Raw genomic sequence first — 55226 nt, forward strand, 5'->3', positions numbered from 1 at the left:
GGCCTGGGGTGCGGCGGGGGCATGTGCCTGCGGTGCGACCGGGGCGTGGGCCAGCGCCTCGGGCCCGGGAACGTACCCCATCGAGGGGCCCGGCCCGGTGGTGGCGAAGGACGCGCCCCGCTCCAGCCGGTCGAGCCTGGCCTGGAGGGAACGCTCGTCGTCGAAGGCCGCGGGCAGCAGCACCCGGGCGCAGATCAGCTCGACCTGAAGCCGCGGCGAGGTCGCGCCCCGCATCTCCGTGAGCCCCTCGTTGACCAGGTCGGCGGCGCGGCTGAGCTCGGCGGCGCCGAAGACGGACGCCTGGGCCTGCATCCGCTCGACGACGTCTGCCGGTGCGTCGATGAGGCCCTTCTCCCCGGCGTCCGGCACGGCGGCCAGGATCACCAGGTCACGCAACCGCTCCAGAAGGTCGGCGACGAACCGGCGCGGGTCGTTGCCGCCCTCGATCACCCGGTCCACGACCTCGAAGGCGGCCGCGCCGTCGCCGGCCGCGAAGGCGTCCACGATCGAGTCGAGCAGGGAGCCGTCCGTATAACCGAGCAGGGACGTCGCCATGGCGTACGTCACACCGTCGTCGGCGGCACCCGCCAGCAGCTGGTCCATGACCGACATCGAGTCACGCACGGATCCGGCACCGGCCCGCACGACGAGCGGGAGGACCCCGTCCTCGACGTAGCTGTTCTCCTTGCCGCACACCTCGGCGAGGTATTCGCGCAGCGTCCCGGGCGGCACGAGCCGGAACGGGTAGTGGTGGGTACGCGACCGGATGGTGCCGATGACCTTCTCGGGCTCCGTGGTCGCGAAGATGAACTTGAGGTGCTCCGGCGGCTCCTCGACCACCTTCAGCAGGGCGTTGAACCCCGCCGAGGTGACCATGTGCGCCTCGTCGATGATGTAGATCTTGTAACGACTCGAAGCCGGCCCGAAGAACGCCTTCTCCCGCAGATCACGGGCATCGTCCACACCACCGTGCGAGGCGGCGTCGATCTCGATCACATCGATCGATCCCGGCCCGTTGCGCGCGAGGTCCTGGCAGGACTGGCACTCCCCGCAGGGCGTGGGCGTGGGCCCCTGCTCACAGTTCAGACAGCGCGCGAGGATGCGCGCGCTGGTCGTCTTGCCACAGCCTCGCGGACCACTGAACAGGTACGCGTGATTGACCCGGTTGTTCCGCAGGGCCTGCTGCAGCGGGTCAGTGACATGCTCCTGACCGATGACCTCGGCGAACGACTCGGGGCGGTAGCGGCGGTACAGCGCAAGGGACGACACACATACGAGGTTATCGGGGCGGACTGACAACCGGCCCCGTACCGGGCACTCCGCCGGCTGCGGTAAACGTCACCCCAGAGATTCCGGACACCCGAAGCCCATACCCCGACCGGAAGCCCTCGGCCCGACCGGAAGTCCTGGCCGCAACCCGGCCCGGACAACGCAAGGGCCCCCCACGCACCCGCCAGAGCCAACTTACCCTTGCTGCCTTCCGGCCCTGGGGGAGTTCAGTCAGATAGCGCCACGTGAGGGGCTGACGCCCACCTTAGCCGATCCCCACCCCCGCAAGTCCACCTCCCCGCAAGTCCACCTCCCCCACCTCCGGAGACCCCTCCGGGGCCGACCGGAGAGGTCCGGGGCGGAACGGGTTCGCGAGCACTCCTCAACGTCTTGTATTGTTTGCCGCGGAGGATTCGCCTAGTGGCCTAGGGCGCACGCTTGGAAAGCGTGTTGGGGGCAACCCCTCACGAGTTCGAATCTCGTATCCTCCGCCATTGCTCTCACCGGGCAATACGTTGAAGGGCCCCGCAGCTTGCTGCGGGGCCCTTCGGCGTTGGCGGTCTCGGCTCCGGTCTCGTTCAGGCGTACGCCACTCGCCCCGACGAGCACGGGCGGGCGAGGGCGTGCGAAAGCGACCCGGCGGTTCGAGGTTCTGCGCGTCGGGGTTCTGCGCGTCGAGGTTCTGCGCGTCGAGGTTCTACGCGTCGGAGAGCAGCGGGTCGTAAAGGGTCGAACGGTGACGGCCTGACATGAAGGACAGGAAGTCCCGGACGAAAGCGCTCCGGGAGTAGCGGCCCTCGGCGTCCAGGACGGTTCGTCCGAAGCCTCTCCTGAACAGGGCCCGGTACTCCTCCGCGTCGATGGACCCGTCACCGTCCGCGTCGGCGGCGTCGAAGAGGGTCTCGGCGACCCTGATCAGCGCCGGTCCTGCCAGGGACGGGGCCGCGGCCACGTACTCGTCCTCGCTCACCCGTCCGTCGCCGTCGCTGTCCAGGGCTGACTGGAGTTCCCGCCACCACGCGGCGAAGGCGTCGTACAGGCGGGTCTCCTCCGGCTCGTCCAGGTCGAGGCGGGAGCAGAGTTCCCGGGCCATGGCGGCCAGGTCGGGCCAGTCCAGAGAGCCGTCCCCGGTCTGGTCCAGCACCTCGGTGAAGAAGGCGCGGGCGTCGCGCCGGCTCCCGGCCCCGTCCGGGCCGCTCGTGGCGTCCCGCGGTGCCGGTACCGGTGTGATCAGCCGGAACAGTGCGGCGGCCCGTTTCGTCCGGGCGCGCAGAGTGGTGAGCGTCTCGGCCATCGGGCTGTCGCCGTCCGGCGACAGGTTGAGCAGGGTGACGACGTTCTCCGCCTGGACCCAGTTGTCGGGTAGCGCGCGGGCCAGACGGGCGGCCATATAGGCGCCCTGCATCAGCGTCTGGGCGCCGGGGACCTCCGGCAGGCCCGCTCTGCGGCGGAAGACCTCGGGGAGGGAAGCCACGGTGACGGTGCCGATGACCGGCCCCGCAAGCGCGCGGCCGGTCGCCCAGACCGTGGGCATTCCCGCGAACAGCGGCGGTGCCGGCAGATGCTCGAAGAGCTTGTAGAGGATGATGCGCAGCGCCTCCGTGTTCTGCAGTTCCTCCGCGACCATGCGGTCGTAGTACTGCCAGAACTCGGGCAGAGTGGGCGGCAGATGGCCCGCCCGGTCCCCCAACGCTGCGAGGAAGGCCTGGAATTCGGCGTAGAGGCCTTCCATGGTCTCCTGGTCCAGCGGCTGTCCGCTCAGCCGGCACATGGTGACCGAGCTCTCGAAGAGCGTCGCGACCACCCACGCCCGTACCTCGGGGTCCATCGCGTCGTAGGGCTGGTTCCTGGCGTCCGTGCCGCTCAGCCGTGAGTGGAGACGGTTGAGCCGTGCCGCCTCCCGCTGCCTGACGTGTTCGTCGGCTCCGAACATGCGCTGCAGGCTCACGAGGGTGTTGCTCAGCCGTCGCCACGGGTGCACCACGAAGGAGGAGTTGTCGGCCAGCGCCGCGCCGATCTGCGGATGGGCGGCTTCCAGCACGGTGGCCCTGACGACGGCCAGTGCCCAACGGGGATCGTTGAAGAAGCGGTGGAACTGCGAGCCGGGCCCGAACAGGGATCCGGCCGGCGACGCGGTGGTCTCCCGGCCGGGGTCTTCGTACGGGATGCCGTTCCCATTCCTGGGCCCGTTCTCGGTCCTGGGCCCGTTCTCGGTCCTGGGCCCGTTCTCGGTCCTGGGCCCGTTCCCGGGCCCGGTCGGCGCGGAGTGGCCGCTGTCCGTGTCCTTCACCTTCGAGGTCATCCCTTCGGTTGCGGTGCCACTCCGCCGAAGCGGCGGTCGCGGCGCCGGTATTCGTGCAGGCACTCCAGAAGGTGCGGGGCACGGAAGTCGGGCCAGAGCACCGGCGGAAAGATCCACTCGGCGTAGGCCACCTGCCAGAGCATGAAGTTGGAGATGCGCTGTTCGCCGGACGTACGGATCACGAGATCCACGTCAGGCGTGTCCGGAACCGGCAGATGCGCGGCGAAGCACGCCTGGTCGACGGCATCGGCGGGGACGCCGGCGCGGATGAGGGAGCGTGCCGCGGCGACGATGTCCTGACGCCCGCCGTGGTCGAACGCCACCGTCAGCGTCATGCCCCGATTGGCCTCGGTGAGCGTCATCAGGTCGGCGAAGTCCCGGGCCAGAGGGGCCGGAATTCTCGGGTCCCCGGCTCCCAGGAGCCGGCACCGGATGCCGCGGGCGTGCAGCAGCAGCGCGTGTTTGCGCACCACACGGCGGACCAGGCGCATAAGGAAGTCGACCTCGTCGCCCGGGCGCCGCCAGTTCTCGGTGGAGAAGGCGTACAGGCTGAGCCATTCGACCCCCGCCGACCGCGCCGCCTCGATGACATCGATCACCGTCGCCTCCGCCGCGCTGTGCCCGGACGTACGCGGCAGGGAGCGCTGCTGCGCCCACCGGCCGTTCCCGTCCATCACGCACGCCACGTGGCGAGGCACCGGCCGCCGCCCCTGCTCGCCGGGCGGGCGGCTCGGCTGCACCGGAACCGCCCGCACGGCGGGGGCCTCCGGCTGCGCGCCGACGGGAAGGCGCTCCGGCCGCGCGGCAACGGGGAGGCGCTCCGGCCGCGCGCCGCTTCTGTTCGCCGGCTCACCCGTCGCCTGCGTGTGACCGGATGGTCCCGCTGCACCGAACGTCACTGAAGCGCCCCCCTCGACTCGCGTCCGCCGTACTTCGCCGGGACGTGACTCCGGTTGCGGAGGAGGAGGGGGCAGGCCCCTGGCCTGCGGATCCCCCGGCTGCTCCGCACTCAGCAGAGTGCCGGTGCACGGCCCACGGCGCATCGCGTTGCGCGCATATTCACCCGTAGCACGCCAGTCGGAGTGCGCCGGTGGCGTGTGCGGGCGGCTCCGCATGAGTCGGCCGGGTCTCCGGATGGTGCACGAGATGTTGGCTGCCCCGATCGCCCGCGGTGACGCTGAGCGGGACGTCGCCGGGGTCCTGCGCGCGCGGACGGATCCGCGCCGGCCCCGGGGGACGGAAGGAGCCACACCATGAGGGTCATGCTGCGAGCACAGCTGGACACCCAGCTCGCGAACGAGGCGGTCAAGAACGGCAGTCTGCCGAAGATCATGCAGTCGCTCGCGGAGCGGCTCAAGCCGGAGGCGGCCTACTTCGGGCCCAGCGGGGGAAAGCGGTCCTGCACGTTCGTCTTCGACATGCAGGACAGTTCGCTCCTGCCGTCCATCGCCGAGCCGCTCTTCGAGGGCCTGGGCGCGGAGATCGAGATCCAGCCGGTCATGAACACCGAGGACATGCAGAAGGGCCTCGCCGCGCTGGAGCGGCATTGAACGAGGTGCTCCGTCTCCGGAACACTTCTTGATTGCTTCTTCACAGGTCCTTCATGGGTGCGCTTCTACGTTCGTCCCGCCGGACGCAGTGGGTGGCCGGCGACAGCGGTGAGGAGCACCTGGGGATGCGTGCACGGCGGAGGTTCGAGGGCCGGCTGTGGCTGATGGGCGCGGTGTCGTTGACTGCGCTGGCCCTGACGACGGGCTGCGGTGGTGACGGCGGCAGCGGTGGCGAGGTGGCTTCGGCAGCAACCCCGAAGGGCTCAGCCACCGCGTCCCCGGGCGCCTCGAGTGAGTTGTCCGAGTACGTCGACGCCCAGCGCAGGTGGGTCTCGTGTCTGCGCGACGCGGGACTCGACGCCCCCGATCCGGACGCCCGGGGCAGGGTCGATCTCGGCGACCAAACGAAGTGGAAGCGTGACCCGAAGGCTCTGCAGGCTCAGGAGAAGTGCGCCGGCCTCAGCGTGGCCGTACCGGACAGTGTCGAGAAGGCGCAGCAGCCCGAGCTTTCCAAGGACGAGATACGCACGAAGCAGCGGTACGCCACCTGCATGCAGGAGCACGGGGCGCCCGACTTCCCCGACACCGACGCATCGGGGCACTTCCAGGACGTCACCTGGGATCCGGCGTCGGCCGGAGCGAAGCGCGCCGCACGGACCTGCGCTTCCATCATCGGCGTGCCGGACGACGCGCCCGCACCCCAGGGCTGACGGGGCCGGGCGCATGGACGACATGAAGGAACCGGGGCGGCACCGGCGCGGGCCGCTCCTGATCACGGCGGCGATTCTCCTCGTCGCCGCGGTCAGCACGGTGGGCGCCCTCGGGCTCGGCGGAGACGGTTCGGACGAGGCGAAGGCCCCGGGCAGAAGCGGCCGGCTGGTGGAGGTGTCACGCGAGACCCTGACCGACCGGACGGAGATCGATGGGCAGCTCGGCCACGGTCCCGAGGTGCCCTTCCCGGTGAAGGCACAGGGAACGATCACGTGGCTCCCCGCCTCCGGCACCACCGCGCGGCGCGGAGAGCAGGTGCTGCGGATCGACGACCGGCCGGTGGTGCTGCTGTACGGAAGCCTGCCCATGTACCGCGATCTCGGTCTGCGGCAGACGACGGACGGCGCGGGGGGCGGGAGCGGTGCCGGGTCCGAGGCCGGGTCCGAGGCCGGGTCCGAGGCCGGGTCCGAGGCCGGGTCCGGAACCGAAGCGGATTCCGGCACCGGCACCTCCTCCGGTACGAACTCAGGCTCCGCTGCGAAGGGTGGCGGCAGTTCGTCCGGCAGCCCGGACTCCGGACAGCCCGCGTCCGATGCGCGACAGCGGACGGTTCCCCTGCACGGGATGGACGTCAAACAGTTCGAGAGCAACCTCAGCGCTCTCGGCTACTCGGGTTTCACCGTCGACGACTCCTACACCGAGCTGACGGCCGCGGCGGTCGAGCGCTGGCAGAAGGACCTCGGGCTTCCGCGGACCGGCACGGTCGACGCCGGCTCCGTCGTCTACGCGCCCGGAGCGGTCCGTATCGCCGGCACCTCTGCCCGGGTGGGGGCCGAGGCGACGGGAACTCCGGTCACCTACACCGGGACCTCCCGCATGGTGACCGTCAACGCGCAGGCCACCGAGACACGTTGGGCGCAGCGCGGCACCACGGTGAGCGTGGAGCTGCCCGGCGGGCGAGCCGTACCGGGAACCGTGGCGAGCGTGGGCGAGGACGCCGCCGCACCGGAGTCAGGGGCCGGAAAGGACGGTGCCCCGGCGGGCGGGGGCGACGGAGGAGGAGACCCGGCCGCCACCGTGACGGTGGTGATCGTTTTCGGGGACCACGCGTCGTTGGGCAGGCTGCAGAGCGGACCGGTCACCGTGCGCTACGCCGTCAAGCAGCGCAGGAACGTACTGGCCGTACCGGTCGCCGCCCTGGTGGCACTCGCGGAAGGCGGATACGGGCTGGAGATCTCCAAAGAGGGCGACAGCGAGGCCGACGGCGGTACCGGCGACGACGCGTCCCTTGGCTTCGTACCGGTCAGGACCGGGCTGTTCGCGGACGGCAAGGTCGAAGTGAGCGGCCCCCGGGTGCGTGAGGGCATGAAGGTGCGGGTGCCCGGATGAGCCCGGACCGAGAAGCCCTCCGCGCCGTCATCGAGTTCACCGCGGTGTCCAAGCACTATCCGGGGCGGGTGACGGCCCTCGACGACGTCGATCTCACCGTCCGGTACGGCGAACTCGTCTGCATCGTCGGCCCGTCCGGATCGGGAAAGTCGACCATGCTGCACCTCATGGGCACGCTCGACCGGCCGTCCGCCGGGCGCGTGGTCATCGACGGCCACGACGTCGCCGACCTGTCCGATCGCGAGGTGTCCGCCCTGCGTGCGCAGCGCATCGGATTCGTCTTCCAGCAGTTCCATCTGGCCCTCGGGATGCCGGTGCTCGACATCGTCGCCGACGGGCTGCTGTACGCCGGGAAGCCGCTGCGCGAGCGGCGGCGCCGGGCCGCGCGGGCGCTGACCCGCGTCGGACTCGGCCATCGTCTCGGTCATCTGCCCCACCAGCTCTCGGGCGGCGAGCGGCAGCGGGCCGCGGTGGCCCGTGCCGTGATCGGTGGGCCGGCCCTGCTCCTCGCCGACGAGCCCACCGGCAATCTCGACTCCGTCTCCGGCGCCGCGGTCCTGGCGCTTCTGCGCGAACTGCACACCGCGGGCACCACGGTGGTGGTGATCACTCATGACCGCGAGATGGCCGAGGTGTTCGACCGGAAGGTGGAGATGCGGGACGGCCGGATCGTCGGCGACCGTGCCGGCACCCCGGCCGGTCAGGGGGTTCACGGATGAGCGGCGCGTCCGGGCTGCGGCCCGCCCGGTTGAGCCCGGCGGACTTCGTGCGGCTGGGCGGCACCGGTCTGCGCACACGCCCGGTGCGGGTGTTCCTGTCCGCCCTCGGCATCGCCATCGGGGTGGCCGCGATGGTCGCCGTCGTCGGCATCTCCAGTTCCGGCCGTGCGGAGGTCGACCGGAAGCTGGACCGGCTCGGCACCAACATGCTGCGCGTCTCCCCCGGACAGTCGCCCGACGGGGAGACAACGAGGCTGCCCGGGGAGGCGGCGGCGATGATCCGGCGGATCGGTCCGGTGCGGGAGGTGGCCGCGACCGGTGAGATCGAGGCGGCGGCGGTCTACCGCAATGACCGGATACCCGTCGGGCGCACGGGCAGCATCCGGGTGGCGGCCGCCGATCCGGAGCTGCCGGCCGCGATCGGGACGACGGTGGAGACCGGCCGCTGGCTGGACGAGGCGACCCAGGAGTATCCGGCCGTCGTGCTCGGCGCGCAGGCCGCCCGCCGGCTCGACGCGTACACACCCGGCACCCGGCTGTGGCTGGGCGGCACCTGGTTCTCGCTCGTCGGAGTGCTGCGGCCGGCCCCTCTCGCACCGGAGATCGACGGCTCCGCGCTGGTCGGCCGACAGGCGGCACGCACCTATCTGCACTTCGACGGACACCCGTCGACCGTGTACGTGCGCGCCCGCGACGACCGGGTCGGTGCCGTACGCGGTGTGCTCGCCGCCACGGCGAATCCGCAGAAGCCGGGCAGTGTGCTCGTCTCCCGGCCCTCGGACGCGCTGGCCGCCCGTGAGGCCACCGAATCCGCGTTGACGGGTCTGCTACTCGGGCTCGGGGGCGTCGCCCTGCTCGTCGGCGGGGTCGGCGTCGGCAACACCATGGTCATCTCGGTCCTGGAACGCCGGCCGGAGATCGGTCTGCGTCGCGCCCTGGGCGCCACCAGCGGGCAGATCCGCGGTCAGTTCGTCTCCGAGTCCCTGCTCCTGTCGGCGCTCGGCGGGCTCGGCGGGACGGTCCTGGGTACGGCGATCACCGCCGGGTACGCGTACGTGCGGCACTGGCCGACCGAGGTGCCGATGTGGGCGGCGGCGGCCGGGATGGCCGTCACCCTGGTGATCGGCGCGGTCGCCGGGCTCTATCCGGCGGTACGCGCCGGGCGCCTCGCCCCGACACAGGCGCTGGCCGGCACCTGAGCGCCCGGGGTGGACCACACCCTGGTCAGCCGGCGACGGCCGCGAGGGAGACGACGAACGTGGTGCCGGAGCCCACCGCGCTCTCCACCGTGATCGTGCCCCCGTGGTCGGTGACGATCTGCCGTGCGATCGCGAGCCCGAGGCCGCTGCCCCCGGTGGCGCGGCCCCGGGCCGGATCGGCGCGCCAGAAGCGGTCGAAGAGGTGGGGCAGGTGCTCCGCCGGTATGCCCTTGCCGGTGTCCCGCACGCGGATCACCGCCGTGCGCTCCTCCTGCCGCAGTTCCAGGGCCACGGTGCCGCCCGGCGCCGTGGCGCGCAACGCGTTGCCGACGAGATTGCCGACGACCTGGCGCAGCCGGTCCGCGTCGACCTCCGCCCGCACGGGCAGGGGCGCGGTCAGTTCCAGGGTGACACCCGCCCGTTCGGAAGCCGCCCGGTGCGCGGTACGCGAGGCGTCGAGGACGTCCCGCAGGTCGGCGACCGCCCGGTGGTAGGTCAGCACCCCGGCCTCGGCCAGGGCCAGATCCTGGAGGTCGTCGACGATCCGCTGCTGCAGCATCGCCTCCTCGTGCAGGGAGTCGAGCAGCTCGGGCGTGGGCTCGACGAACCCGTCCTGGAGTGCCTCCAGATAGCCCCGGAGATTGGCCAGCGGGGTGCGCAGTTCATGGGCGATGTCGCCGGTCATCCGTCGCTGGCGCTCCTCCGCGCCCTGGAGGAAGTCCGCCATCCGGTTGAAGGCCCGCCCGAGTTCGGCGATCTCGTCGCGGCCGGACACGGGGACGCGGTGTTCGAGATCGCCGCCGCCCAGGCCCCGCGCCGCCGCGGTCAGCGCACGGACCGGGCGCAGTACGGCCCGGCTCAGGATCAGGGCCGCGATGATCGCCGCAAGGGCGACCCCGCCCGCCACGGCCACGGTGGGCGCCGCAGCCAGGCCCGCCGGTGACTCGTCACGCGCCCCGAGGCTGATCTGGAGTCGCGGGGGTGACACGGAGGCGGTGCGCTCGTTGAAGACCCGTTGCAGACAGGCGGAGAGACGCGGATCGCTCTCGCACTTCACGGCGGCGAGACTGTCCTGTGTGGCGTACGGATCGGGGCCGGCCTCCGTGGGTTCCCTGCACTGCGCCGGACGCCGGTCCGTCCCGAAACGGGGAAGGCCGATGCTGTCCGGCCGGGCCGTCACCGCGGCCCCGGCCCTCGTCAGACAGGCCGCATGGGCCACCGCCGTCCGGTACTCCGCGATCGCGCTCACCGTGCGTTTCACGGAGGCGCGCGCCAACTTGGCCGCGGGCAGCCGGAGCTGGGGGCGGGCATCGGCCAGCACCGGCGGCTGCCCGCTCACCTCCCGAGGGCGGTGGCCGGCGAGTACATCGGAGTCGGCGACCAGGACGTCCGTCTCCGTGACGACCCGGATGCGCTGCCCCGTGGCCGCCGACAGGGAACGCACGGTGGGAGCCACGCCCTCCCAGGTGCCGTGCGCGTAGCCGTACGCGGTGAGCCCCTCGAGAATGCGGGACACCTCCTGGCGGCCGGCCCGGGCGGATTCCTCCACCTGGCTGTTGGCCTGGCGGAGCGTGAGCCAGGCGGTCGCCGCGGTGGCGGCCATCGCCACCAGCATGATCAGCCCGAGCACCCGCAGCCGGAAACTCATCCCACGGTCCCGTCGCCGCGCGTGCCGTGCGTGGCCTGCGTGCCTTGCGTGGTCTGCGTGCCCTGCTCCAGACGGTAACCGCGTCCGTAGACGGTCTCCACGTAGTGCGTACCCTCGTGGCCCTTCTCCAGCTTGCGCCGCAGATTCATGACATGGGCGTCGACCGTGCGCGGAAGGACGTTCCGGTCGAACCCGAAGACCCGGTCGATGATCTGCGCCCTCGTGAACACCCGCTGCGGCTCCCCCATCAGCACCGTCAGGATCGCGAACTCCTTGCCGGTCAGCGCCACCGGCCGCCCGGCGGCCCGTACCTCGAAGCGCGTCGTGTCCACCTCCAGCTCCCCCACGGTCAGCACGGTGGGCACGGCCTGGGCCGCCGCCTTCGACCTCCGCAGCAGTGCCCGCACGCGGGCCGTCAGCTCTCGCGGGCTGTAGGGCTTGGTCAGGTAGTCGTCGGCGCCGAGGTCCAGACCGAGCAGCAGGTCCTCCTCGGTGCTGCGCGCGGTGAGCAACAGGATCGGGACCTGCGACTCGGCGCGCAGGATGCGGCAGACGTCGAGACCGTCGACGTTCGGCATCATCACGTCGAGCACGAGAAGGTCCGGCCGCGACGACCTGGCCCGGTCGATCGCCGAACGGCCGTCCGAGACGATCTGCACCTCGTCCCCCGCCTGTTCCAGATAGATCCGGATCAGCCGCGCCTGCTTCGCGTCATCCTCGGCGACCAATATGCGCGCACTCACTGCGGCTCCTTCGACTCGGACATCGCATGGATGTCGCATGGGTGTCGCACGGCTGAGCAACGCCCTTGACGAGCGATCCCACGGGTACGTGCGAGTGGTTCGCGACGATCCCCCGAACAACCACGGCCCCCGACCACCATGCGCCTTTGCCCCTGGGCCGTTCCGGGAATTCTCCGGGATCTCCGGAAAATTCTCCGGCGCGGTGTCGAGAACGGCCGCCCCGCTCCGACGTCCCCTGTGAGAGCCGCCCACGAGGGGCGGCGAGGGAACGGACCGAGAGGGAGCGGAATCATGAAGTACCTGGTGATGGTTCAGGGCTCGCAGGCCGATTACGAGGCGATGCGCGGGAACGCGTCCACCGGCAACCCGGCCTGGAGCGAGAAGGACGTACAGGCCATGTTCGCGTTCATGGGCGCGGTCAACGACGATCTCGCCGAGAGCGGTGAGCTCATCGACGCCCAGGGGCTGGTCGAACCGGCGAAGACCCGGTTCGTGACGGCGGGCGAGGACGGCCGGCCGGTGATCACCGACGGTCCTTACGGGGAGACGAAGGAGCTGCTCGCCGGGTACTGGGTGCTCGAATGCGAGAGCCTGGAGCGGGTTACCGAGATCGCCGCACGTGTCACGCAGTGCCCGGCGCCCGCCGGTGCGCCCGCCCGCCCGGTCGTCATCCGGGCCATCGACAGCGGCGGAGGCGATGTGTGAGGCGTACGACCGAGCTCGAGGACCTGCTGCGGCGGCACGCCCCGCAGGTCCTCGGCGCGCTGGTACGCCGGTACGGGCACTTCGATCCGGCCGAGGACGCGGTGCAGGAGGCCCTGATCGCCGCCGCCCGGCAGTGGCCCGAGGAGGGTGTGCCGGACAATCCGCGCGGCTGGCTGATCAGGGTGGCCTCACGGCGGCTCGTGGACCGGCTGCGTGGCGACGCCGCCCGGCGGGCCCGGGAGGAGGAGGCGGCCGCGCTCACGCCGCGGGACGCCTTCACCGCGCCGGCGCCCGACGCGTCCGTGCCGGGCGGCAGCCGGGCGCCGTCCGAGGACGACACCCTCACCCTGCTCTTCCTGTGCTGCCATCCGGACCTGGCCCCGGCCGCGCAGATCGCTCTGACCCTGCGGGCCGTCGGCGGGCTGACCACTGCCGAGATCGCCCGCGCGCATCTGGTGCCGGAGGCGACGATGGCCCAGAGGATCAGCCGGGCCAAGCGGAAGGTCCGGGGGGCCGCCTTCGTCCAGCCGGGGCCCGCCGACCGGGACCAGCGGCTCGCGGCCGTGCTCCAGGTGCTCTACCTGATCTTCAACGAGGGCTACACGGCGACTTCGGGGCGCGCCCTGCACCGCGCCGGTCTGGCCCGGGAGGCGATCCGGCTGACGCGTTCGGTACGCGGGCTGCTGCCCCGGGACGGGGCGGTGACCGGGCTCCTGGCACTGATGCTGCTGACCGACGCCCGCAGCGCCGCGCGCACCGGACCGCACGGCGAGCTGATCCCGCTCGACGAGCAGGACCGCACCCGCTGGGACCGGGCCGCCGTCGCCGAGGGCCTCGCCCTGGTCGAGGAGGCGCTGGGGGAGGGCCCCGCCGGGCCCTACCAGGTGCAGGCGGCCATCGCCGCACTGCACGACGAGGCGGCCCGCGCCGAGGACACCGACTGGCCGCAGATCCTGGCGCTGTACGACGTCCTCGTACGGATCGCCCCCGAGCCGATGGCCTGGCTGAGCCGGGCCGTCGCCGTCGCCATGGTCCACGGCCCCCGGGCCGGCCTCGCGGAGGCCGACGCCCTCGCGGACCGGCTGGCGGGCCACCATCGGCTGGACGCCGTCCGCGCCCACCTGCTGGAACGGGCGGGAGACACGGAGGGCGCCCGCGCCGCGTACCGTGCGGCCGCCGCCGGGACCCTGAGCATCCCGGAGGCCCGCTATCTGTACGGACGCGCGGACCGGCTCGACGGCTGAAAGTGAACCGGACCGACGGCTCGGAGCGGCCGGCTCGACGACTGAAAGTGAACCGGACCGACGGCTCGGAGCGGACCGGATCGACGGCTGAGCCGGGTCCGTTCACCCGCGTTCCGGGCGTGCGCGGCGCTCCGCGAAGGGCGGAGCGGAGCCGAGAACAGCGGCAAACAGCGGCAAACGGCTGCAAACAGCCGGACCGGCGGTGGTTTCACTGGCCGTCGCACCCCCGGCTCGCAATCATCGGGTCCATGACCAACAGCAACCAGGGCCGAGACCTCACCCTCCGGATCGCCCAGCAGCCGGAGGCGGACGAGTTGCTCGCGCGCAGTCCGCTCGCCGCCCTCGTCGGCATGCTGCTGGACCAGCAGGTGCCGATGGAGTGGGCGTTCTCCGGTCCGTACGCACTGGCGCAGCGGATGGGCGGGGACGACCTGGACGCCCATGAGATCGCCACGTACGACCCGGAGGCCTTCACCGGGCTGTTCACCGACAAGCCCGCTCTGCACCGCTATCCGGGCTCGATGGCCAAGCGGGTGCAGCAGCTGTGCCAGTACCTGGTGGCGCAGTACGACGGCGAGGCGAGCGCGGTGTGGACCGGGGCCACCTCCGGGGCCGATCTCCGTAAGCGGCTCAACGCACTGCCGGGGTTCGGCACCCAGAAGGCGCAGATCTTTCTCGCGCTGCTGGGCAAGCAGTTCGGCGTCCGGCCGCCGGGGTGGCGGGAGGCGGCGGGGCCGTACGGGGAGGCGGACTCGCACCGTTCGGTCGCCGACATCACCGGGCCCGAGTCACTCGCCGAGGTCCGTGCGTTCAAGCAGGAGGCCAAACAGGCCGCGAAGGCGGCCAAGGCGGCGGCCAAGGGCAAGTGAGCCCGGCCCCGGGCGCCCCCGGTGTGCGCCCGGGGCCGCCGGGGCGCGCACCGGGGCGGCCGAGGGCTCTCGTTCATCGCTGCCTCAATCCCGGAATGGCCGCTTATATGCCGCCCTGGGCCGCGCCGCAGTCCCGCCCCATGGCTGCGCCCGGAGGGTCTTGACCGGTAGGCTTTCCGTGTGATCTTCAAGCGCATCGGAAATGGGCAGCCCTATCCCGACCACGGCCGGGAAAGCACCCGGCAGTGGGCGGATGTCGCGCCGCGCCCGGTCCGCCTCGACCAGCTCGTGACCACCAAGGGCCAGCTGGACCTCGAAACGCTTCTCGCCGAGGACTCCACGTTCTACGGCGACCTGTTCGCGCACGTCGTGAAGTGGCAGGGCGACCTGTACCTGGAGGACGGACTGCACCGCGCGGTCCGTGCCGCGCTCCAGCAGCGCCAGGTGCTGCACGCCCGCGTGCTCGAACTCGGCTGAGCCGCTCCCCCGGCCGCGTTCGACTCCGACGGGGTTCGTTCGGGTGCTTTCGCACTCGGACGGGTGCGATCCGTCGATCATCAAATAGTCATCATCACCTGGCCGCACTACGCTGCGCCCATGAGCATGCTCACCCCCCCCGGCATGGGCGGAAAGTACCGCATCACGGGTGACAAGTACCCGCGCATGCGGCGCCCCCGCCGCCGCAGCAAACTGGTCCTCGCGTCCATCGCCTCCCTGGTCGCCCTCGGGCTCGCCGGATGGGGCACGCTGCAGCTCATCGATGTCTTCACGGGCGGCGACAAACAGGCCAGCGCCGCCGACCGCAAGGCGGACTGCCCGACCGCCGCGCCGTCCGCGCCCGCGAAGGTCCTGCCGAAGCCCGCGAAGATCACGGTCAACGTCTACAACGCGACCCCGCGTGGCGGACTGGCCAAGGCGGCGGCCGACGAGCTGAAGAAGCGCGGCTTCACCATCGGCAAGGTGGGCAACGCCACCGCCGCGTACGACAAGAAGGTCGCCGGTACCGGCCTGCTGCTGGGCGCCCCGGCCGCGGTCAACGGCACGTTCCCGGTGCTCGGCACCCAGCTGCCGGGCGCGGCGACGAAGACCGACGCGCGCAAGGGCGCGGACGTCGATCTGATCATCGGTACGAAGTTCAAGGCGTTCAGCCCACCGCAGACGGCAGCCACCGCGCTGACCGCGCTGACGAAGCCGGCCCCGGCGCCGTCCTCCTGCTGAGGAACGCGCGGGTGGGCGGTTGCGGTACACGACGGCCGAGGTGCTCCATGAGCTCCCCGGCCGTTGCCGTCCCACCCGCCGGCCGGTCCCGGGGCCTCTCGTCGGATCATGCCGGGTTCGCGGGAACCGGCACGCGCGCGTCCGGCCCCGGTCCCCGATCCGGCCTGATCTGATCCGGCCTGACCCGGCCTGACCCGGCCCTAGCCTGCGGTGCCGTACATCCGGTCCCCGGCGTCACCGAGGCCCGGCACGATGTAGCCGTGCTCGTTGAGCCGCTCGTCGACCGAGGCGGTGACCACGGTGACCGGTGTCCCCGCCAGCTCGCGCTCCATCACCTCGACGCCCTCGGGCGCCGCGAGCAGCACGACCGCGGTGACATCGTCCGCACCGCGCTTGATCAGCTCCTGGATGGCCGCGACCAGCGTGCCGCCGGTGGCGAGCATGGGGTCCAGGACGTACACCTGGCGTCCCGAGAGGTCCTCCGGCATGCGCGTCGCGTACGTGGACGCCTGGAGCGTCTCCTCGTCGCGGATCATGCCCAGGAAGCCCACCTCGGCGGTCGGCAGCAGCCGGACCATGCCGTCGAGCATGCCGAGGCCGGCCCGCAGGATCGGTACGACCAGGGGCCGCGGGTGCGACAGCTTCACTCCGGTGGTGGGTGTCACCGGGGTCTCGATGTCGACCTGTTCGGTGCGCACATCGCGGGTGGCCTCGTACGCGAGCAGGGTGACCAGCTCGTCGGCGAGGCGCCGGAAGGTCGGGGAGTCGGTGCGCTTGTCGCGCAGGGTGGTGAGTTTGTGCGCGACCAGCGGGTGGTCGACGACGTGGATCCGCATGCCACCCAGAGTAGCCGCGCCTCCCGCACCCGTGCGCTGGCATCAACCGCACGTTCGGGGGGAAGGTGGGGGCATACGGACCCAGCCTGGGGGTGAAGAGCCGATGCCGGACGGGGCGGAGCGCGAGCGGGAAGGCCCGGACCCGCAGGACGCGCCGGAGACGGACGCGCAGCGCCGCAGGCGCCGCGCCCAGTTCCTCCGCGAGCTTCACGAGGCCAAGGCGCTCCGCGACCGGGTCCAGCCGCGCCGGGTCAAGGCCGCCAGAATGCGCCAGGCCATGCGGATGCGGACGTTCCGCTGGTAGCCGGCCGTGCGCCGGAGGAACCCCCGGGTGGCGGCGCCGGAGAGAACTGATGGCCGACGCAACGACGGAACTGCTCTCGCGAGGCCCTCGTTTCTGCCACGATTCCGATGGGCGGGACGCAGGGCAGCCGGACCCCGGCTGTCTCCCGCCGGACCGACACACCCAGGGCATTCGTTGGGATCGGACCCCGCTCCCTGATCCGGCCTGATCCGAACGAGAGCCTCCAAGACCAGTGGGAGAGTCACGGTGTACTTCGCCGCACTGCTCGCGCGCACCGAAGACGGGTGGGAAGCGAGCGACACGGATCTCGACGATGTGGAGACCCTGTCCGACCTGACGGATCTGGCCCGTGAGGCCTCGGTGGACGAGGACACGGTGCTCGTCTTCATCGAGCAGGAGGACGCCTGGTTCGGCGTCGTCCGCGTGGACGGTGAGGAGGATCCGCGTATCTACGTCTCCAACGCCTCCGCCGCCGCCCGCTCCTCGTACGGGGAGATCCTGCTCACGGATGAACTGCTCGGCCGCGAACCCGGGGCCGAGGACTCGATTGCCGCCCTCGAAGAACTCGTCGGCCTCGACGGTACGGAGGACGGCGAACCCGAAACCCCCGACAATTCCACCACCGACGATGACGACGACGGGCCGGACCCCGACGCCGTACCGGCGGGTCCGCTCGGCGACACCGGGGTGCTGTCCGACCTCGGGCTCCCCGAGGCGGAGCTGCTGATGCTGCGGACGGAGGCCCTTTCCGAGATCGCGGACGCGCTGGGAGCGGCCGAGGTCCTGGAGACCGTCCGTTAGGGTCCGCGGGTGACCGAAGCACCGCACCCGCACGACCCGTCCCAGGCGCAGCACTTCCCGCACGATCCCGTGCGGGACCCGTGGCAGGCACCCATGCGCCGTGCCCTGGCCGAGGCCGGGCTGGCGGCGGCGGCCGGCGATGTGCCGGTCGGCGCCGTCGTCCTCGCCCCCGACGGCGGCCTGCTCGCCACGGGCCACAACGAACGCGAGGCGACCGGTGACCCGACCGCGCACGCCGAGGTCCTCGCCCTGCGCCGGGCCGCCGCCGCGCTCGGCGAGTGGCGGCTGTCCGGATGCACGCTCGTCGTCACCCTGGAGCCCTGCACGATGTGTGCGGGCGCCCTGGTGCAGTCCCGGGTGGGCCGGGTCGTCTACGGCGCCCGGGACGAGAAGGCCGGAGCGGCCGGTTCGCTCTGGGACGTCGTACGGGACCGCCGGCTCAACCACCGCCCCGAGGTGATCCACGGCGTCCTGGAGACGGACTGCGCGGCCGTCCTGACGGCCTTCTTCCGCGACCGCTGACCCGCCTCCCCCGCACCGGCACGGGCTTGCCGGGAATCGGATTTCGACGGACGGCCGAGATGGTCTAAGCTCTCTCTCGGTAGCGTGTCCGAGCGGCCGAAGGAGCTCGCCTCGAAAGCGAGTGTGGGGAAACTCACCGAGGGTTCAAATCCCTCCGCTACCGCTCTTGTGAAGGGCCCGACGCACAGCGTCGGGCCCTTCGAGTTTTCCGCCTGAACGGTTCCGCCCGGCCGGTTCCACCCGCCGTGGTGCGGGTGCGGGTACGCCAGCGGATGCGCGTACGACGGCGACGGCGACTGCGGCTGCGGCTGCGGCTGCGGCTGCGCATGCGACGCGGGTACGCCAGTGGCCCCGGGTCCGACGGCGGTCGGGCCCGGGGCCGGCTACGAGGCTGGGTCGGGGGAAGCGGCATCGGGGGGACAAGCCGCTCCCCCCGATGAGAACAGGACCTGCCAGCCCTCACCGCGATCGGGGGAAGCGCGGTGAGAACCCCACAGAGAGGTCCTGTTCCTCGCCCCTCGGATTCCTGCCGGATCCGCTGGGCTCGTTCACCATCCTGCCCCTCCGCAGAAGCCGCGTGGGCGGGCAAAGGGCCTCGATCGCCGGGTCTTTGGTCCCTGAAGTCCGCATGAGCGATCGGAAACAGCAGGCCGATACGGCCATGTGTGCGGATAGACTCGCCCGACCGCGCAGGGGATCGAAGGGGAGTCAGGGGCTGATGGTGCAAGCAAAGAAGATCGCTCTCTACTTGATAGTCGTCTTCGTGCTCTACACGATCATCACGTCCCCCGCCCGGGCCGCGGATCTCGTCCAGGTAGGGTTCGAGGGCGTTTCGGACGCCGCTCAGGGCGTCGGCGACTTCATGTCCGAGCTCGTGAAGTAGGAGTACCCCCATGATCCGCCATCTGGTCCTGTTCAAGCTGAACGACGGCGTCGAGCGGGACGAGCCGCGGGTCGTCGCGGGCGCCCAGGCCTTCCGGGAACTGGCGGCCAAGGTGCCCGGGCTGGAGTTCTGGGAGTGTGGCTGGAACATCACCGACCGGCCGATCGCCTACGACTTCGCCATCAACTCCGCGGTCGCCGACGAGGCCGCGCTGAAGAGCTACATCGAGCATCCGGCCCACCAGGCCGCCGCCGGACAGTGGCGCGAATTCGCCACCTGGGTGATCGCCGACTACCCGTTCTGACGGCTTCGGCCCTGCGAGCCCCTCACCATGACGGTGAGGGGCTTTTCTTTGTGTTTAAACCGATTCGAGGCCAACACGGCGCTATGGGGTGCTTGCACATAGTGGACATGTCTTGTGATGCTATGACCGCTTTTGAAGGATGAGTTGACCGAAGTTGACCGCAGAGGGGTGGCGTCATCGTGCCGGCCAGTACAGCGCCTCAAGTGCCTCCCCAGACCGTCCAGGCGGTCCAGGCCGCACGGACGACACCGGTGTCACCGGCACCGGCGGCGCAGACGCCCTCGGCGGCCCAGCCGCCTCAGGCCGCTCAGGCAGTCCAGCCAGTCCCGGCCGCCCAGGCGGACCAGGCGGACCAGGCCGCTCAGGCAGTTCAGACGATCCAGACCGAGACGCCCGACGACACCGTCACCCCCGCCAGGACCCGGGGCGCCGACACCAGGGCGCTCACCCAGGTGCTCTTCGGCCGCCTCAAGGGGCTGGAGCCGGGCACCGCGGAGCACGGGCGGGTGCGGGCGGCGCTGATCGAGGCGAACCTGCCCCTCGTGCGGTACGCCGCCGCACGGTTCCGCAGCCGCAACGAGCCGATGGACGACGTCGTCCAGGTCGGCACGATCGGCCTGATCAACGCCATCGACCGGTTCGATCCCGAACGCGGGGTCCAGTTCCCCACCTTCGCGATGCCCACCGTCGTCGGCGAGATCAAGCGGTACTTCCGGGACAACGTGCGGACCGTCCACGTACCGCGCCGGCTGCACGAACTCTGGGTCCAGGTCACCGGGGCCACCGAGGACCTGACGACCGCTCACGGCCGCTCCCCCACCACCGCGGAGATCGCCGCACGGCTGAAGATCTCCGAGGACGAGGTGCTGGCCTGCATCGAGGCGGGCCGCTCGTACCACGCGACCTCGCTCGAAGCCGCCCAGGAGGGTGACGGGCTGCCGGGCCTGCTGGACCGGCTCGGCTACGAGGACCCGGCCCTGGCCGGCGTCGAGCACCGCGACCTGGTCCGCCATCTGCTCGTACAACTGCCCGAACGCGAACAGCGGATCCTCCTGCTGCGGTACTACAGCAACCTGACGCAGTCCCAGATCAGCGCGGAACTCGGAGTCTCACAGATGCATGTGTCAAGACTCCTCGCCCGAAGTTTCGCCCGACTGCGATCCGCAAACAGGATCGAAGCGTAACCGGATCGGGTAGACCGGTCCTGGGACGTTCCCCGCGGGCCAAAAGCCGTAGACCCCTTGTTAACTGGGCAGACTCCCCCGGAACTTGTCGACAAGTCACTACAGCGTGTTGCCGACATGTGACATTCTGCGGGAACCGCGTTTGCCGCTGCCTCCCCTCCGGTATTCAGGTGGAGGCTGCGTTCCTCCGATGGTCGCGGCCACCGCGACCGTCCGCGACCTCAAGGGGGTGGCATGTCCGCAGAACAGGGCAGCTCGAAGGTGCTCACGCTCACCAAGAGCGCACCCGCACCCGTTGTGCTCACCAGCTCGTCGGAAGCCATCGACACCCGCACGCTGTCCCGCTCCCTGTTCCTGCGGCTCGCCGCGCTGGGTCCCGCACCGGGGCCCGATGGAACGGACAGCCCGGAGCGCGCCTATGTGCGGGACACACTCATCGAGCTCAACCTGCCGCTGGTGCGTTACGCCGCGGCACGGTTCCGCAGCCGCAACGAACCCATGGAGGACATCGTCCAGGTCGGCACGATCGGCCTGATCAAGGCGATCGACCGGTTCGACTGCGAACGCGGCGTGGAGTTCCCCACGTTCGCGATGCCCACCGTCGTCGGCGAGATCAAGCGCTTCTTCCGCGACACCTCCTGGTCGGTGCGGGTGCCGCGCCGGCTCCAGGAGCTGCGGCTCGCCCTCACCAAGACCAGCGACGAGCTCGCCCAGAAGCTCGACCGCTCGCCGACCGTTCCGGAGCTGGCCAAGGCGCTCGGGGTCTCCGAGGAGGACGTCGTCGACGGCCTGGCCGTCGGCAACGCCTACACCGCCTCCTCGCTCGACTCGCCCTCGCCCGAGGACGACGGCGGCGAGGGTTCGCTGGCGGACCGGCTGGGCTACGAGGACGCGGCGCTGGAGGGCGTCGAGTACCGCGAGTCGCTCAAGCCGCTGCTGGCCAAACTCCCGCCGCGTGAGCGCCAGATCATCATGCTGCGCTTCTTCGCCAACATGACCCAGTCGCAGATCGGCGAGGAGGTCGGCATCTCCCAGATGCACGTCTCGCGGCTGCTGACCCGCACCCTCGCCCAGCTCAGGGAGGGGCTCATCGCCGACTGACCGGGAACCCCCGATCCCGAGGGTTCCGATTTGACGGCTCGTCAGACACACTGTCGCGATGCGACGTCAGACATGTGGCAGGTCCGGCCGCCGGGGCGCAGTGATCGCCGCCTCGGCGGCCGTGCTGTGTCTGGGCGGTGCCCTGACAGGCTGCGGAGACCGGGCGGGCGGCGACGGCTACACGGCGGTCGGCGCGGCGGCGACGGGCCCGGCGAAGGCTCCCTCGGGGGCGGTCGCGCCCTCGGGCAAGGTCACGCTGGTGCCGCTGGACGGGGCCGGGAGACCGGGCGGGAGCGGCGCCGGGGAGTCCTCGGGCGCCTCGCCCTCGTCATCCCCCGGAGCCCCGGAGTCCCCCGGAGCCCCGGACGCCGGGGACGGCGCGGGCGCTGCGGGCGGCCCCGGCCCGGACACGGCGCGTCCCGGTGCGTCCGGGAGCCCGGCAGGGGCCACGGGAGGACCGGGCGGCACCGCTACGAGCGGCGCTCCGTCGAACGGGTCCGGCTCGGCGGACGGCTCCGCGGGGACCACGGGCCCGGCCGGCCCCGCGTCGCCGACCGCACCCGGCCCGACGGCCCCCGCCGGGCCCGCCGTCATCGAGGCCGGCGCCCCCGTGCGCGCGGCGGCGGACGAGCGGTGGTGCGAGAAGGTGACCGTGGAGTTCCGCAACACCGGCGGCTCGCCCGCGCGTTCGGGCACCGTCACCTTCGCCACGCACATCATCGGCGGGCTGGGGATCGACTGGGCGACCCGGGAATCGACAGCGCCGCTGCCCGTGCCCATCGGCGCGGGAGCGGCGCGGAAGATGACGTACACCGTCTGTGTGGACGCCTGGCGGGTGCCCCTGGGCATGCATGTCGAGACCCGGGACGTGACCGCCGTCTGGAAGTGACGGGGGACTACGCGATGACCGGAGTGCCGGTCAGCCGAGCGCGAGCCAGGCGACCGCGCCGAGCACGATGACCACCGCGACGACGGCGGCGATCAGTCCGGTCCTCGGGCCGGAGGACACGGCGGCGGGCTGCTGCCGGCGCTGCGGCTCGCCCTCGTCGACGAAGGCGCGGAACATCTGGGTGTTGCCTGCCGGGTCGCTGTTGCCCTCGGGACCCTGCGGTGCGTGGGGATTGTGTGCCATGTCGCAGGACCCTAGCGAACTCGGCGGAACCGCCCAACCCCCGGGCGGTGAAGGGGCGGGGCCATAACCGGGGAACCGGTGAAGGCCGCGCGGCACAGCCACCCGGGCCGCCGCCCGCCGTTCCGGGGCCCTGGCCTCGGGAGGCCGTCAACCTCCGTACGCGGGAGCCCAGTTGTCCAGCGCGCCGTGTCGCCGCGCCCGCGTTCTCGTATAGGTGCGCGAGCGGTGACCCTCCGCCCGCATCCGAAGCCGCGAGGACGACGGAGGTCACCACCGGAGCGCACCCGCCGCCGCATCCGGAGTGGCGCAGGACACACCCGCCACTCGCGCACCGCACACGCTGGGCGTTTGACCCGCGCCCTACGGAGCCTTTTGTTTTCCTTTACTTCTGCAAGCCCCTTTTCGTTTGCCTGCAGCAACCAACGGCTTCTATGGTTGCCCTAAGCAACAAGATGACGTGAATGTCTGGGGGTCCCGTGGCCGCGCGGAGTCAGTACGAAGAACTGGCCCGGCAGCTCAGCGCAGTCGGCGCCGTCAAACGGGGCCTGGCCCGCATCCTCCCCGCCGAATGCCCCTCCGGCTCGGCGGCCGTACTGGCTCTGCTGAGCCGGCACGGCGAGATGCGGATCAGCAGACTGGCCGAGTTCCTCGACGTCGACATGTCGGTGACCAGCCGACACGTCGCCCACGTGGCGGAACGCGGCTGGATCGAGCGTTCCCCGGACCCGGCGGACAAGCGTTCCCGCATCCTGCGGCTGACCCCCGCGGGCGAGGGTGTGCTCGAGGATCTGAACTGCCGGACGACCGAGATGTTCGCCCACAACCTTCAGGATTGGTCCGACGACGAGGTCGGGCAGCTCAACACGTTGCTGGCCCGGCTGCGCGACAGCTTCTCCTGTCGCAGCTCCGGCGGGTGCGCCCCCGGAAAGCACAGCGGCGACTGCCGCTCCCGGCCCACCGACAGCCACGACGGCTCGTACACCCGTACACCCGTGTAACAGAAGCAAAGAGAAGGATCCAAATGGCTACGACCACACCAACCGGTGTGCGGGGCGGCCACGCCAAGCACGGAGGGAACGAACCCTCCGCCGGCGTGCCGATGACACACCGGCAGATCATGGAAGCGCTCACCGGGCTGCTGCTCGGCATGTTCGTCGCGATTCTGTCGTCCACCGTCGTCACCAACGCCCTGCCGGAGATCATCTCCGACCTCGGCGGCGGCCAGAGCGCCTACACCTGGGTCGTCACGGCCTCGCTGCTGGCCATGACGGCGACGACCCCCCTGTGGGGCAAGCTCGCTGACCTGTTCAGCAAGAAGCTGCTGGTCCAGATAGCACTCGTCATCTACGTCGCCGGCTCGGTCGTCGCCGGTCTGTCGACCAGCAGCGGCATGCTGATCGTCTGCCGCGTGGTCCAGGGCATCGGCGTCGGCGGTCTCTCCGCGCTCGCCCAGATCGTGATGGCCGCGATGATCGCCCCGCGCGAGCGCGGCCGCTACAGCGGCTACCTCGGCGCGGTCTTCGCCGTCGCCACCGTCGGCGGTCCGCTGCTCGGCGGTGTCATCACCGACACCAGCTGGATGGGCTGGCGCTGGTGCTTCTACGTCGGCGTGCCGTTCGCGGCCATCGCCCTCGTGGTGCTCCAGAAGACCCTGAAGCTCCCGGTCGTCAAGCGCGAGGTCAAGGTCGACTGGACCGGCGCCTTCTTCATCAGCGCCGCCGTCTCGCTGCTGCTCCTCTGGGTGACCTTCGCGGGCGACAAGTACGACTGGATGTCCTGGCAGACCGGCGTGATGCTCGCGGGCTCCGTGCTCCTCGCGCTGCTCTTCGTCTTCACCGAGTCCCGTGCCAGCGAGCCGATCATCCCGCTGCGGCTGTTCCGCAACCGGACGATCACGCTGGCCTCGCTCGCCTCGCTGTTCGTCGGTATCGCGATGTTCGCGGGCACCGTCTTCTTCAGCCAGTACTTCCAGCTGGCGCGCGGCAAGTCGCCGACGATGTCCGGTGTGATGACGATCCCGATGATCACCGGGCTCTTCCTCTCCTCGACCGTCTCGGGCCAGGTCATCACCAAGACGGGCCGCTGGAAGGCCTGGCTGGTCACCGGTGGCTTCCTGATCACGGCGGGCCTCGGCCTGCTCGGCACCATCCGGTACGACACCGCCTACTGGCACATCGCGATCTACATGTTCCTCATGGGTCTCGGCGTCGGCATGATGATGCAGAACCTGGTCCTCGCCACGCAGAACCAGGTCGAGCCCAAGGACCTCGGCTCCGCGAGCTCCGTCGTCACGTTCTTCCGTTCGCTCGGTGGCGCCATCGGTGTCTCGGCACTGGGCGCCGTCATGGCGAACCGGGTCACGCACTACGTCAAGGACGGCCTGACGGACCTCGGTCCCGAGGGCGCGGCCATGGGCCACGGCGGTACCGGCGGCGGGGGCATCCCCGACCTGGACACGCTGCCCGCGCCGTTCCGCACGGTCGTGGAGGCCGCCTACGGGCACGGCGTCGGTGACGTCTTCCTGTACGCCGCTCCGGCCGCGCTGGTCGCCTTCATCATCACGATCTTCATCAAGGAGGTCGCGCTGAAGACGAACGCGGCCAACGACGCCCCGGCTCCGGCCGAGGCCGTGGAGCTCGCCAAGGACCCGTCCGGTACGGCGGGCCAGGTCTCCGAGGCAGCCGCCGGCGTCACCGCCGTCGACACCCTGGAGGCCGCCCCCGAGGCCGCTCCGGTGGCGACCGTGCAGGGCACCGCGGTCCGCGGTGTGGTGCGCGGTGCCGAGGGCGTACCCGTCGACCGGGCCGCCGTCACGCTGATCTCGCTGGGCGGCCGGCAGCTGGGCATCTCGGTCGCGCAGGCCGACGGCTCCTACGCCCTGAACGCCCCGGGCGCCGGTTCGTACGTCCTGATCGCGTCGGCCGACGGCTTCCAGCCGCAGGCGTCGACCGTGGTCGTCGGCGACGAGGCGCTCTCGTACGACATCCTGCTCGCCGGTACGAGCGGCCTGGCCGGCTCCGTACGGGCCGCCGAAGGCGGTATGCCGGTCGAGGGCGCCATGGTCATCGTGACCGATGTGCGCGGCGACGTGCTGGCCACCGGCAAGTCCGGTGACGCGGGCGAGTTCACCTTCGGTGAGCTGGTCCCCGGTGCGGTGACCGTCGCGGTCAACGCGGCCGGCTTCCGTCCGCTGGCGCTGCCGGTGGAGATCGGCGGCCAGGGTGTCACCCGGGTCGACGCCGCACTGCAGTCCGGTGCGCTGGTCCAGGGCGTGGTGCGGGCCGGTTCCGGCCGGCGGCCGCTGCCCGACGCCCGCGTCACGCTGGTCGACGCGGCCGGCAACGTGATCGCCACCTCGACGACCGGGGAGGACGGGGCCTACGCCTTCGCCGACCTGGACGCGGGCGAGTACTCGGTCATCGCGACCGGTTACCCGCCGGTGGCCGGTTCCCTGACCGTGGCCGGTCACGGGGTCGACGGCCACGACATCGAGCTCGCCCACCCGGGCGAGTAACCGGTCCGGGGAATTCTCCCGGATACGTAAGACCCCTGGCGGGACGGCACTTCGAGCGGAGAGTCTGTCCAGGCCGGCGGAAATGGGCCCCGGCGGTGGGGACGGCAGGCAGGGGACGGCCTGCCGTCCCCGCCCCGGGGCCCGACTCATTGAGTGACCTGTTCCTCGAAGGGGCGGGGCATGGAGCAAGGAGAGAAAACGGGATGGGACTTCGCGCACAGGTACGCACGCGGGACGGCTGGGCCGTCCAGCACGCGGTCGTGACGGTCACCGACATGACCGGGACGCAGGTGCTGCGCGCCGCCGCCGACGAGGACGGGTCGGTGTGGACCGACACACCGCTGTCCGCCGGCGCGTACACCGTGATCGTGACGGCGGTCGGCTACGCCCCCGCCGCCTCCACCGCCCTCGTCACGGCGAGCGGCCGGGTCGAGGCCGGCACGGTGGTGCTGGCCCGCCAGGGCGGCGTGGAGCTGCCGCCGCCGGGCGCCTGGTCGCTGGATCCGGCGCACTCCTCGGTGGGCGCGGTCGCGCAGCACCTGGGGATCTCCAGCGTGCACGGCCGGTTCACCGACTTCGGCGGCCGGATCGAGATCGCCGAGGACGTCCAGCGGTCGCGCGTGGACGCCGTCATCAACGCGGCCAGCATCGACACCGGCAACGGCATGCGGGACAAGCACCTGCGCTCGCCCGACTTCCTGGACACCGAGCGCTTCCCGGAGATCACCTACCGCTCCACCGGCCTGACTCCGGCAGGACCCGACCGCTGGACGGTGCACGGCGAACTGTCGTTGCACGGCGTGGACCGCCCGGTCGACCTGGACCTGAGCTACCTCGGCACCGGCCCGGACCCGTGGGGCGGCGTCCGCGCGGCGTTCAGCGCCACGGCGGAGCTGCGCCGCGAGGACTTCGCCATGAACTACAACCAGGTCCTCCAGGCGGGCATCTCGGCGATCGGCACCACGCTGCGGATCGAGCTCGACATCCAGGCGGTGCAGGGCGACTCCCTGCCCGCCGTCTGATCCCGGCAGTCGTAGGGTCGGTTCCATGGCATCGAACATCGCGACCAACACCGCCGTGGGACTCGACGACTTGCTGGAGTTCGTACGGCCCCGGCACCGGGCGATCCTGCTGACCACCCGGTCCGACGGCCGCCCCCAGGGCTCCCCGCTCACCTGCGGCGTCGACGACGCCGGCCGGATCGTCGTCTCGACGTACCCCGAACGGGCCAAGACCCGCAACGCGAAGCGGGACGAGCGCGTGAGCGTGATCGTCCTGTCGGACGAGTGGAACGGGCCCTGGGTGCAGATCGACGGTTCGGCCGAGGTGATCGACTCACCCGACTCGGTCGAGCCCCTCGTCGAGTACTTCCGGAACATCTCGGGGGAGCATCCCGACTGGGACGAGTACCGGGCGGCGATGGTGAAGCAGGGCAAGTCGATCATCAGGATCACCCCCGAGCGGTGGAGCCCCGTCGCCACCGGCGGCTTCCCGGCGCACCTGGCCACGGGCGGCTGACCGCGGTGACGCTTCCGCCGCCCGCACTGCTCGCCCGGGCCCGGCTGCTGGCCGGTCCCGAAGTGGGCGATGTCGTGGCCGAGGCGCTGGAGCGGACCACCGGGCGCACGGTCGAGCGCGACGGCCCGGCCGGTGGCGGGCCCTATGTGTACGTGGGGGCCGCGCTGCCCGACGCGCTGCGCGGCGACGGTCTGCTCTGGTTCCACAGCGTGAACGCCGGCACGGACGCCCTGCTGGGCGCCGGGCCATGGCCGGACGGGGCGCTGCTCACCCGGACGGTGGGCCGCATGGGTGAGCGGATCGCGCAGTACGTGCTCGGCTGGGTGCTGGCGGAATGCCAGTCGGTCCCGGAGTTCGCCGCGCAGCACGCCCGGGGCGAGTGGCGCCGCATCCCGTCGGAGCTCGCGGCCGGACAGACGGCCGTGGTGCACGGCACCGGACGGATCGGCTCGGCCGTCGCCGGGCTGCTGCGGTCGTGCGGCATCCGGACCGTGGGCGCCGTCCGCACCCCGCGCCCCGTACCGCCGGGCTTCGACGCGGTGGCCGTGGCGGACGAACCGGTGGACGCCCGCTGGGTGGTGGCCGCGCTGCCGCTGACGGACGCGACGGCCGGGTACTTCGGGGCGGCCCGCCTCGCGGCCATGGGCGGGGCCACGTTCCTCAACGTGGGGCGGGGCGCGACGGTGGACCTGGCGGCGCTGGAGGCGGCGCTGCACGCGGGTTCGGTGGGGCGCGCGGTACTGGACGTGCTGCCCGACGAGCCGGCCGCACCCGGCGACGCCTGCTGGCGGCTGCCCCGTACGGTGATCACCTCGCACTCCGCGGGCATCACGGCGGACGACGACATCGTCACGGACTTCACCGCCTGCCTGCGGGAACTGACGGCGGGACGGATCCCCGCACTCGCCGTGGACACGGCCCGCGGCTACTGACGGGGCCAGGTGCCCCGGGCCACCTCTTCGCCCTCCGACTCCGACTCCGCGTCCGGGGACGGGGACAGCGACGGCTCCCGCTCCCTCATCGCGACGATGCCCGCGATCAGCAGGTCGAGCGCGAACGCGAAGTCGCGCTCGTGCATCTCGTGCACGGTGTCGGCGCCCCGGGCCGCGATGAGGTCCTGCGAGTTCTCCACGATCGGGCCCAGGTGCGGCTGGCCCTGGATGGCCGTCATGGCCTTCTGGAAGTACGCGTCCTGGCTGAGCCCGGCCTCGGCACTGCGCTGGGCGAACTGGCCCTCGACGGTGGCGAATCCGTACACGAACTGGAAGACCGCGGAGAGCGCGCCGGTCTGCCGGCCCAGGGGCAGACCGGTCGCGCGGATCACGTCCTGGATGGCGTACGACATGAGCATCGCGTGCGGGCCCACGTTGAGGAACTTCCCGACGAGCGGGGAGACCCAGGCGTGGCGGACCAGCAGGGTCCGGTAGGACGTCGCCAGCGCGCGCAGCCGGGTCTCCCACGGTGCGTCCTCCTGCGGCGGGTCGATCTCGCTGTAGACCGAGTCGAGGGCCAGTTCCAGGAGGTGTCGAGGGCCAGTTCCAGGAGGTCGTCCTTGGTGTCGACGTACCAGTAGAGGGACATCGCCGTGACGTTCAGCTCGGCGGCGAGCCGGCGCATGGAGAACTTCGCGAGGCCCTCGGCGTCCAGCAGCCGGACCGTCGCCGCGGTGATCCGGTCGCGGTCGAGCCCGGCCGGCTGGTCGGACCTCCGGGCGCGCGACGGTGGCCGGTGGTTCAGCCACACGCTGGTCCGGGCAGGGTCCTTCGCACGGTCGGCCGCGGACACCATGGCGCACTCCCTCGTCTCGCCGGCGGGGCACACCGGACGCGTACCGTCTGCCCCGGAAAACGGAGCAGTACGGTCCGGTAGGCCCCCGTCCGATGCTATGCCGCCGCCGCGGCCCCGGCCGGGTCGGCCCGGTCCGATTCTCCCCGCTCCGCACGGCGCAGCAGTACCGCGGCCAGCAACCCGCCGGCCAGCACCGCCACCGCCCCGACCAGCATGCTGGTCTCCAGGCCCGAGGAGAACGCGTCGGTGATCCGCTGCCGCTCCGCGTCACCGCTCGCGGCGGCCAGGGCGGCGGGCAGCGAGGCCGCGCCGACGGCCGACGGGACGAGCGCCGCGAACCGGGAGTTCAGGACCGCGCCGAGCACCGCGACCCCGAGGCCGTTGCCGCATTCGGCGAGCGTGCCGTTGACCCCGGCGCCGACACCGGCCTTCTCGGGCGGGATGGCGCTCATGATCGCGTTGGCCATGGCGGGCATGGCGAGCGCGATGCCCGCACCCATCACGAGCAGTCCGAGCAGCGTCCCCCCGTAACCGTCCCCGCCCAGCAGCGCGATCGCGCCCAGTCCGGCGGCGAGCAGCCCCATCCCGGAGGCGATGGTGACGGGCGTCCCGAGCTTGGGCACCAGCCGTGCGCCGAGCCCGGTGAGGTTGAGCGCGACGACGCTCAGCGCCAGCGGGGCCGTACGCAGACCGGCCTCCAGCGGCCCGTAGCCGAGGACGAACTGGAGCTGCTGGGTGAGCAGGAAGAGCGAGCCGCCCATCCCGAACGCGACCAGGATCGCGCCCGCGACCGCGCCGATGAACTTCTGGTTGCGGAAGAAGTGCATGTCCAGCATCGGGTACGGGATGTGCAGCTCCCACAGCACGAACCCGGTGAGGACGGCGACCCCGATGAACGCGGTCAGCAGCACCTGGCCCGATGTCCATCCGTGTCCGGGCCCGGAGATGATCGCGTACACGACCGCCGCCATGCCGATGGTGGAGAGGACGGCACCGAGGAGGTCGGGGCGCTCGCCGCTCGGGTTCTTCGACTCCGGGACCAGCCGCGCCACGGCGACCAGGCCGATCACCGCGACCGGGATGTTGATCAGGAAGATCGCGCCCCACCAGAAGTGGTCGAGCATGACCCCGCCGATCAGCGGACCCACGGCGAAGCCGAGTGAGCTGACGGTCGACCAGATGCCGATCGCCTTCACGCGCTCGGTCTCGTCGAAGATCTGGACGACCACGGCGAGGGTGGTGGTCATCAGCAGCGCGCCGCCGATGCCCATGCCGGCCCGGGCGGCGATCAGTTGCGCCGACGACTGCGCGAGTCCGGCCACCAGTGAGCCGATACCGAACAGGGCGAGTCCGCTGATCAGCATCTTCTTGCGGCCGTAGCGGTCGGCGGAGCTGCCCGCCGTCAGCAGCAGCCCGGACTGGACGAGCGAGTAGGCGTTGATCATCCACTGCACGTCGGCGGTGGAGGCGTCCAGCTCCCGGGTGAGGGAGGGGATCGCGACGTTGAGGACGGTGTTGTCCAGCAGCACGGTGAGCTGGGCGAGACAGATGACGCCGAGGATCAGCCAGCGCTGTGGATGGCTCGGCGCCGAGAGGCGGTTCGACTCGGCGGAGGTCGCCGTCATACGGACTCCCAGGCGTTCGGTCAGGATCTTCTGCGGTGCTTCCGCGGTGTCTTCCGCGGTGTCTTATACGGTGTACAGGGAAGCGCTGTACACCGTATAGCCGTGCAGGGGACACGTACAACCGACTTTCCCGCGATACGGTGCCGATCACTGATCCGACAAGGACTGGAGTGGCATGTCACTGCGTCGTCGTACGGTGGAAGTCCTGCTGACCGCAGGCCTGTTGGGGACCGTTCTCGCACCTCCCGCGGCAGCCGCGGGGCACGACCGGGGGCAGCTGGTGCCCCTGCGCGTGGCCACGTACAACATCCATGCGGGGTCCGGCATGGACAACGTCTTCGATCTCGACCGGCAGGTGGCGGAGCTCCGCTCGCTGGACGCGGATGTGATCGGGCTCCAGGAGGTCGACGTCCACTGGGGCGACCGCAGTCAGGGACGCGACCTGGCGGCCGAGCTGGCCGAGCGCCTGGACATGCGGGTGTCCTTCGCCCCGATCTACAGCTTCGACCCGGCGGTTCCGGGCGACCCCCGCCGCGAGTTCGGCGTCGCGGTGCTGTCCCGGTACCGGATCGTGAGCGCCGAGAACCACGACATCACCCGGCTCTCCACCCAGGACCCGAACCCGGTCCCGGCGCTCGCGCCCGGCTTCGGCGAGGTCGTGGTGCGGGTGAAGGGCGTCCCCGTGCACGTGTACGCGACGCACCTCGACTACCGCGGCGACCCGTCCGTCCGAATCGCCCAGGTGGCGGACACCCGCCGGATCATGGCCGAGGACCAGGAGTCGGAGCGGCGGCCGGTGCACCAGATCCTGCTCGGCGACTTCAACGCGGCCCCGGCGGCTCCCGAGCTGGCGCCCCTGTGGGAGACGCTCGACGACGTCGAGCCGGGCGGTCCCACGTACCCGGCGCTGGATCCGGTGCAGCGCATCGACTACGTGGCGGTCTCCAAGGACACCGTCCGGGTACGCGACGCGGCGGTGGCCGAGACACTCGCCTCGGACCACCGCCCCGTTGTCGCCGACCTGTTGCTGCGGCGCTGACCTTCCCGGGCGGCGGCCCTCAGCCGCTCGCGGGCTGCGTCAGGTCGTAGAAGGTCGCGCTGCCGGCGGTGACCTTCTTGAAGCTCTTCTCGACCCAGGTGGAGATCTGTGACGAGGTGCCGCTGCTGCCGCCCATGCCGCCACCGCCGCCCGTGCCGCTGGAGATGAAGTAGTGGATCCGGCCGTCCTCGACGTACTTCTTGAACTGGGAGAGCGTCGGGGACGGGTCGCTCCCGTTGAAGCCGCCGATCGCCATCACGGGATCGCCGGTGGCGAGCTGGTAACTGGCGGCGTTCTGCGAGCCGATGGCCGCGGCGGCCCAGGTGAAGTCGTCAGCGTCCGCCATCAGGAGCTTCTTCGCCGCGGCGTCGACGGTCGCGCCGTTGAGCAGCCCGCCCATGCCGCCGCCACCGCCCCGGGTGCCTTCGCCCATGCCGGGCATGGCCCCGGGCTGCTGACCGTTCCGCGCGGTGCCGGGGCCGCCCTGCATCCGACCCTGGCCCTGGCCGGGCGGGGTGCCGGTCGGGGGCTGCCCCATGCCGCCGCCCTGCTGGGTGCCCTGGGTGCCGCCCTGCTGGGTGCCCTGCCCGGGGGGCCGCATCCCACCGCCGCCACCGGGACCACGGCCACCGCCGCCGCCGGGGCCGCCGCCCATCCCGCCGGAGGACGGGCCCGCCGTGACGATGGAGCCCTGGTGTCCGGTGTTCAGCGTGCTCACGGTGTACGCGGCCGGCCCGGCCAGTGACGCGACGAAGCCCAGACCCACGGCAGCGAGCGCCAGTTGGCGCCCCAGCCGGGACACGAGCAGGAGCCCCAGCGCGCCGACGGCCCCGGCGACGAGCACCGTGGGCCGCAGCCACGGCTGGTAGTCCGGGGTGCGCCCCAGCAGCACGTACGACCAGTACGCCGTCACGCCCACGGTGACCGCGAGCGCGGCGCCCGCCCACCAGCGGGACCGCTCCTCCCACAGGACCGTGGCGCCCATGCCGATCAGCGCCGCGAGGTAGGGGGCCAGGGCCACCGTGTAGTACTGGTGGAAGATGCCGGCCATGAAGCTGAACACGGCCGCGGTCATCAGCAGCGAGCTGCCCCAGGCGAGGAACGCCGCCCGGGCCGTGTCGGTCCTCTTCGCCCGCCAGGTCAGCCAGACACCGGCGACCAGGAGAATGAGGGCTGCGGGCAGCAGCCAGGCGATCTGGCTGCCGATCTCGGAGTTGAACATCCGGCCGATGCCGGTCTCGCCCCACTGGCCGCCACCACCCGCGCCGCCACCGCCCCCGCCGACGCTGCCGGTCTCCTCGCCGTTGATCCGGCCGAGGCCGTTGTAGCCGAAGGTCAGCTCCAGGAAGGAGTTGTTCTGCGAGCCGCCGATGTACGGGCGCGAGGAGGCGGGCCACAGTTCGACGATCGCGACCCACCAGCCGCCCGCGACGGTCATCGCCAGCGCCGAGAGGCCCAGCTGACCGAACCTCTTGGGTACGGAGACCGGAGCGGACACCGCGTACAGCACCGCCAGCGGCGGGAGGATCAGGAACGCCTGGAGGGTCTTGGACAGGAACGCCAGACCGACCGCGCCGCCCGCCCAGACGAGCCACTTGGTGCGGCCGTCCTCCATCGCGCGCAGCACGCAGTAGACGGTGACGGTCATCAGCAGCGCGAGCAGCGCGTCCGGGTTGTTGAAGCGGAACATCAGCGCGGCGACGGGCGTGAGCGCGAACACCGCCATGGTGATCAGCCCGGCCGCCGCGCTGAACCGGCGGCGTACGGAGGCGTAGAGCACCCCGGCCGTCGCCGCGGCCATCAGCACCTGCGGGGCCAGGATCGCCCAGGAGTGCAGGCCGAAGATCCGCACCGACAGCGCCATGGGCCAGAGCGTGGCCGGGGGCTTGTCGACGGTGATGGCGTTGGCCGAGTCCAGCGAACCGAAGAAGAAGGCCTTCCAGCTCTGGCTGCCGGCCTGTACGGCCGCGGAGTAGAAGGAGTTGGCGTAGCCGGAGGAGCTGAGGTTCCACAGGTAGGCCACCGTGATGACCAGCAGCATGGACAGGAAGGCCGGGCGCGCCCAGCGGGGGTCCTCGGACCGGCCGCGCCACACGCGGTGCGGCAGCGAGGGGCCGGTCGGTGCGTGGCCCGCCGCGCCCTGGGGCGGCGCCGGGAGATGGTCGAGCGTGGTCATCGGACGTTCCTCAGTTCGTGGTGGGTGTCGTCGGCCGGGACCGCGGCCGGGCGGGACGCCGGGACGTCCGCGGGTACTGCGGCCGGGCGGGGCCCGTCACCGCTCCGGTCGCGGTCCGGGAAGACCCAGGCGCGGAAGAGCAGGAACCGCAGCACCGTCGCCGCGAGGTTGGCCGCGATCAGCACGGCGAGTTCGGTGCCGTGCGAGGGCGAGCCGGAGGCGGCGCCCAGCGCCGCGAGCGAACCGCTGGTCAGCACCAGACCGATGGCGAACACCACCAGGCCCTGCGCCTGGTGGCGGACGGCTCCGCCCCGGCCGCGTACGCCGAAGGTGAGCCTCCGGTTCGCCGCGGTGTTGGCGACGGCCGACACCAGCAGCGCGCCGCCGTTCGCGATCTGCGGGCCGACGCCCTGCCGGAAGAGCGAGTACAGGAGCAGGTAGACGAGCGTCGAGAGGGCTCCCACGGCGCAGAACCCGACCAGCTGCCGGGCCAGTCCGCGCGGCACCCCGCCGATCCCGCGGTCGCGCGGATCGTCGCCGAAGGGCCGCGCCAGCCGGTCCAGCGGCAGCGCGCCGACGGCCAGCGCACGCCCCACCCGCCACACGCCTTTCAGGTCCTCGGTGGCGGTCCGCACGATGTGGACCGTCGAGTCCGGGTCGTCCACCCAGTCGACCGGCACCTCGTGGATGCGCAGCCCGGCCCGCTCGGCCAGCACCAGCATCTCGGTGTCGAAGAACCAGCCGGTGTCCTCGACCATCGGCAGCAGCCGCTGCGCGACCTCGCGCCGGATCGCCTTGAACCCGCACTGGGCGTCGCTGAACCGGGCGGCCAGCGAGGACCGCAGAATGATGTTGTAGGCCCGCGAGATGAACTCCCGCTTCGTCCCCCGGACCACTCGCGAACTGCGGGCGAGCCGCGAGCCGATGGCCAGGTCCGAATGCCCGGAGATCAGCGGGGCGACCAGCGGGAGCAGCGCGTTGAGGTCGGTGGACAGATCCACGTCCATGTAGGCGAGGACCGGTGCGTCCGAGTGCGACCAGACGGTACGCAGCGCCCGTCCCCGGCCCTTCTCCTCCAGCCGGTAGGCACGCACCCCCGGCAGCGTGCGGGCCAGCCGCTGCGCCACCTCGGGCGTCCGGTCGGTGCTCGCGTTGTCCGCGACGGTGATCCGGAAGGCGTAGGGGAAGGTACGTGCCAGATGGTCGTGGAGCCGCAGCACGCACGGCTCCAGGTCCTTCTCCTCGTTGTAGACGGGTACCACCACATCGAGTACGGGGGCACCGGCCGCATCGCCCGCGCCGGCCAGGAGGTGGTCCCGGGCCGGCAAGGTGCTCCAAGGAGTGTCGGTTCGCATGACTTCGACACTCGCCAACCGCGCTGTCACACCCGTGTGCTGAGCCTGTGGTCCTGCTGTGAGGTGGGCGGACCGCTTCCGTGCGTTTCTCCCGGGTGCCCGGGATCCGCCGGCAGATGGACGGCGAACACCGTGTCCCCCGGCACCGAACGCACCTCGACGACTCCGCCGTGCGCGACGACCACGGCCTGCACGATGGCGAGCCCGAGCCCTGTCGAACCGGCGTGCCGGGACCGCGAGGCGTCCCCGCGCGCGAACCGCTCGAAGACGTGCGGCAGCAGATCAGGAGGAATGCCGGGCCCGTTGTCCCGGACCTCCAGGGTCACCCAGGGGTTCCCGGTCTCTGCGAGTACCCGGGCCGTGACCGTGGTCCCGGGCGGGGTGTGCGTACGGGCGTTGGCCAGCAGGTTGACCAGGACCTGCTGGATCCGGGTCGGGTCGGCGCGTACGGCGGCGGGCACCTCGGGGAGGTCCAGCCGCCAGTGGTGCGTGGGCCCCGGCCCGTCCGGCGAGGCGGGTCTGCCCGCGACCCGCGCGTCGCTCACCGCGTCTATGACGAGCGGAGAGAGATCGGTGCTCTCGTACGAGAGCGGGCGGCCCGCGTCCAGCCGGGCGAGCAGCAGCAGATCCTCCACCATGCCCGTCATGCGCTGGGCCTCGGACTCGATCCGCCCGAGTGCGTGCCGGGTGTCGGGACCGGTGTTCTCCCGTCCGCGCCGGGTGAGTTCGGCGTATCCGCGGATCGAGGCGAGGGGCGTGCGGAGCTCGTGGCTGGCGTCGGCGACGAACTGGCGTACCCGCATCTCGCTCTTCTGCCGCGCGTCCAGGGCCGAACCGACGTGCTCCAGCATCCGGTTGAGGGCCGCGCCGACCTGGCCGACCTCGGTGCGCGGATCGGCCTCGGCGTCCGCGACCCGTTCGAACAGGGTGACCTCGCCGCTGTGCAGCGGGAGTTCGGAGACGCGCGTCGCGGTGGCGGCGACCCGGCGCAGCGGCCGCAGGGCGACCCCGACCATGGCGGCACCGGCGATTCCGGCGGCGATCAGTCCGGCCCCGGTGACGCAGACCTCGACGAGGATCAGCGTGTTGAGGGCGCCGCTCACCTCCGAGGTCGGGATGCCGACCAGGACGGTCGTGCCGTCGCTCGCGGGGGCCGCGGCCTGCACCCGGTAGCCGCCCAGTCCGGGCAGCTCGACATCGTGCGCCTTGCCGTTCGCGGGAACGTGGGCCGCTTCCAGCGCGGCTTGCTGCGCGCCGGTCAGCGGTTCGGTGTTCTCCGTGGCGTCGAAGCCGGCGCCCGTGGCGACCGCGGAGTCGGTGACCTCGCCGTCCACGGTGAGCGCGCCGAACGTCTTGAGGGGCTGGCCGCCGCCCATGCCGATGAAGCCGAGCGGATCCCGGTCCTTGGGCCCGCCGGGCGTGGGCGTACCCGGCATGCGGGCGGCCCGGATGCCGATGTCGCGCAGCTGGCCGTCCAGCTTGCCGTACATGTACGTGTGGAACGCGATGGCGGTGACGGTTCCGATCACGGCCGCGACGACCGCGATCAGCATCACCGAGGACACGGCGAGCCGGGTCCGCAGCGTCCACGGCCCCCTGCCCAGCCGTTTCACGCGGCTACTCACCGGGCTTGATGAGATACCCGGCCCCGCGCCGGGTGTGGATCATCGGCGTCCGGCCGGCGTCGATCTTCTTGCGCAGGTACGAGATGTAGAGCTCGACGACGTTGGCCTGTCCGCCGAAGTCGTAGTTCCAGACCCGGTCCAGGATCTGCGCCTTGCTCAGCACCCGGCGCGGATTGCGCATCAGGAAGCGCAGCAGCTCGAACTCGGTCGCGGTGAGGTGGATGTTCGCGCCGCCCCGGCTCACCTCGTGGCTGTCCTCGTCCAGCATCAGATCGCCGACGACGAGCGTCGACTCGCTGCGTACCGCCGCCGTGCCGGACCGCCGGATCAGGCCGCGCAGCCGGGCGACGACCTCCTCCAGGCTGAACGGCTTGGTGACGTAGTCGTCCCCGCCGGCCGTGAGCCCGGCGATCCGGTCCTCCACGGAGTCCCGCGCGGTCAGGAACAGCACGGGCACCTCGGACAGCTCACGGCGCAGCCGGCCGAGGACGGCGAGCCCGTCCGTGTCGGGCAGCATCACGTCGAGGATCACCGCGTCGGGCCGGAACTCCCGGGCCGTACGCAGGGCGCCGGCACCGTCGCCCGCGCTGCGGACCTCCCAGCCCTCGTAGCGAAGCGCCATGGAGAGCAGCTCGGCCAGCGGGGCCTCGTCGTCCACGACCAGCACCCGGACGGGGGTCCGGTCCGGCCTGAGCAGTTCGGTACGCCCCTGGGGCGAGGTCGTCGTCGTCATGCCCCAACCTTGTGAGACGCCCCTGAGAGAGTTCTTTCCCGATTCTGTGAATTCCCTGAGAACCGAGAAAGGGTGCGGGGCGGCCGGCCCCGGCCTCAGCAGTCGAACAGCGCTTTCGCGTTGTCGTGGCAGACCGCACGCAGCCAGTCGTCCCCGAGCCCCAGCCGCTCCAGGGCGTGCAGCTGGTGGGCGTACGGGTACGGGATGTTCGGGAAGTCCGTCCCCAGCAGGATCCGGCCTCCGAGCGCCGCGAGCCGCCCGCGCTCCGCCACCGGGAACGGATGGAAGTCCTCGGTGAAGTCGGTGAACGCCATCGTCGTGTCGAGCCTGACCTCCGGGTACGTCTCCGCGAGCGTCAGGAACTCCGTGTACTCGGGCATCCCCATGTGCGCCACGACGAGCGGCAGCCGGGGGTGCCGGGCGAGCAGCCGGCCGATCGGTTCCGGCCCGGTGTGCGTGCCGGGCGCCGGCCCGGATCCGCAGTGCATCACGACGGGGACCCCGGCTTCGGCGAGCAGTCCCCAGACCGGCTCCAGCAGCGGATCGTTCGGGTCGTACGAACCGACCTGGATGTGTGACTTGAAGACCCGCGCCCCCGCCTCGACGGCCTGCGCCACGTACTTCTCGACGCCCTCCTCGGGGAAGAAGGTCGCGGTGTGCAGACAGTCGGGCACCCGGGCCGCGAAGTCGGCCGCCCAGCCGTTCAGCCAGGCCGCCATGCCGGCCTTGTGCGGGTAGATCATCGAGGTGAACCGGAGCACGCCGAAGGAACGCAGCAGCGCGAGCCGCTCGTCCTCGTCGTGGCGGTAGGTGATCGGCCAGTCCATGCCGGTCAGCGGTCCGACCGCGTCGAAGTACGCCCAGACCTTGCGCAGCACCTGTTCCGGCATGAAGTGCGTATGCACGTCGATGATCCCGGGCAGCCCGAGCCGCTCCAGGAACCCCACCACGTCGTCCCGTTCGGCACGTTCCTCGTTCATACGGCGCCTGCGCCTCCTCGTTGGTTCCGGATCGCTCGATCGCTCCCGACGGTCTCAGAACAGCCCGGTCTGCAACGCGCCGCCCCCGACCACCACGGTCGGCACACTGACCCCGGCCCCGTCACCGGCCGCCGCCAGCGCCCAGCCGGTCATCAGCCGGGTGTCCACGATGACGGCCCCGTGCGCGCCCGCGTCCAGCCGCAGATCCGGTCCGGCCGCCGCGACCAGCCGCCCGGCGACCACGCCGCCGTCCACCAGCCCGGTCACCGACCGCACAGGTCCGGCCGGCCCGTCCGCCTCCCCGATCCCGAACAGCCCCGCGTGATCGACCGCCTCGAACGGCAGCCGCTCCAGCGCCTCCGGCCAGCCGCGCCCGTCGAGCGCCGCCGCCCGTCCGTACAGCTCCGCCACCTCGGCGACCCGCGCGGCAGGGTCCGGCAGGTCCGCCCGCACCGCCCGCTTGCGCGCGTACGGAATCCGGTCGGGCACCCCGAGCGCGGCCCGCGCCACCTCCTCGGCTCGCCGCGCCGCCATCAGCGGCCCCCGTCCCAGCCAGCTGAAGACCACCGCCCCCTGCTCCCGCAGCCGGGCCGCGCCCCGCGACTCGGCGGTGATCCCGACCTTGACCATGCCGGCCCCGAACCAGGCCAGGTACACGCGGTACGTCCGCGGATCGTCGGGAATCGTGTCGGCGGCCACGGAATGGGCCCGGTCCAGCCGCCCGCACTCCGCACAGCGCGCGCCGGTACTGCGTTCCGGAACCGGGGCCGCCATCGGGCAGGCGTTGCCCCGCGCACCGACGCAGGTCCGCACCCCGGCAGCCCGGAAGCCGAGCGCCGTCCCGTACGCCAGCGCGCTGACTCGCGTCTGCCGGCCCCGGCACCATCCGAGGACGGGCCCGCCCTGCTCGTCGGGCCAGCGGAGGCCGGTGCACTGCCATCCCATGGACGAAACTCCCGAGCCTCGGACGTGAAGACAAACGAACGGATGCGAACGCGTGCGAACGGACGGACGCCAACGCCTGCGAACCAGCGATGCTCCCACACATCGCCTGAAGCTGTGATCTGCGTCACACTGGAGGCGGTGGGTTCACCACCAGGATCTCCCAGAGGTGTTCGACCATGGGCCACATCGACGGCACTGCTCTCGACAGCTTGCGCACCGCCTTGCGGGGCCCTGTCATCGCGCCGGGCGACGCGGATTACGACGAGACCCGCGCCCTCTACAACGCCATGATCGACCGCCGGCCCGCCGCCCTGGCCCAGTGCGTGGACGTCGCGGACGTACGGACCACTCTCGCCTTCGCCCAGGACAAGGGTCTCGACCTGGCCGTGCGCGGCGGCGGCCACAGCGGCCCCGGGCTGTGCCTGGTCGAGGACGGCCTGACCCTCGACCTCTCCCCGATGCGCTGGGTGCGCGTCGATCCCGGGGCCGGGACGGCGCAGGTGGGTGGGGGCAGCCAGCTGGGCGACCTGGACCACGCCACCCACGCCTTCGGCCTCGGCGTACCGGCCGGAATCATGTCGACGACCGGCGTGGGCGGCCTCACGCTGGGCGGCGGGCACGGGTATCTGACCCGCGCCCACGGCCTCACCATCGACAGCCTGATCGGCGCGGACGTCGTCCTGGCCGACGGCACCTTCGTCACCGCGTCGGAGACCGAGCACCCGGACCTGTTCTGGGCGCTGCGCGGCGGCGGCGGCAACTTCGGCGTGGTCACCTCGTTCACGTACCGGCTGCACCCGGTGAACACGGTCGGCGTCGGGGTGACGGTGTGGCCGGTCGACCGGACGGCCGAGGTGCTGCGCTGGTACCGCGACTTCCTGCCCGCCGCACCGGACGACCTGTACGGCTTCTTCGCCCTGCTGACCGTCCCGCCGGCACCGCCCTTCCCCGAGCCGATCCACGGACAGAAGATGTGCGGCGTCGTCTGGTGCTACACGGGCGACCCGGCGTCCGGCCGCCTGGAGGAGGCGCTCTCCGCGGTCAACGACCCGGCCGCACCGGCCTTCCACTTCACCAGCCCCATGCCGTACCCCGCCCTCCAGAGCATGTTCGACGGCCTGCTCCCCAAGGGACTCCAGTGGTACTGGCGCGGCGACTTCTTCGACGCCATCTCCGACGCGGCGATCGAGGTGCACGCGAAGTACGGCCGCGACCTCCCCACCGGCCTGTCGACGATGCACCTGTACCCGGTGGACGGAGCCGCCCACCGGGTCGCCCCCGACGCGACCCCGTGGGCCTACCGGGACGCCACGTGGTCCGGTGTCATCGCGGGCATCGACCCCGACCCCGCGAACGCCGGCCTCATCCGTCAGTGGTGCGTCGACTACTGGACCGAGCTGCACCCGCACTCGATGGGCGGCGCGTACGTCAACTTCCTCGGCGAGTCCGAGGAGCCGGACCGCGTCCGTTCCACGTACCGCGGCACGTACGACCGCCTGGCCGCCGCCAAGCACACCTACGACCCGGACAACTTCTTCCACGCCAACCAGAACATCGCACCGGCCCCGGCAGCGTGAAACACCCTGCGCACCGCACCGGTTCGGCCGGGCGGGACCCGCGCGGACCGCACCGGTCGGCCGGGCGGGACCCGCGCGCGTTAGGATCCGGGCCATGCCACTGACCGCGCAGGACGTGGACCGGTTCGAGGCCTCCCGGCCGCGCCTGGAGGCCATCGCGTACCGCCTCCTCGGCTCCGCGAGCGAGGCCGAGGACGCCGTGCAGGACACGTTCCTGCGCTGGCAGGCCACGGACGTGGACCGGATCGAGGTCCCCGAGGCCTGGCTGACGAAGGTCCTCACCAACCTGTGCCTCAACCAGCTCACCTCGGCCCGCGCCCGGCGCGAGACGTACGTGGGCCAGTGGCTCCCCGAACCGCTGCTCGCCGGAGACCCGATGCTCGGGCCGGCCGACACCGTGGAGCAGCGCGACTCCGTCTCGTACGCGGTCCTCACGCTCATGGAGCGGCTGTCCCCCAACGAGCGGGCGGTGTACGTGCTGCGGGAGGCGTTCGGCTACCCGCACCGTGAGATCGCCGAGATCCTCGACATCACCGAGGCCACCGCCCAGCAGACCCTCCACCGGGCCAGGAAGCACATCGCGCACGGCAAGGCCCGCACCGAGGTCGACGAGGCGACCGCCCGGCGGATCGTCGAGGAGTTCCTCGCGGCCGCCACCAGCGGCCGCACCGAGCCGCTCGTGCGGCTGCTGACCGAGGACGCCGTCGCGATCGGCGACGGCGGCGGCAAGGTCCCGGCCCGCGCCAAGGCGTTCGAGGGCGCGCTCGCGGTCGCGAAGTTCATGCGCGGCCTGTTCAAGCCCGGCAAGGCCCAGCGCGCCCTCGCAGGCGGCACGGTCGAGATCCACGCCACCAGCGCCAACGGCTCCGCCGCCCTCCTGGCGATCGTGAACGGCCGCATCATCGGCGTCATCTGTCCGGAGATCACCGCGGAGGGCATCGCCGCGTTCCGCAGCCAGGTCAACCCGGACAAACTCGAACGCGCCACCCGGCGCTGGGCGGCATCCGACCACGGAGAACCCCTGTTCACCGCCTTCTGACCACCCTGTGACGCGGCTCACATTCTCCACCTGTCAGGAAACCGCGGGCTGCCCGGTTCAAGGGGCGAAACCGCGCGAGACAGGAGCAGGGAAATGCAGCAGCAGCACCGCATCATCGTCCTCGGCGCCGGATACTCGGGAGCCATCGCCGCCGGCCGCCTCGCCAAGCGGCTGCGCCGTGAGGATGTCGCCATCACCCTCGTCAACGCCGAACCCGACTTCGTCGAGCGCGTCCGGCTGCACCAGCTGGCAACCGGCCAGGAGCTGGCACCCAGGCCGTTCAGCGAGATGTTCGCGGGCACCGGCGTCGCACTGAAGTACGCGAAGGTGACCGCCGTCGACGCCGACCGCAAGCAGGTCACGGTCGTGGACACGGACGACGCCGGGACCGGCGCGGAGGAACTTCCGTACGACACCCTCGTCTACGCCCTCGGCAGCGGCTGGAACAGCCAGGGCGTCCCCGGCACCGCCGAGCACGCCCACGAGATCGCCGGCCGCCCGGGCGCGCTCCGGCTGCGTGAACGCCTCGCCGCCCTGGACGCCGGGCAGCAGGTCCTCGTCATCGGCGGCGGCCTCACGGGCCTGGAGGCCGCGACCGAGTTCGCCGAGTCCCGCCCGGACCTGGACATCGCCCTCGCCGTCCGCGGCGGCCTCGGCGACACGTTGTCCCCCAAGGGCCGCGGGCACCTGCGGAAGGTCTTCGGCAAGCTCGGCATCACGGTCCACGAGCACACCGCCGTCACCGAGGTGGCCGCCGGCTACGTCACGACCGCGGACGGCACGTCCCTCCCCGCCGCCGTCACCGTCTGGACCGCCGGCTTCGCGGTCCACCCGATCGCGCAGGCCTCCGCGCTGGAGGTTTCCGACACCGGCCAGATCGTGGTCGACGCCACCATGCGCTCGCTGTCGCACCCGGACGTGTACGCCATCGGCGACGCGGCCCTGGTGGCCGGCCCGGGCGACAAGCCCCTGCGGATGTCGTGCGCCTCGGGCGTCCCCACCGCATGGCAGGCCGCCGACGCCATCGCGGCCCGCCTGACGGGCACGAAGCCGCCGAAGACCCCGCTCCGCTACTTCAACCAGTGCATCTCGCTGGGCCGCAAGGAAGGCCTCATCCAGTACGTCACGGCCGACGACCGCGCCGTCAGTGCGGCCCTGACCGGCCGTCTCGCCGCCGTCTACAAGGAGATGGTCTGCAAGGGCGCGGCCTGGGGCGTCGCCCACCCGACCCTCGGCGTCCCGTCCCGCCGCCGCCCGGTGGTCCGGGCGGGGCAGCAGCCCCAGGTGGCCGCCGCCACCGCCGCCAACGCCGAGGCCTGAACCACGGCGGCACGCAGGGCCCGTGCCGGGCACAGCGGCTCAGCGCTTCTGTGCCCGGTACCTCTTGAGCAGGGCGGTGATCTGCGCGTAGTCGGCACCCTTGTTCAACGCCGCGAGCAGATCATCGGGGCAGAGCTCATAGTGGTCACCCCACCAACGGCCGCCCCGGTTGTCCCAGATGCGGTACCCGCCCGGCACCCCTCTGGCCACGTACCGTCGTCGGCTCATGCCGTGTCACCGCCCCGCGCGCTTCGCCACGAAAGCACCGTACGGGTCGGCACAGCCGCCAGGAAGATCACTCCGGCACGGGTCCTTCGCCGTGTTCGCGCCGATCGCGCCAGGTGGCAACCAAGCGCGCCGCCAGGGCCAGTGCCAGCGCGGCCCCGAGGAGATACATACCAAGGCGTTCCTCGGTCACCGCCGACGACCACACCCGCCAGGCCGACGGACTGTGGATCTCGGAACCCGAGCCTCCGTACAGGAACAAGCTGTCTGCCGAGCTGTTCCGGCTGCGCAACCACAGCAGGGCGCCCATGACGGCACTGGTTGCGGCGGCCCCATACAAAGCCGCAGCGCTGAGCGGGGTCTGTCTGTTCATCAGTTCTTCCTCGTCCTAGCCTTTGTGGTGTGCGGATCCTCTCGTCCCCCTGCCCATCACATGAGGGCGGGGTCGTGCCGCGCGTCGATACGAGCACGGCGCACTCCGGTGAACTCGTACAGCAGCACCTCGTCCACGAGCCGGTTCGTGTACAGCCGGCGGGCGTCCCGCTCGCCGAGGTTCTCCAGGGCGGCGATCACCAGACCCGGATCGCTTGCGGCGGCCGAGCGCAACTGGACGACTTCCCCACGGGTCAGCCCTTCGACGCCGTACGCCGGGCTGTCGGCACCCACCACCGCCCACGGCTCCCGTGTATCGGTCACGGAGCGACGGAACGCCTCGGGCGGCTCCGTACGCCCATGGGCCACCGGCTCCTCCTGGTCCCGCCCCAGAGCGGCGGTGATCCAGGCCGCCGGACGGACCGGTCGCCATCCGGCAGCCAGGCCGTGGAGCTCGGCCGCGATGGCGCGGGCGTCGAGGCCCCGGTCGATGAGCGGGCGCAGCGCGTACGCGAGACGGCGCAGCCCTTCGCGCTGGACCCAGGCGACGAGCGGCCGCACCTGCCGGGCGAGGGCGATGTCCCGGGCGACCTGAAGCGGGGACCTGCGCGAGGTGTAGTTCCCCTTCTCCTCCACATCAGCTGTGGGTACGTGGTGGTGGCGCCCGGAAGAATGGGGTGCACGCCTGCCCGAACTGCGCTGTCCCGCACGCGGGTTATCCACAGGCGGCCGGAGCCTTGCTTGCACGGCCGTGACCGCACGCTCCCGGCCCGCGCCCGTCACCCCGCACACCCGCGCGCCGTATCCCGTGCCCTCCAGGCGGTGGCCCATCGCCGCGTCGTACACGGCCGGAATCGTCGCCGCGTAGACCGTCGCCGTGCCCGCGTACCGGCGGCCGGGCAGGTGCAGGTTCCGCTTCGTCCCGTGCCGGCGCCAGACCAGCGCACCGAGCTCACGTAACACCCGCACGTGCCGTTTCACCGTCGCCACCGAGACCCCGCACCGGGCGGCGGTGCCCTCCAGGTCGTACAGCACGAAGCCGAGCCGGTAGTCCATCCGCCCGGCCAGATCCCGCGCGACGGCCAGCGTCGTCGCCCCGGCCCGGCGGTGCAGCCCCGCCTCGACGAGCCACACGACGGCCCGCAGCCAGGCGCGCGGCCGGGCCTGCCGCGAGGCCGTCGCATCGAGCTCCTGATGGATACGGGGAACGGGGGCCCATGCCGGATCCGGGCATGACGGAGAAGCGCAGCACGAAGCCGCGCCGGTGGGGTGGCGCATCACAGTCCGTGGGGTGTGGGGCGGCTGTCGGGGCCGCGGAAGAGATCTTTTTCCGGACGACTCAGGGCATGGGAGTGGTCACCACGCGGGTACCGGACCTACGATCGAGGACGAATCCTTCTCTTCAGGGTGGATTTCGGATCGGCGGGGTGATCACCCGCTGGTCACTACGGCCGGGCGGTCTCTACACCGCTCGGCCGTTCTGCTACTCGGCAGCAGACCCTTGCGCTTCCCGGTCGGCCCGGCGTCGTTGGGCCCCGCTCTGACCCTTGCCGATCTGCTGGGCCCGGGCCGCGGAGATGTCTCCGAGGAGCTGCCCGATTTCCTTCCATGTCCTGCCTTGTTCCTTCAGGGCGTTGACACGCTGCTGGCGCAGTTGTCGGAGCGCCGTCTGATAACTGGGCCACTCCTCCAAGGCCCGCGACACGGCCAAGGCGCAAGCCTCGTCGTCCTCGATGTCCCTGAATGCCGCGATGGCTTCCACCAGGCGATTCACCTCCTGGATCTGCTCAGGGTCATTCACCATCCCCGCGCTCCCTCCTGCGGCGCGGCCAGCACGACTGTAAACCCCGGGCTTGACGCGATTCAACCCCGGGGTTTAACTTCGTTCTCGCGAGGCCCACCAACGGTCCCGTAGCAACAGAACGGCCCCGGCCCGGAGTTCGCACCTCCGCTCGGCCGGGGCCAGTCAGAACCTGAGTTCACCAGGAGACCGACCATGCGCCATCCTTCCACCCCGCCCCCTCCACCCGACAGGCGGCTCGTCACGCTGCCTCCGCTCGTCACGCTCTCCGCGCAGCAGCAGCGCGGCGTGCACTGCGTCTTCTGCGGAACGGCCCTGCACACCGGCGCGGTCCGCGACCTCGGCCCGCAGCTGGCCGAGGCGCATGGATCGGTGGTCCGCTGGTTCCCGCGCAGCTGCCACTCCTGCCCGAAGGAACGGGCGTTGCCGCTGACGTGCGACCGCTGCGGCCGGCCGATCGCCGCCGGCGACGAGGAACGCGTAACGATCCACGGAGGGTCCGGGCCGGGCGGCACGCTCACCGTGCACGCGGCGTACTGTCCTCCGCCACGGCCGGGCCCGCCGTCTCCCGTCACCCCTCAGAAGCCGGCCATGGACTTGTCGAGCACGCCACCCACGGCACCGTAGACGCTGCAGCGGACCGAATGCCTTGCTCTGCGGCGGAGCCCGAACCCCACAAGGAACGACAGCACGAAGAGCCCGCCGAGGACCAGGGCCACGACCGGGTCGTAGAGGAAGCACGCCCAGGACGCGACACCGGCCCAGACCAGGAGCGGCAGCAGAGACCCACGCAGCATCGCCCAGAACGTGACCCGTTGGGAGCGACCTGCCAGGGACGCTGACAGGGACGTAACGTCCCACTTCTGCCCCGCTAATCGACCCCCAGGAACTCCGCCAGCGACCGGAGGCCGGCCGGGTGGTTGGGGAGCGCCCAGAGGTCGCGCACGATGGCCACGGCCAGCGTGTGGTGCTGCATCCACGTCGGCGCCACCCGCCGAAGGGACTCCAGGGTCTTCACCGCTCCGGCCGCGTCCCCGACGTCCGTGTGGGCCCGTGCCACGTCCAGCAGCAGCCATGTCCGCCAGGACGGCGGCGTGTCCTTGCTCAGCCGCATTCCTTTTGCCAGCGCCAGGGCATCCTGCGGATGCCCGTACTGGACGGCCAGCCGAACGCGCTCGATGCGGACCGACGACGGGCTGAAGACGCTGACCATGCGGTTGTCCCCACCGTCGGGCAGCTTCGCCACGCGGGCGGCTTCCTTCTCCGCCGTCTCCATCATCGCCGCCGCGCGCTCGTAGTCGCCACTCCGTGCGGCGGACGTGGCGGCACTCATGGTCAGCGCGCCCCACACCTTCAGACCGTCGGCCGTGCCGGTACGGCCTGCTTCGGCCATGTCATCGGCGGTACGGAGCGCGATGGTCAGCGCGTCCTCCAGGCGTCCTTGCCGCTGATAGGTCCACGCCGTGGAGTTGACGATCATCGGCATAAGCAGGGGATCGGACGACCGCCCTGCGGCGTCTATCGCGCGTTCCAGGCTGATGAGAGCGAGGTCCGTCTTGCCCATCCGCACGGCGACGTGCCCAGCGAGCTGAAGTGCCTTACCCAGGCACGCGAAACCGGCCCGGCGGTCGTCGTCGTTGTCACGGCCCGAGGCGGTGACCCCACGAGCATCCGAGATCAATTCCGGCAGCGCCTTCATCACCGTGTCGAACTCGGCGGAGTGATACTGCGTCCAACCGTCGGCGATCTGCTCCCGCAAGCGGTCCAACGAGAAGTCGGGCCCCGGCAGTTCTGGCTTCGGTCCCCAGAGCGTCGGCATGATGGCACGCCGCACCGCTACGAAGCGCGGTCCGTCGCTCTCCCCCGTGGACGCCACAGCGGGGGGGGTCGCCCAGAAGCGTGGTCAGCTCCACACCAAGACCGTTCGCCAGCGCGTGGAGCGTTGGGAGGCGGGCCGAATGCTTCCGCCCCTGTTCGAGGTGCCGGATCACGTCAACGGACACATCGGACCGCTCAGCCAGCTCTTCCTGTGTCAGGGAGGCCAGACGGCGCAAGCGGCGCAAGGTCCGTCCGAGGTCTTCGTTTGCCACGCTGCCACGGTACGCCCGCCACACCGCGGCAGGGCCGCTGCCGGCACCGCCCGCAGCAGTGGGTCACGTCCCGCGATGTGGTGCGGGTGATCACTCGCTGCCGGGCAGGGTGGATCCGTCCGCAACCGGCCGTGTGCAGGCACTTGCCGGACCAGTGGCGACGAGAAGTCGCGAGCGAAGTAACTCGATTCGTCGATAGCCTGCGTCATCATGATGCGCACCTGGATCCTGCCGACGCTGTTTGCGCTCTGCGGCTTGCTCGTTGCGACCGGATTGGTGCTCAGTGGGAGTCCCGGCGAAGCCGCAGCACTCCTGCTGATGTTCGTGCTGCTCGCGGGCATGCACTCGTCCCTGGTCTTCCCGAGTTCCATGAGTGCGCCGGAGGCACAACGCCGCAGCGCGGTCGACGGGCGGCCGATCGTCTACTGGCGTCCGGGCTGCAAGTACTGCCTTCGCCTGCGCTTCCGGTTGGGCCGTCGCGCCCGCCAGTTGCACTGGGTCAACATCTGGCAGGACCCGGATGGAGCGGCAGCGGTGAGGGCAGCCAACGAGGGCAACGAGACGGTGCCGACCGTCGTCGTGGCCGGCCGGTCACACACCAACCCCGATCCTGCATGGGTGCGCGAGCAACTGCCCTCCTCCGCATGATCGGGAGCCCACAGGACGGTGAAGGCGTCAGGCAGGCCGTGATCCTTTGAAGGGGGACCGACAACACGGGTCCGTGGGCGCAGTAGACCGTTCGAAGCCGCCGCTCCCGCCCGAAGAACTGGCGTCTGTACGTCCATCCGGACGAATCTCGGCTGAGGAGCGGCCAGGATTCTTCGGAGTCCGGCGAACCGGGGATGTCGAGAACGTGCCACCGGCTCCGTCCCAGGAGCATCAGGGGCCGCCACCGGCCGTACAGGGAAGAAGGAGAAGCCAGCATGGCGATTCAGCGGATGGACAACGTCGGCATCGTGGTCGAGGACCTGGACGCCGCCGTCGCGTTCTTCGTGGAGCTCGGTATGGAGCTGGAGGGCAGGGCGACGGTCGAGGGCCTCGTCGCCGACCAGTGCACCGGACTTGACGGCGTCAGCTGCGACATCGCGATGGTCCGGACCCCGGACGGTCACAGCCGGCTCGAACTGGCGAAGTACCGGACCCCCGCGGCGACCCGCGACGAACCACGCAACCGGCCCCACAACATCATCGGCACCCACCGCGTCATGTTCGCCGTCGACGACCTCGAGGACACGGTCGCCCGCCTGCGCCCTCACGGCGCCGAACTCGTCGGCGAGATCGCCCGGTTCGAGGACAGCTACCTGCTCTGCTATGTCCGCGGGCCGGAGGGCATCATCGTCGGCCTGGCCGAGCAGCTGGGCTGAGCCGGGGCAGTTAGCGGGCGACGCCAAGACCCTCAGGGCTGCTCCTGAGGGCCCTGCGCCTGCCCACCCCGTCAGGACGCGGGACAGAGCGTCTTGCGCAGCCCGATGTTGATGTGGCTGCCATCGTCGTCGGTCAGCGTGATGCCGTCGTAGGAGAACCGCTGCGCGGCCGTGTGGTCCGTGTTCGCGGCGCCGCCGTCGAGGGCCGCGCACTGGTTGCGGGCCGCGTCGATGGCCTTGTCCTCATCGTGGGTGAGGTTGCCGTTGACGTCCCTCACCGCCGCGAGGACCGCGTCCCGCGCAGCACCGGTGGGCTCGGGCGGAAGGCCGCTGTCCTTGGTGGCGCCGCTGTCGTCCGCGCCGGTGTCGCTGTCCTCCGCGCTGCTCGACGCCTCGGGTGCGCTGCTCCTGGTGGCGTCGGCCTTGCTGTCGCTGCTGCAACCGACGACGGCGAAGGCGAGTGCGGCGGCGATGGCCGCGGTGGTGGTACGGATGCGCATGGTCCCCCCTGGCGTGATGCACGTACGCACATGGTGGTGCCGGGATGGCACCCGGGCCATGGCGGTGACGGAGCCATGACATCCTGCGGACGCTCTTGGAACGATCCGCACGCCCACACGGCCGTCGGCCGGGAGGCGGGCGGACGTCCGGTCCGGCCCGGCACATCGACTGCGACCTCAGCGGAGTGAGGGCTCACTCATTGACGGGGTGAGCCCTCACCCCGTCACTGCCATGACGATGCCGAGTAAAGCGCTCAGAGGCCGTCCAGCACGTTCCCGACCAGGTCAACGACCCGGTACTTCACCTGATGCCACCGGCTGCAGTACCGCTTCGGCCGCCACCAACGGCCCTGTTTGATCGGCCGCCTGCACCATTTGCACGGCTTCAGCCGCACCTTGACGTCCAGTCCCCCCATGCCGCGACCATAGCGGCCCTCCGTAACGGAAGACCATGGATGCTCTCGATGCCGCCTGCGCTGGTCGCGGTGCTGCGCCGCCGCACAGGAGCAAGGCACCGTCGCTCCCCCTGGAGCCGGACCGTTGTCAGTGCCACTTGCTAGATTGCCTGGTGGCTGGAGACCGGTCGGAGAACCTGCAAGGTCCGCGGTCAAGAGGGGCGGGCACAAAGGTCCCCGGGAGCCACCTCGGGACTATGTTGCAGGCCGTAGATCCCCGCCCCTCTCATCCTCCGTGAGCCGACGGTCGGCACTTTCCGATGAACGGCGGTACCGTCCGCCATCGGCCCACACACCGTGGAACGGCCGACTGTCCGACACGATGGGCGGTACCGGCCGACACGGTGGCTGCACTTCGCTGCTGTACGGGCAACGCGAGAGGCCCTCAGGATTTCTCCTGAGGACCTCTGGCTTGCTGTGCACTCGGCAGGATTCGAACCTGCAACCTTCTGATCCGTAGTCAGATGCTCTATCCGTTAAGCTACGAGTGCTTGTGCGTTCCGGGCTTTTTTCTGCCCCGTCGGCGTTGCGAGAACAACATTACATGACCTGCGCCGTGACGCGAAATCCATTAGCCGCACCGCTGCTGAGCTGCGGGATCACCGGTTCGGGACACCCCCCGGCCGACCCCCGTCACACCCCTCCCAGCCCCACCCGGCTCCTCCCGGCCCAGGAACGGCCGAAGCCCCGTGCCAATGGCACGGGGCTTCGGTGATCAAGCGGAGGCGGAGGGATTTGAACCCTCGATGGGTTTTAAAACCCAAACCGCATTAGCAGTGCGGCGCCATAGACCGGACTAGGCGACGCCTCCAGCACACCCCGCGCGAGCGCGAGTGGTGTGTGCAGATGATGACACAGCTGAGCGCTGCGTCACCAATCGCCGCCTACGGTACTAGGCAGTCGGCCGCGAGGGCAAAGCGCCTCCGGTTGCGCAACGCCGTGGCGTCCGGAGCGTTAGTCAGGGCGGGGCGTCCGCCCTTCGTTCTTCTTCGTCGCCGGCCGGTGCCGGCGACACGTACGACCACAGGAGTCCGCAATGATGCGTCGTCTCGCCCTCACTGCCGTCGTGTCGCTGGCCGCGCTGTCGGCCGCCGCCCCTGCGGCGACGGCCGTGACCGGTCCCCTGCCGCTGCCGCTGCCGCTGCCCGTGCTCCAGAACGACGACGCCGGCACGCACCTCACCGTGGTCGTCTCCGGGTCGGGGAACCCGGAGGCCGACGGGACGTACGAGCTGGACTGCGATCCGGCCGGTGGCAGCCACCCCGTGGCGCAGCAGGCCTGTGACCGGCTGGCGCAGCTGCCGGGCGAGGGCGCGGACCCGTTCGCGCCGGTGTCCCGGAACGCGATGTGCACGCAGCAGTTCGGCGGAGGGGCCACCGCCCGGATCACCGGAACATGGGAAGGGCGAAGCATCGACTCCGCGTTCGAGCGGACCAACGGGTGCGAGATCGGGCGCTGGAACAGCCTGCGGCCGGTGCTCCCCAACGTCCGGTGAGCTGCGGCTGTACCGGGTTCGGGGCGGTCCGAGGGGTACGCGGGGGCACGTGAGGGGCCGGAGTCGTACACCGTATGCACAGAACCTTGGTGAGAGCTCCCCCTCATCCGCCGCCCCTTGCCCCTCCCCTGCCTTTAGACTCCTCCAGTGACAGCCTGAGGCCCGAGGGGCAAGATGGGGCCCGCTGTCGGCAAGGTGCAGTAATCAGGGAGGAAGCGTCGTCGTGAGCAGCAGGCCATCCCGAGGCGCTGCTCGCCTCGCAGCCATACTCGACGCCCTTCCGGACGGGCTTCTGCTCGTCAACTGCAACGGTACGGTCGTCAACGCCAACACCATCGCCCTCGAAATGTTCGAGACTCCGGGCACCGCGCTCGTCGGTCGCGGACTGCTCGATCTGCTGCCGGAGTTCGACTCCAAGCTGATCCCGGGGTCGATGCGGAGGCCGGAGGCTGCGGACGAGCGGGGCCGGACCAAGCCCACGCGGATGACCGCGCGGCGTACCGACGGCAACGAGTACCCCGTCGAGGTGACGAGCGCCAGCCTGGAGGACGGGCAGGCGGCGTACCGGGACGTCCAGAACACGTACAGCGGCAGCTATACGGGTGACGAGCTGCTGATGCTCGTCGTACGCGACCTGTCGGGCACCGTCGACACCGAGGCCGAGCTGGCCCGCTCGCAGCGCCAGACCGAGATGATCCTGCGGGCAGCGTCCGAGGGTGTCGTCGGCACGGACACGGACGGCCGCGTCGTACTGGTCAATCCCGCCGCCGCCCAGATCCTCGGCTTCCGCGCCACCGACCTGGGCGGCCGGGAGCTGCATCCGCTGATCCTGCACTCGCGGGCCGAGGGCGAGCCGTTCCCGTACGAGGAGTCGCCGCTGGCGGACACCCTCAAGTCGGGGCGCAAGCACCGCGTGCGCGGGCAGGTCCTGTGGTCCAAGAGCGGCGCGCAGGTGCCCGTGGACCTGACCACCGCGCCCGTGCGCGACGGCGACCAGCTCGTCGGCGCGGTCATGACGTTCACCGACCGCCGGCCGTACGAGGAGCTCGACGAGAAGCGCAGGACCGAGGTCGCCGAGCTGACCGCGACCCACACCGCGAAGGTCACGGAACTCACCGAGCGGCACACCGCCGAGGTCACCGGACTGACGGAACAGCACGCGGCCGAACTCGCGGACCGCACCGAGCGCTACGCCTCCGAGCTGGAGGAGCAGGCCGAACGGCTGGCCGACCTGTCCGCCAGGCACACCCAGCTGACCGCCGTGCTCGGCGAGTCGCTGCGCGGGCCGCTCCAGGAGCTCCGGAGCGAGCTGTCCACGCTCGCCGCCGACCCCGCGGGCCAGCTGTGGCCCGAGGCCAACCAGATCCTGCACCACCTGGCCGCGGGTTATGCGCGGATGACGACGCTCGTCGACAACGTGCTGAGCTACCAGCGTCTGGACGGCGGCTCCGAAGCGCTCGTCAAGACGAACGTGCTGCTCGACGGTGTGGTGACGGCGGGGATCGACGCGGCGGTCGAGCTGATCGGCCCCGGCCGGGCCCAGTTCGCCGTGCACGCTCCGCCGATCGAGGCCGAGGTCGACGCCGGACGGCTCGTGACCGCACTCGCGCATCTGGTCGCGGACGTCGCCGGGGTCGACTCCACCGGCAAGGCCCGGCTGACGCCGGGCGGCGGTTACGTCGACTCGACGGTCGTCGTGGCGGCGGCACAGCGCGGTGACGTCGTACGGATCGAGGTGCGCGGGCCGTTCGCCGGGGGAGACCCGGTGCACGAGCCGATCGTGCGCGGGATCGTGCGGGCGCACGGCGGTGTGCTCCAGACCCATGAGATGCCGGGGATGAGCGGCAGCGCGTACGTGCTCGAGGTCCCGCTCGGCGCGGGTTCCGGCACCGTGATGCCGCCGATGGCCCCCGAGGCCGCCGTGGCTCCGCCGATGGTGCCCGACGCGGCCGTAGTTCCGCCGATGGTTCCTGACCCGGTTGTGGCTCCGCCGCTCGCGCCCGAGGCCGCCGTTGTTCCGCCGGTGTCCGAGGTCCTGGGCGATTCCGGGGCGTCGGGCGAGGTCGCGGTTGCCGAGGGCGGCAGGCGTGGCCGCCGGGCGCGCCGAAGCTCCACGGACGCGTTCCTGGAGAGCCCCATGGGCGGCCCCGACGGCACCGGCGAGATCGGTCCCGCCGACACGGGGGCGGCCGAGCCCACCGGGCGCCGGCGTGCACGCCGGGAGGCGGGCGCGAACCCCGCCCCGGAGTTGGTCGAAGCATCCGCGAACGCGCCCGTGGCCGATGCGGCGGGCCCGCACGAACTCGTTCCGGCCCCGCAGACAAGCGGCTCAGGCCGCAGGCGCGGCCGGCCCAGCCCGGCGGAGACCGGTGCCCCGTCCGATGCCGTGCCGCAGGGCCCGGGGCAGGCGCTCGCACTGCCCGCGGCCGCTGCGCCCGCGCCTTCGGAGGGGTCCGTGGTGACGGCGGCCGAGGGCGCCCAGGGGGCCGGTGGCCGTCCGCAGCGCGGTCAGACCGTCCCGCCTCAGGGTGTTCCGGCCGAGGCGCCGATCCCGGTGCCGTCGGGCGGGCACCGGGCGCACCGGGGCGGCGGCGACCAACTGGCGCTTCCGGCCGCCGGCGTCTCCCTGGAGGCCGCTGGGCCCGCGGCCTACCCCGGACAGCCCGGACACGACGACACCGGCCTGTCGCACGGGCAGGCGTCGCACGGACAGGCGCAGGCCGGTCCGTCGGCTCAGGCAGGGCAGGCGCAGCCAGGTGCTGCGCAGCAGCCGACCGGGCGGCGCGCTCGTCGTGCTCTGTCGGCCGCCCAGGACCGGGCCGCTCAGGCCGAGGCGGGCCCGCGCGTCCCCTTCGCGCTCCCGCCGGCGGATGCCGACCGGGTGCCGCCCACCGCCGGAGAGGCGGACGCTTCGCTGCCCGGGCGCCATGACGCGGTGTCCGGTGCGCCGGAGCACGACCACACCCCGCCGCAGGCGCACCCGCTCCCGACCGGGCGCCGCCGGGCCAGGCACGCCGAAGCGCCTCAGGCTGCGCAGGCTCGGCAGGAGGAGCAGGG

At 71.6% G+C, this 55226-nt stretch carries 53 protein-coding genes, 4 tRNA genes, 1 other RNA gene and 2 pseudogenes (1 of these 60 cut by a window edge); 34 read left to right on the forward strand and 26 right to left on the reverse strand.

The features are described from left to right. A partial coding sequence (locus tag EAO72_RS43325; RefSeq protein WP_261991635.1) for a DNA polymerase III subunit gamma and tau occupies positions 1–1269 on the reverse strand: 1269 nt, incomplete at its 3' end. Between the two features lie 162 nt (positions 1270–1431). Beyond that, an RNA gene (gene ffs, locus EAO72_RS25435) (signal recognition particle sRNA small type) lies at positions 1432–1526 on the reverse strand. 149 nt (positions 1527–1675) lie between these two features. Here ffs and EAO72_RS25440 point away from each other — a divergent pair. Next, positions 1676–1763, forward strand: a tRNA-Ser gene (locus EAO72_RS25440). A gap of 203 nt (positions 1764–1966) precedes the next feature. On the opposite strand, the gene EAO72_RS25445 is transcribed toward EAO72_RS25440, so the two are convergent. Then, the gene (locus tag EAO72_RS25445; RefSeq protein WP_187285204.1) at positions 1967–3571 is read right to left on the reverse strand and encodes an oxygenase MpaB family protein; all 1605 of its coding nucleotides are present in this window, start codon (positions 3569–3571) and stop codon (positions 1967–1969) included. Further along, entirely contained in the window at positions 3568–4311 is a 744-nt protein-coding gene (gene uppS / locus EAO72_RS25450; protein ID WP_261991806.1) for a polyprenyl diphosphate synthase, read from the reverse strand. The genes EAO72_RS25445 and uppS overlap by 4 nt, the downstream gene beginning before the upstream one ends. 513 nt (positions 4312–4824) lie before the next feature. Here uppS and EAO72_RS25455 point away from each other — a divergent pair. The 5 genes from EAO72_RS25455 (at position 4825) to EAO72_RS25475 (ending at position 9139) form a co-directional block, all read left to right on the forward strand. Next, positions 4825–5121: a DUF3303 family protein gene (locus EAO72_RS25455; RefSeq protein ID WP_187285205.1), complete on the forward strand. Its 297-nt coding sequence runs from the start codon at positions 4825–4827 to the stop codon at positions 5119–5121. 125 nt (positions 5122–5246) lie between these two features. Next, a complete protein-coding gene (locus EAO72_RS25460) occupies positions 5247–5831 on the forward strand; it encodes a hypothetical protein (protein ID WP_148019541.1) in 585 nt (194 codons plus the stop codon). A 13-nt stretch (positions 5832–5844) separates the two neighbouring features. Continuing rightward, positions 5845–7221: a peptidoglycan-binding domain-containing protein gene (locus EAO72_RS25465; protein ID WP_148019542.1), complete on the forward strand. Its 1377-nt coding sequence runs from the start codon at positions 5845–5847 to the stop codon at positions 7219–7221. After that, positions 7218–7940: an ABC transporter ATP-binding protein gene (locus tag EAO72_RS25470; RefSeq protein ID WP_148019543.1), complete on the forward strand. Its 723-nt coding sequence runs from the start codon at positions 7218–7220 to the stop codon at positions 7938–7940. The genes EAO72_RS25465 and EAO72_RS25470 overlap by 4 nt, the downstream gene beginning before the upstream one ends. Continuing rightward, the gene (locus EAO72_RS25475) at positions 7937–9139 is read left to right on the forward strand and encodes an ABC transporter permease (RefSeq protein WP_148019544.1); all 1203 of its coding nucleotides are present in this window, start codon (positions 7937–7939) and stop codon (positions 9137–9139) included. The genes EAO72_RS25470 and EAO72_RS25475 overlap by 4 nt, the downstream gene beginning before the upstream one ends. 25 nt (positions 9140–9164) lie before the next feature. Here the strand turns inward: EAO72_RS25475 and EAO72_RS25480 are convergent, their stop codons facing one another. Both EAO72_RS25480 and EAO72_RS25485 read right to left on the reverse strand, forming a co-directional pair. After that, positions 9165–10787, reverse strand: a complete 1623-nt coding sequence (locus tag EAO72_RS25480) for a sensor histidine kinase (protein WP_148019545.1) — start codon at positions 10785–10787, stop codon at positions 9165–9167. Next, a complete protein-coding gene (locus tag EAO72_RS25485) occupies positions 10784–11530 on the reverse strand; it encodes a response regulator transcription factor (protein WP_148019546.1) in 747 nt (248 codons plus the stop codon). The genes EAO72_RS25480 and EAO72_RS25485 overlap by 4 nt, the downstream gene beginning before the upstream one ends. 291 nt (positions 11531–11821) lie before the next feature. On the opposite strand from EAO72_RS25485, the gene EAO72_RS25490 reads away from it, so the two are divergent. The 5 genes from EAO72_RS25490 (at position 11822) to EAO72_RS25510 (ending at position 15566) form a co-directional block, all read left to right on the forward strand. After that, entirely contained in the window at positions 11822–12235 is a 414-nt protein-coding gene (locus EAO72_RS25490) for a YciI family protein (protein ID WP_148019547.1), read from the forward strand. Further along, on the forward strand, positions 12232–13479 hold the full coding sequence (locus EAO72_RS25495) for an RNA polymerase sigma factor (protein WP_187285439.1): 1248 nt from the start codon (positions 12232–12234) through the stop codon (positions 13477–13479). Before EAO72_RS25490 ends, EAO72_RS25495 begins: the two co-directional genes overlap by 4 nt. Positions 13480–13727: 248 nt before the next feature. Further along, positions 13728–14348, forward strand: a complete 621-nt coding sequence (locus EAO72_RS25500) for an HhH-GPD-type base excision DNA repair protein (RefSeq protein ID WP_148019549.1) — start codon at positions 13728–13730, stop codon at positions 14346–14348. A gap of 180 nt (positions 14349–14528) precedes the next feature. Beyond that, positions 14529–14825, forward strand: a complete 297-nt coding sequence (locus tag EAO72_RS25505; RefSeq protein WP_073736427.1) for a type II toxin-antitoxin system VapB family antitoxin — start codon at positions 14529–14531, stop codon at positions 14823–14825. A gap of 144 nt (positions 14826–14969) precedes the next feature. Continuing rightward, the gene (locus tag EAO72_RS25510; RefSeq protein ID WP_148022032.1) at positions 14970–15566 is read left to right on the forward strand and encodes a LytR C-terminal domain-containing protein; all 597 of its coding nucleotides are present in this window, start codon (positions 14970–14972) and stop codon (positions 15564–15566) included. A gap of 200 nt (positions 15567–15766) precedes the next feature. Here EAO72_RS25510 and upp read toward each other — a convergent pair whose 3' ends face one another. Beyond that, positions 15767–16402: a uracil phosphoribosyltransferase gene (gene upp / locus EAO72_RS25515; protein WP_148019550.1), complete on the reverse strand. Its 636-nt coding sequence runs from the start codon at positions 16400–16402 to the stop codon at positions 15767–15769. Between the two features lie 103 nt (positions 16403–16505). Here upp and EAO72_RS25520 point away from each other — a divergent pair, with 103 nt between their 5' ends. From EAO72_RS25520 to EAO72_RS25555, 9 genes are all read left to right on the forward strand, one after another. Then, positions 16506–16706 (forward strand): hypothetical protein, encoded by a 201-nt coding sequence (locus EAO72_RS25520; protein ID WP_148019551.1) that lies wholly within the window; start codon positions 16506–16508, stop codon positions 16704–16706. A 246-nt stretch (positions 16707–16952) separates the two neighbouring features. Continuing rightward, entirely contained in the window at positions 16953–17507 is a 555-nt protein-coding gene (locus EAO72_RS25525) for a tRNA adenosine deaminase-associated protein (RefSeq protein WP_148019552.1), read from the forward strand. A gap of 9 nt (positions 17508–17516) precedes the next feature. Then, positions 17517–18029 carry a tRNA adenosine(34) deaminase TadA gene (tadA, locus tag EAO72_RS25530; RefSeq protein ID WP_148019553.1) on the forward strand — a complete coding sequence of 171 codons (513 nt, stop codon included), beginning with the start codon at positions 17517–17519 and terminating at the stop codon, positions 18027–18029. A 78-nt stretch (positions 18030–18107) separates the two neighbouring features. Next, a tRNA-Ser gene (locus EAO72_RS25535) sits at positions 18108–18192 on the forward strand. Between the two features lie 555 nt (positions 18193–18747). Then, positions 18748–18912: a hypothetical protein gene (locus EAO72_RS42175; protein WP_187285206.1), complete on the forward strand. Its 165-nt coding sequence runs from the start codon at positions 18748–18750 to the stop codon at positions 18910–18912. Positions 18913–18922: 10 nt separating this feature from the next. Continuing rightward, entirely contained in the window at positions 18923–19216 is a 294-nt protein-coding gene (locus EAO72_RS25540) for a Dabb family protein (protein WP_148019554.1), read from the forward strand. Positions 19217–19467: 251 nt separating this feature from the next. Further along, positions 19468–20400, forward strand: coding sequence for an RNA polymerase sigma factor SigF (locus tag EAO72_RS25545; RefSeq protein ID WP_187285392.1), 933 nt, complete (start codon positions 19468–19470; stop codon positions 20398–20400). Between the two features lie 234 nt (positions 20401–20634). Next, complete coding sequence (locus EAO72_RS25550) at positions 20635–21501, forward strand: RNA polymerase sigma factor SigF (RefSeq protein ID WP_148019555.1); 867 nt, start codon at positions 20635–20637, stop codon at positions 21499–21501. 58 nt (positions 21502–21559) lie between these two features. Then, on the forward strand, positions 21560–22390 hold the full coding sequence (locus tag EAO72_RS25555) for a hypothetical protein (protein WP_148019556.1): 831 nt from the start codon (positions 21560–21562) through the stop codon (positions 22388–22390). Between the two features lie 30 nt (positions 22391–22420). On the opposite strand, the gene EAO72_RS25560 is transcribed toward EAO72_RS25555, so the two are convergent. Then, positions 22421–22633 (reverse strand): hypothetical protein, encoded by a 213-nt coding sequence (locus tag EAO72_RS25560; RefSeq protein WP_148019557.1) that lies wholly within the window; start codon positions 22631–22633, stop codon positions 22421–22423. A gap of 476 nt (positions 22634–23109) precedes the next feature. Between EAO72_RS25560 and EAO72_RS25565 the strand changes: the two genes are divergently transcribed. The 5 genes from EAO72_RS25565 (at position 23110) to EAO72_RS25585 (ending at position 28597) form a co-directional block, all read left to right on the forward strand. Then, entirely contained in the window at positions 23110–23631 is a 522-nt protein-coding gene (locus tag EAO72_RS25565; protein WP_148022034.1) for a MarR family winged helix-turn-helix transcriptional regulator, read from the forward strand. 101 nt (positions 23632–23732) lie between these two features. Continuing rightward, positions 23733–26147 carry an MFS transporter gene (locus tag EAO72_RS25570; RefSeq protein ID WP_459112832.1) on the forward strand — a complete coding sequence of 805 codons (2415 nt, stop codon included), beginning with the start codon at positions 23733–23735 and terminating at the stop codon, positions 26145–26147. 203 nt (positions 26148–26350) lie between these two features. Further along, the gene (locus EAO72_RS25575) at positions 26351–27169 is read left to right on the forward strand and encodes a YceI family protein (RefSeq protein ID WP_148019559.1); all 819 of its coding nucleotides are present in this window, start codon (positions 26351–26353) and stop codon (positions 27167–27169) included. Positions 27170–27194: 25 nt separating this feature from the next. Beyond that, the gene (locus tag EAO72_RS25580; RefSeq protein ID WP_148019560.1) at positions 27195–27665 is read left to right on the forward strand and encodes a PPOX class F420-dependent oxidoreductase; all 471 of its coding nucleotides are present in this window, start codon (positions 27195–27197) and stop codon (positions 27663–27665) included. Between the two features lie 5 nt (positions 27666–27670). Continuing rightward, entirely contained in the window at positions 27671–28597 is a 927-nt protein-coding gene (locus tag EAO72_RS25585) for an NAD(P)-dependent oxidoreductase (protein ID WP_148019561.1), read from the forward strand. Here the strand turns inward: EAO72_RS25585 and EAO72_RS25590 are convergent. Next, a pseudogene (locus EAO72_RS25590) lies at positions 28591–29453 on the reverse strand (TetR/AcrR family transcriptional regulator). The gene EAO72_RS25585 and the pseudogene EAO72_RS25590 sit on opposite strands and share 7 nt — an antisense overlap. Before the next feature lie 95 nt (positions 29454–29548). Then, positions 29549–31078 carry an MFS transporter gene (locus tag EAO72_RS25595; RefSeq protein ID WP_148019562.1) on the reverse strand — a complete coding sequence of 510 codons (1530 nt, stop codon included), beginning with the start codon at positions 31076–31078 and terminating at the stop codon, positions 29549–29551. A 175-nt stretch (positions 31079–31253) separates the two neighbouring features. Here EAO72_RS25595 and EAO72_RS25600 point away from each other — a divergent pair, with 175 nt between their 5' ends. Then, positions 31254–32117 carry an endonuclease/exonuclease/phosphatase family protein gene (locus EAO72_RS25600; protein WP_148019563.1) on the forward strand — a complete coding sequence of 288 codons (864 nt, stop codon included), beginning with the start codon at positions 31254–31256 and terminating at the stop codon, positions 32115–32117. Positions 32118–32136: 19 nt separating this feature from the next. On the opposite strand, the gene EAO72_RS25605 is transcribed toward EAO72_RS25600, so the two are convergent. The 6 genes from EAO72_RS25605 to EAO72_RS25630 all read right to left on the reverse strand — a co-directional run bounded on the left by EAO72_RS25605 (position 32137) and on the right by EAO72_RS25630 (position 39931). After that, positions 32137–34293 (reverse strand): mannosyltransferase YkcB-related protein, encoded by a 2157-nt coding sequence (locus tag EAO72_RS25605; protein ID WP_148019564.1) that lies wholly within the window; start codon positions 34291–34293, stop codon positions 32137–32139. Beyond that, positions 34290–35648: a bifunctional glycosyltransferase family 2/GtrA family protein gene (locus EAO72_RS25610; RefSeq protein WP_261991636.1), complete on the reverse strand. Its 1359-nt coding sequence runs from the start codon at positions 35646–35648 to the stop codon at positions 34290–34292. The genes EAO72_RS25605 and EAO72_RS25610 overlap by 4 nt, the downstream gene beginning before the upstream one ends. Positions 35649–35674: 26 nt before the next feature. Then, entirely contained in the window at positions 35675–37201 is a 1527-nt protein-coding gene (locus tag EAO72_RS25615; protein ID WP_148022036.1) for a HAMP domain-containing sensor histidine kinase, read from the reverse strand. 64 nt (positions 37202–37265) lie between these two features. Next, positions 37266–38006, reverse strand: coding sequence for a response regulator transcription factor (locus tag EAO72_RS25620; protein ID WP_136329682.1), 741 nt, complete (start codon positions 38004–38006; stop codon positions 37266–37268). A 95-nt stretch (positions 38007–38101) separates the two neighbouring features. Next, on the reverse strand, positions 38102–38986 hold the full coding sequence (locus EAO72_RS25625) for an amidohydrolase family protein (protein ID WP_148019565.1): 885 nt from the start codon (positions 38984–38986) through the stop codon (positions 38102–38104). 54 nt (positions 38987–39040) lie between these two features. Further along, a complete protein-coding gene (locus EAO72_RS25630) occupies positions 39041–39931 on the reverse strand; it encodes a DUF2797 domain-containing protein (protein WP_148019566.1) in 891 nt (296 codons plus the stop codon). A gap of 176 nt (positions 39932–40107) precedes the next feature. Between EAO72_RS25630 and EAO72_RS25635 the strand changes: the two genes are divergently transcribed. From EAO72_RS25635 to EAO72_RS25645, 3 genes are all read left to right on the forward strand, one after another. Continuing rightward, positions 40108–41508: an FAD-binding oxidoreductase gene (locus EAO72_RS25635; protein WP_187285207.1), complete on the forward strand. Its 1401-nt coding sequence runs from the start codon at positions 40108–40110 to the stop codon at positions 41506–41508. A gap of 94 nt (positions 41509–41602) precedes the next feature. Then, complete coding sequence (gene sigJ, locus EAO72_RS25640; protein WP_148019567.1) at positions 41603–42547, forward strand: RNA polymerase sigma factor SigJ; 945 nt, start codon at positions 41603–41605, stop codon at positions 42545–42547. Between the two features lie 93 nt (positions 42548–42640). After that, positions 42641–43867 carry an NAD(P)/FAD-dependent oxidoreductase gene (locus tag EAO72_RS25645; protein ID WP_148019568.1) on the forward strand — a complete coding sequence of 409 codons (1227 nt, stop codon included), beginning with the start codon at positions 42641–42643 and terminating at the stop codon, positions 43865–43867. Positions 43868–43906: 39 nt separating this feature from the next. Here the strand turns inward: EAO72_RS25645 and EAO72_RS25650 are convergent, their stop codons facing one another. The 4 genes from EAO72_RS25650 to EAO72_RS25665 all read right to left on the reverse strand — a co-directional run bounded on the left by EAO72_RS25650 (position 43907) and on the right by EAO72_RS25665 (position 46268). Next, positions 43907–44095, reverse strand: coding sequence for a hypothetical protein (locus EAO72_RS25650; RefSeq protein WP_187285208.1), 189 nt, complete (start codon positions 44093–44095; stop codon positions 43907–43909). Positions 44096–44162: 67 nt separating this feature from the next. Beyond that, a complete protein-coding gene (locus tag EAO72_RS25655; protein ID WP_148019569.1) occupies positions 44163–44465 on the reverse strand; it encodes a hypothetical protein in 303 nt (100 codons plus the stop codon). Between the two features lie 56 nt (positions 44466–44521). Further along, the gene (locus EAO72_RS25660) at positions 44522–45742 is read right to left on the reverse strand and encodes a cell wall protein (protein WP_187285209.1); all 1221 of its coding nucleotides are present in this window, start codon (positions 45740–45742) and stop codon (positions 44522–44524) included. A gap of 205 nt (positions 45743–45947) precedes the next feature. Continuing rightward, a complete protein-coding gene (locus EAO72_RS25665) occupies positions 45948–46268 on the reverse strand; it encodes a hypothetical protein (RefSeq protein WP_148019570.1) in 321 nt (106 codons plus the stop codon). A gap of 192 nt (positions 46269–46460) precedes the next feature. Here EAO72_RS25665 and EAO72_RS42180 point away from each other — a divergent pair, with 192 nt between their 5' ends. After that, on the forward strand, positions 46461–46892 hold the full coding sequence (locus EAO72_RS42180) for a hypothetical protein (RefSeq protein WP_187285210.1): 432 nt from the start codon (positions 46461–46463) through the stop codon (positions 46890–46892). Here the strand turns inward: EAO72_RS42180 and EAO72_RS25675 are convergent. After that, positions 46844–47062, reverse strand: coding sequence for a hypothetical protein (locus EAO72_RS25675; RefSeq protein ID WP_148019571.1), 219 nt, complete (start codon positions 47060–47062; stop codon positions 46844–46846). The genes EAO72_RS42180 and EAO72_RS25675 overlap by 49 nt on opposite strands. A gap of 74 nt (positions 47063–47136) precedes the next feature. Beyond that, positions 47137–48355: pseudogene (locus tag EAO72_RS25680) on the reverse strand (helix-turn-helix domain-containing protein). A gap of 210 nt (positions 48356–48565) precedes the next feature. Between EAO72_RS25680 and EAO72_RS25685 the strand changes: the two are divergent. Beyond that, the gene (locus EAO72_RS25685; protein WP_148019572.1) at positions 48566–49003 is read left to right on the forward strand and encodes a glutaredoxin domain-containing protein; all 438 of its coding nucleotides are present in this window, start codon (positions 48566–48568) and stop codon (positions 49001–49003) included. Between the two features lie 275 nt (positions 49004–49278). Continuing rightward, positions 49279–49719 carry a VOC family protein gene (locus EAO72_RS25690; protein WP_148019573.1) on the forward strand — a complete coding sequence of 147 codons (441 nt, stop codon included), beginning with the start codon at positions 49279–49281 and terminating at the stop codon, positions 49717–49719. A 71-nt stretch (positions 49720–49790) separates the two neighbouring features. Here the strand turns inward: EAO72_RS25690 and EAO72_RS25695 are convergent, their stop codons facing one another. The 4 genes from EAO72_RS25695 to EAO72_RS25705 form a co-directional block, all read right to left on the reverse strand. Further along, positions 49791–50219 (reverse strand): hypothetical protein, encoded by a 429-nt coding sequence (locus tag EAO72_RS25695; RefSeq protein WP_148019574.1) that lies wholly within the window; start codon positions 50217–50219, stop codon positions 49791–49793. 254 nt (positions 50220–50473) lie between these two features. Next, positions 50474–50635: a hypothetical protein gene (locus EAO72_RS42185; protein WP_187285211.1), complete on the reverse strand. Its 162-nt coding sequence runs from the start codon at positions 50633–50635 to the stop codon at positions 50474–50476. A 457-nt stretch (positions 50636–51092) separates the two neighbouring features. Then, a tRNA-Arg gene (locus EAO72_RS25700) sits at positions 51093–51165 on the reverse strand. Between the two features lie 229 nt (positions 51166–51394). Next, a tRNA-Ser gene (locus tag EAO72_RS25705) sits at positions 51395–51485 on the reverse strand. A 225-nt stretch (positions 51486–51710) separates the two neighbouring features. Here EAO72_RS25705 and EAO72_RS25710 point away from each other — a divergent pair. Both EAO72_RS25710 and EAO72_RS25715 read left to right on the forward strand, forming a co-directional pair. Then, positions 51711–52169 carry an SSI family serine proteinase inhibitor gene (locus EAO72_RS25710; RefSeq protein WP_148019575.1) on the forward strand — a complete coding sequence of 153 codons (459 nt, stop codon included), beginning with the start codon at positions 51711–51713 and terminating at the stop codon, positions 52167–52169. Between the two features lie 223 nt (positions 52170–52392). Beyond that, positions 52393–55226: the 5' portion of a PAS domain-containing protein gene (locus EAO72_RS25715; protein ID WP_148019576.1), read on the forward strand. Its footprint extends 1567 nt past the window's final position; 2834 of the gene's 4401 nt are visible here — the first part of the coding sequence; the start codon lies at positions 52393–52395; its stop codon lies off the right edge, out of view.

This window comes from Streptomyces sp. OR43 (assembly GCF_008042275.1).
GTDB lineage: Bacteria > Actinomycetota > Actinomycetes > Streptomycetales > Streptomycetaceae > Streptomyces.

What these genes read in the sequence shown, in the direction of transcription:
- EAO72_RS25445 (WP_187285204.1), bottom strand. Translation starts at nt 3,571, where the DNA reads ATGACCTCGAAGGTGAAGGACACGGACAGCGGCCACTCCGCGCCGACC.
- EAO72_RS25455 (WP_187285205.1), top strand. Translation starts at nt 4,825, where the DNA reads ATGAGGGTCATGCTGCGAGCACAGCTGGACACCCAGCTCGCGAACGAG.
- EAO72_RS25460 (WP_148019541.1), top strand. Translation starts at nt 5,247, where the DNA reads ATGCGTGCACGGCGGAGGTTCGAGGGCCGGCTGTGGCTGATGGGCGCG.
- EAO72_RS25465 (WP_148019542.1), top strand. Translation starts at nt 5,845, where the DNA reads ATGGACGACATGAAGGAACCGGGGCGGCACCGGCGCGGGCCGCTCCTG.
- EAO72_RS25470 (WP_148019543.1), top strand. Translation starts at nt 7,218, where the DNA reads ATGAGCCCGGACCGAGAAGCCCTCCGCGCCGTCATCGAGTTCACCGCG.
- EAO72_RS25475 (WP_148019544.1), top strand. Translation starts at nt 7,937, where the DNA reads ATGAGCGGCGCGTCCGGGCTGCGGCCCGCCCGGTTGAGCCCGGCGGAC.
- EAO72_RS25480 (WP_148019545.1), bottom strand. Translation starts at nt 10,787, where the DNA reads ATGAGTTTCCGGCTGCGGGTGCTCGGGCTGATCATGCTGGTGGCGATG.
- EAO72_RS25490 (WP_148019547.1), top strand. Translation starts at nt 11,822, where the DNA reads ATGAAGTACCTGGTGATGGTTCAGGGCTCGCAGGCCGATTACGAGGCG.
- EAO72_RS25500 (WP_148019549.1), top strand. Translation starts at nt 13,728, where the DNA reads ATGACCAACAGCAACCAGGGCCGAGACCTCACCCTCCGGATCGCCCAG.
- EAO72_RS25510 (WP_148022032.1), top strand. Translation starts at nt 14,970, where the DNA reads ATGGGCGGAAAGTACCGCATCACGGGTGACAAGTACCCGCGCATGCGG.
- upp (WP_148019550.1), bottom strand. Translation starts at nt 16,402, where the DNA reads ATGCGGATCCACGTCGTCGACCACCCGCTGGTCGCGCACAAACTCACC.
- EAO72_RS25520 (WP_148019551.1), top strand. Translation starts at nt 16,506, where the DNA reads ATGCCGGACGGGGCGGAGCGCGAGCGGGAAGGCCCGGACCCGCAGGAC.
- EAO72_RS42175 (WP_187285206.1), top strand. Translation starts at nt 18,748, where the DNA reads ATGGTGCAAGCAAAGAAGATCGCTCTCTACTTGATAGTCGTCTTCGTG.
- EAO72_RS25540 (WP_148019554.1), top strand. Translation starts at nt 18,923, where the DNA reads ATGATCCGCCATCTGGTCCTGTTCAAGCTGAACGACGGCGTCGAGCGG.
- EAO72_RS25550 (WP_148019555.1), top strand. Translation starts at nt 20,635, where the DNA reads ATGTCCGCAGAACAGGGCAGCTCGAAGGTGCTCACGCTCACCAAGAGC.
- EAO72_RS25555 (WP_148019556.1), top strand. Translation starts at nt 21,560, where the DNA reads ATGCGACGTCAGACATGTGGCAGGTCCGGCCGCCGGGGCGCAGTGATC.
- EAO72_RS25560 (WP_148019557.1), bottom strand. Translation starts at nt 22,633, where the DNA reads ATGGCACACAATCCCCACGCACCGCAGGGTCCCGAGGGCAACAGCGAC.
- EAO72_RS25570 (WP_459112832.1), top strand. Translation starts at nt 23,733, where the DNA reads ATGACACACCGGCAGATCATGGAAGCGCTCACCGGGCTGCTGCTCGGC.
- EAO72_RS25575 (WP_148019559.1), top strand. Translation starts at nt 26,351, where the DNA reads ATGGGACTTCGCGCACAGGTACGCACGCGGGACGGCTGGGCCGTCCAG.
- EAO72_RS25580 (WP_148019560.1), top strand. Translation starts at nt 27,195, where the DNA reads ATGGCATCGAACATCGCGACCAACACCGCCGTGGGACTCGACGACTTG.
- EAO72_RS25595 (WP_148019562.1), bottom strand. Translation starts at nt 31,078, where the DNA reads ATGACGGCGACCTCCGCCGAGTCGAACCGCCTCTCGGCGCCGAGCCAT.
- EAO72_RS25600 (WP_148019563.1), top strand. Translation starts at nt 31,254, where the DNA reads ATGTCACTGCGTCGTCGTACGGTGGAAGTCCTGCTGACCGCAGGCCTG.
- EAO72_RS25605 (WP_148019564.1), bottom strand. Translation starts at nt 34,293, where the DNA reads ATGACCACGCTCGACCATCTCCCGGCGCCGCCCCAGGGCGCGGCGGGC.
- EAO72_RS25610 (WP_261991636.1), bottom strand. Translation starts at nt 35,648, where the DNA reads ATGCGAACCGACACTCCTTGGAGCACCTTGCCGGCCCGGGACCACCTC.
- EAO72_RS25615 (WP_148022036.1), bottom strand. Translation starts at nt 37,201, where the DNA reads ATGCTGATCGCGGTCGTCGCGGCCGTGATCGGAACCGTCACCGCCATC.
- EAO72_RS25620 (WP_136329682.1), bottom strand. Translation starts at nt 38,006, where the DNA reads ATGACGACGACGACCTCGCCCCAGGGGCGTACCGAACTGCTCAGGCCG.
- EAO72_RS25625 (WP_148019565.1), bottom strand. Translation starts at nt 38,986, where the DNA reads ATGAACGAGGAACGTGCCGAACGGGACGACGTGGTGGGGTTCCTGGAG.
- EAO72_RS25630 (WP_148019566.1), bottom strand. Translation starts at nt 39,931, where the DNA reads ATGGGATGGCAGTGCACCGGCCTCCGCTGGCCCGACGAGCAGGGCGGG.
- EAO72_RS25635 (WP_187285207.1), top strand. Translation starts at nt 40,108, where the DNA reads ATGGGCCACATCGACGGCACTGCTCTCGACAGCTTGCGCACCGCCTTG.
- sigJ (WP_148019567.1), top strand. Translation starts at nt 41,603, where the DNA reads ATGCCACTGACCGCGCAGGACGTGGACCGGTTCGAGGCCTCCCGGCCG.
- EAO72_RS25645 (WP_148019568.1), top strand. Translation starts at nt 42,641, where the DNA reads ATGCAGCAGCAGCACCGCATCATCGTCCTCGGCGCCGGATACTCGGGA.
- EAO72_RS25650 (WP_187285208.1), bottom strand. Translation starts at nt 44,095, where the DNA reads ATGAGCCGACGACGGTACGTGGCCAGAGGGGTGCCGGGCGGGTACCGC.
- EAO72_RS25655 (WP_148019569.1), bottom strand. Translation starts at nt 44,465, where the DNA reads ATGAACAGACAGACCCCGCTCAGCGCTGCGGCTTTGTATGGGGCCGCC.
- EAO72_RS25660 (WP_187285209.1), bottom strand. Translation starts at nt 45,742, where the DNA reads ATGCGCCACCCCACCGGCGCGGCTTCGTGCTGCGCTTCTCCGTCATGC.
- EAO72_RS25665 (WP_148019570.1), bottom strand. Translation starts at nt 46,268, where the DNA reads ATGGTGAATGACCCTGAGCAGATCCAGGAGGTGAATCGCCTGGTGGAA.
- EAO72_RS42180 (WP_187285210.1), top strand. Translation starts at nt 46,461, where the DNA reads ATGCGCCATCCTTCCACCCCGCCCCCTCCACCCGACAGGCGGCTCGTC.
- EAO72_RS25675 (WP_148019571.1), bottom strand. Translation starts at nt 47,062, where the DNA reads ATGCTGCGTGGGTCTCTGCTGCCGCTCCTGGTCTGGGCCGGTGTCGCG.
- EAO72_RS25685 (WP_148019572.1), top strand. Translation starts at nt 48,566, where the DNA reads ATGATGCGCACCTGGATCCTGCCGACGCTGTTTGCGCTCTGCGGCTTG.
- EAO72_RS25690 (WP_148019573.1), top strand. Translation starts at nt 49,279, where the DNA reads ATGGCGATTCAGCGGATGGACAACGTCGGCATCGTGGTCGAGGACCTG.
- EAO72_RS25695 (WP_148019574.1), bottom strand. Translation starts at nt 50,219, where the DNA reads ATGCGCATCCGTACCACCACCGCGGCCATCGCCGCCGCACTCGCCTTC.
- EAO72_RS42185 (WP_187285211.1), bottom strand. Translation starts at nt 50,635, where the DNA reads ATGGGGGGACTGGACGTCAAGGTGCGGCTGAAGCCGTGCAAATGGTGC.
- EAO72_RS25710 (WP_148019575.1), top strand. Translation starts at nt 51,711, where the DNA reads ATGATGCGTCGTCTCGCCCTCACTGCCGTCGTGTCGCTGGCCGCGCTG.